Source organism: Adlercreutzia rubneri (assembly GCF_009755265.1).
GTDB lineage: Bacteria > Actinomycetota > Coriobacteriia > Coriobacteriales > Eggerthellaceae > Adlercreutzia > Adlercreutzia rubneri.
In genome coordinates this window covers 1-44,248 of the sequence record NZ_WPOO01000020.1, presented here as the reverse complement: position 1 = coordinate 44,248, position 44,248 = coordinate 1, and the positions used below count along the sequence as shown (strand labels likewise).

Genomic DNA, 44,248 nt, shown 5'->3' with positions numbered 1-44,248 from the left:
TCATCCACGGACATCTCGCCGGGCATCGAGAACCACAGATCCAGCGCATCCTGCTTGGCCCTCTTGTCGTACATTCGAACTCCCTTCCGGACACCTGGGTGTCCAACTTGGAGTCCGCACCCCCTCAAAAACTCACAACTCGACTTTTTGACCAAAAATGGAAAAAAGTTTGTCGTGCTTGGGGCTCCTGGCGGTGACAAGGCTTCCCAGTTGCCAGGTTGGAGCTCTGGCGCGCCCGTCCCCTGCGGTGCGCTTCCCGCGAAACCGCCATCGCATGGGCGATGTCTCAATGGTAGAATGGCCACACCTCGAAAACACTCCTGAAACGTACCCAAGAGAGGTTTTGCCCCTATGGCACGATCCCCCCTCATACTCGATCGCTATCGCGTCATCGACCAGGCCGGCTCCGGCGGTTACGGCACGGTGGTGCACGCTTTCGACACGCATCTCAAGCGCGATGTGGCTATCAAGTGCATCGAGCTTTCCGAAGACGAGCTGGCCGCTGCTCGCCTCGAGGCTCTCGAGGCGCGCATGGCGGCGGATTTGGAAGAGGTAGAAGCAGGGGCATCGGGCGCCGAGACGGGGGTCGCTGGTCGGAATGCGGGCCCGGGTGCAGTCTCGGCCGCCGGTGCAGGCATGGGTGCCACCGCGGGCGATCCTGCTGGCAGCTCGTCGGCGGCCGCCTTCCCCGCCGACCCCGATTTCCTGGCGGCCCGCGACGAGCGCCGTCGGCGCCGGTCCGCGACCGCGGTGTCCCGGTGCGCCGCCGAGGGGGTGCCGCCCTGGGAGGACTGGGACGACTTCGGTGATCCTGACGATGACTCTGTCGATGTCGCTGGTGCAGATGATTTTGATGCTGAGGCAGCCGAAGACGAATGGGGGGACTCCCTCATTCCCTGGAACGCCTCCACGACCGACTTCGCCGGTCGGCGGCGCGGGCCGGCGCGCCTCACGGGTCGGGTGAGCCGCAAGACGCGCCACGCCCCCGAGGTGCTCTATGAGCCGCAGACTGTGGTGGAAGAGGCGCCCGATGCTACCGGGGCCACCCCCGATGCCGAATCGGTGGACGTGCGCCATCTGCGCGGCGTGCGCGCCTCGCGGGTCATCGCCGAAGAGCCCGAACCCGACGCCGAAGACGAGCTGGATCTGTTCGAGCACATCCCCGGCTTGGAGGAGGCTCGCTCCGTCGCGAAGCTGTCCGATACGAATATCGTCACCGTGTACGACTGCGCCGTGGAAGGCAGCAGCGCCTACGTGATCATGGAATACGTCGAGGGCAAGACGCTCGCGCAAATCATCGATGAGGTGGACGACGATATCACGCTGGATGTGGTGGCCGCCGTGTTTTCGGCCGTCTCCCATGCCCTGGAGGTGGCCCACGGCGAGCACACCCTGCATCTGGATATCAAGCCGGAAAACGTCATCGTGAACGGCAAGGGCCAGGCCAAGGTGGCCGATTTCGGCCTGGCTGCCCTCATGGACGCTACGGGATCGGGCACCACGGGCGGCGGCACCATCGGCTACATGCCTTTGGAGCAGATGCGCCAGGAGCCGCTCGATGTACGCACCGACGAGTGGGCCCTGGCGAGCCTCACCTACGAGATGCTCACCGGCTCGAACCCGTTTTTCGCCGATGATCTGGACGCGGCGGAGGAGGCCATCGAAGAGGCGGAGCTCGTGCTGCCGTCGCTGTGCTGGGACGAGCTGGACGCCGAGGCTGACGAGGTCATGTTCGCCGCTCTCGACCCCGACATGGACGAGCGCTACGAGGATGTGGCCGCCTTCTCGGCCGCGCTTTCGCCCTATCTGGGCAACGCCAAGAAGGGCAAGCGGGTGCTCGCCGACATCGTGAATGGGAAGATGGAAGAGCCGGCTGCCGAGGAGCCGGAGCGCGTTTGGGAGCCGCTGCCCCCGCTCGTCGACCGCCTGGGGCTGCGCGGCGCCGCCATTGTGGGCCGTATCGTGGCCGCTGCGGCTGTGGCGTTGCTGGCGGCGGCGGGCATGGCGAACCTGCATCTTACTCCGGGTTCTGCCATGGGACTCGCCACCGATGCCCCCATTGCCTACGGGGTGGTGATCGCCGTATGTGCTTTAGTGGCTGTCATCAGGCCTTCCATCGGCGTCCTGTTCGGTTACGGGGCCTTTGTGGTGGGGCTTGCCGGCGCGGGCGCCTGGGTGCCGGCGGTGCTGCTCACCGCGGCTACGGGCGCGTGGTGGTACTTTGTCGGGCGCCGCGGCACCGCCCAGGCGGTCTCGGCGCTCATGCAGCCGCTGTTCGGCTCCGTGGGTTTCGCGGCGGCCTCGCCGGTGACGTGCGGCGTGCTGCTGCCGGTGCTGCAATCGGTCATCACGGCGGCCTTCGCCTTCGCGAGCGCCCTCATCATGGCCGGCTGCGGCTCGGTCGACATCATGAACTGGGACGCGGTCATGCACCTCGGCTTCTCGAGCAACCCGGCGGCAGGGTGCCTGGCGGTGGCGTCGCAGCCGGCCACCTGGGTCATAGGTGCAAGCTGGATCGCCGCTGCGGGCCTTTACAGCCTCTTGTGCGTGCGCGGCACCCGCGCCTTCGATATCGCCGGTTCGGTGGTGGCAGCCGCGGTGCTCATGCTCGGTGCGTGCGCGGCGGCCCATCTCGCTTCCTTCGGCGGCTCGTGGCTGCCCGCTCCGGCGGCGCTGCTCGGAGCGCTGGTGCCCGGCGTTCTCGGCATCTTGGCCGCGGTTATGAGCATTCCCGATCGCGCCCGCTGGGCCGAAGAAGAATGGTATGTGGAAGAAGAGAAGTAGGCCACTTCCCTGCAGGTCATAGTATACTGACAGCACTAATGACGAACCCACCTGCCGCGGCGCGAGCGGCGTAGGCGAAGAAGGCGAGATAGCGACCTATGAACATCGAAGAGCTGTACCATTTTCTGTTCGAGACCATGCCCGGCATCGGCATTCTGGTCGGTGGCGGTCTTGTGATCAGCATCATCGTGTGCTTCATTCTGGAGCGCAAGACGCGCAAGCAGTTCAAGAACCACGAGAAGACCGAGGACGACTGGTCGCTGTTCGATGACGACGAGGACGAAAGCGAATAGCTTCGCCCCGGCCGCGCGAAAACCCTCAGCCTGACTTCTGCCCGCCTGCGCCCGCCGCACCCGAAGACTTCCCGCCCGCGTCAGCGGGCGGTGCTATACTGGGCCGCATTGAAAACCGCCGGACTGCCGGCGCCTAAGGCAACCGATCATTGTGAAAGTGAGCCGCCCCATGTTGGACATCAAGTACGTACGCGAGCACCTCGACGAGGTTGCCGAGACGATGAAGAACCGCCACGCCTCCTTCGACCCGGAGCAGTTCACCGCCCTTGATGTGCAGCGCCGCGAGGTCATCGCCGAGGAGGAGGCCCTGCAGGCCGAGCGCAACAAGCTTTCGAAGGAGATCGGCGCGCTCATGGGCCAGGGCAAGACCGACGAGGCCAACGCCACCAAGGAGACCGTCCGCCAGATCAACGAGAAGCTCACCGCCCTGGGCGATGCCCGCGCCGAGGCCGAGGCCGCCATGGACGCGCTCATGCTCTCCATTCCGAATATGGTGGACGCCACCACGCCGGTGGGCGAGGACGAGAACGACAATCCCGAGGTGCGCCGCTGGGGCACGCCCCGCGATTTCGCCGCCGAGGGCTTCGAGCCGCAGGCCCATTGGGATTTGGGGCCGGCCCTGAACATCATCGATTTCGAGCGCGGCGTGAAGCTGGCCGAGAGCCGCTTCTACGTGCTCGGCGGCGCCGGCGCCCGTCTCGAGCGCGCGCTCATCGCCTTCATGTTGGATCAGCACACCTCCCGCGGCTACAAGGAGTGGTGGGTGCCGGCGCTCGCCAACGCCGCCACGCTCACGGGCACGGGCCAGTTGCCGAAGTTCGAGGAGGACCTCTTCCACACCACCGAGGGCCTCTACCTCATCCCCACGGCCGAGGTGCAGCTGACGAATCTGCACGCCGGGGAAGTGCTCGACGCCGATTCGTTGCCGCTGCACTACTGCGCCTTCACCCCGTGCTTCCGCGAGGAGGCGGGCAGCGCCGGTCGCGATACCCGCGGCATCATTCGCGTGCACCAGTTCTCCAAGGTGGAGATGGTGAAGTTCGCCACACCCGAGACCGGTTTCGACGAGCTGGAATCCATGGTGGAAGACGCCGAGAACATCCTGCAGCAGCTGAAGCTGCCCTATCGCGTCATCAGCCTGTGCACCGGCGACATCGGGTTCTCCTCCGCGAAGACCTACGACGTGGAAGTGTGGCTGCCCAGCTACGGCGCCTACAAGGAGATCTCCTCCTGCAGCTGCTGCACCGATTTCCAGGCCCGTCGCGCCAACATCAAGTACCGCGACCCGGCCAACTTCAAAGGCAGCCGCTTCGTGTACACCCTGAACGGGTCGGGCCTGGCCGTGGGCCGCACCATGGCCGCCGTCATCGAGAACTACCAGAATCCCGACGGTACCATCACGGTGCCCGAGGTGCTCGTTCCCTATATGGGCGGCAAGACGGTGATCGGGCCGGAAGAGGTCTAAAGAGCCATGGAAGAGCAGTCGCCGGCGGCGGCCGCGCCGACCGGTTCCGGCGGCCGGCCGCCTGCCGAGGGTCGTCTCCGCTCCGCTGCGACGACAGCCGCCACGGCGACGGCGCAGAAGCCGTCGTCTCGTCGCGCGGCGTCGTCCGGTGAAGGCGATGGCGGCCGCGAAGTGCGGAGGGGGAGGGGAGGCCGTTCGAACACTGCGCCTTCTCGCAAACGCCGCCATCCGGTGCGGGTGGCGGTGGTGTCCGTAGTTGTCGTTGTCGTTTTGCTCGTCGGTGCGGCGGCGGGCGGATTCGCGTGGCTCCACTGGTTCTCCGAGGACGATGTGGCCGATTTCGCGGGCACCTGGTATTTGGCCGGCACGGCTACGCCCATTATCATCACCGATGATCGCATCCAGCTGACCGATGATGTGTCCTACCGTTATGCGCTGAACGATCAGGACAAAACCTTCGAGCTATCCTTCGGCAACTTGAAGGGCGGCGGCCGCTACCGGTTCTCGCTCGATCGCAACCAGCTGGCCCTGGTGGACGGCGACTTCTCCGGCGCCGACACCTTGGGCGACGATATCGCCTGGACGCTGCGCGCGCTGGCCGAGGGCGCCCAGGGGCGCGTGCTGGCTCCGGAGGAGGTGGCCCGGGGCGTCACGCTGCTTTCCCGCACGCCCACGGGGACGCCGTCGCTTCCCGAGGCGACTGACACGCCCGAGGCCCCGGCTGGCGAAGATGCCAAGGCCGACACCGGTGATGGCTCGAAATCCGGCAACGACGACGGCGGTGCAGAGCCCGGCAAGGCCGATGCCACGTCGGCCCCCGACACCTCGGACAAAGCTGACGACCGTGCCTAGGCTCGCCGTCGAGCGCATTGCCTTCGAGCGCGATCGCATGGCCCTGCTCGTGCGCGTGCCCGAGGGCGCGGATGCCTCTTTGGGCACGTGCGGCGCCGATCGGCTGCTTGCCGCGCGCCCCTCCCTCGCCTTCCACACCTGCTTGAATGACGAGGACGCCCCCTTTGCCGAGGTGCTCGCCCGCACGTCGCTGCCTCACGCGCTGGAGCATCTGGTCATCGATTTGCAGGCTGCGAACCCCGCTTGCGCCTCCGATGCCACGTTTGTAGGTACGACGGAATGGCTCTCGAAGCGGGACGGTTTGGCCCGTGTTACAGTAAACTTTACCGATGACCTCATCGCATTGGGCGCCCTGAAGGACGCCTTGGCGCTTCTGGAAGGGACGGTTGAATAAGATGTCGTCAGCTCACATCACCTTCGACACCACCGGCGACAAGATCGCCCGACGCGTGCGCAAGATGCGCCCGTCGGCCGTGCGCAACCTGTTCGCCGCCGCTACGCGCGACGATGTAATCTCGCTGTCGGGCGGCATGCCCGCTGTGTCGCTTCTGCCCGAGGAGGACATTCGCCGCGCCACGCTGGCCGCCATTGAAAGCCCCGAGGCCCGCGCGGTATCGCTGCAGTACGGCCCCACCGACGGGCTCGCCGGGCTGCGCGCCGTGCTCGCCGACATGATGCGCGATCTGGGCATCCGCGTGAAGGCCGACCAGGTGCTCGTCACCACGGGCGCCCAGCAGGCCCTAACGCTCATCGCCGAGGCTTTCATCGACCCCGACGACATCATCATTACCGAGGGCCCCACCTATCTGGGGGCGCTGCAGGCCTTCTCCGCCTTCGAGCCCGATGTGCGCGCGATCCCCTTCGACGAGGACGGCATGCGCATGGATCTTCTGGAAGAGGAGCTCAAGCGCATCGGCAAGGACAACCCGCGCCTGAAGTTCTGCTACACCATCCCGAATTTCCAGAACCCCGGCGGCGTCACGATGACGGCCGAGCGCCGGCGCCGCCTGCTCGAGCTGGCCCGTGAGTACAACTTCATGGTGGTGGAAGACGACCCTTACGGCCGTCTCCGCTACGACGGCGGCCACCAGGTGCCCCTGAAAGCCATGGACGATTCGGTCATTTACCTGGGCACGATTTCGAAGATGCTGGGGCCGGGGCTGCGCACGGGCTGGATTGCCGCGCCCGAGGCCGTGCTTGCCCGCATCAACCTGGTGAAGCAGGGTGCCGATTTGTGCGGCAGCGCCTTCGACCAGCTGGTCGTGCAGCACTACTTTGCCGATGTCGCCTGGCAGCGCACGCTGCAGAAGTTCATCGCGCTGTACAAGGAGCGCCGCGACGCCATGCTGGCGGCCCTCGACGAGTCCTTTCCCCCGGAGGCCACCTGGACGCATCCGGCCGGCGGCATGTTTCTCTGGATTACGCTGCCGGATTATATGGATACCGATTCGATGCTTGCCGAAGCGCTGGAGTCGGGCGTAACCTATGTGCCGGGGAATTCATTCTTCCCCGATGGAAAAACCGGGCGCAACTCCATGCGCGTGAACTTCAGCTTCGAGACGCCCGAATCCATCACCGAGGCCATCCGACGCCTGGCGAAGGTGATCGAGGAGCGCCTCGAACTCTACCGCGTGTTCATTGAGGCCGGCGCGCTGCCCGGCTACGACAGAAAGGATGCAGCCATGGACGAGAATGCCACTTCTTGGAAGGACGTCATCGTCGATTCCGAGCAGAACGAGGAAGCGGTCATGCAGGCCCGCGAAGGCGATGCCGAGCAGATCGAGATCGCCGAGGAGAAGGTGACCGAGGCGCAGGAAGCCGCGGCAGAATAAAGGCCGCCCCCGAGGAGTTTCAACAACAAAGGAGACGTGTATGAAAGTTGCAGTGCTCATGGGAGGCAAGTCCTTCGAGCGCGAGGTGTCGCTGGCCTCCGGCAAGGTGGTGTGCGAGGCGCTGGAAGAGGCCGGCCACAAGGTGGTGCCCCTCGACACCAACGCCGATCTGGTTCCCACGCTGCGCAGCGAGCGGCCCGATGTGGTGTACAACGCCCTGCACGGCAAGCACGGCGAGGACGGCACCATCCAAAGTCTGCTGGAGTTCCTCGGCATCCCGTTCGTGGGCTCGCCGGCGAGCGTCTGCCATCGCGCTTGGAACAAGGACGCCCTGCACTCGTCGCTGGCGAAGTACCGCGACCTGACCGGCGAGGAGGGCTGCGCGTCCTGGCCCCAGGGCGTCTACCTGGCGCGCGATGCTTTCAAGGGCATGGGCGCGGCCACGGCGCTCGATATGGTGGCCGACCGCGTCATCGGCGGGTATCCGGTCTGCGTGAAGCCGGCCCATGGCGGCAGCGCCCTGGGCGTTCACAAGGTGGAAAGCCAGGAGGAGCTGGGCGAGGCGGTGCTCGATGCGCTGTCCTACGACGAGGCCGTGAACATCGAGCAGTGGGTCGATGGCGTGGAGCTTTCCGTGTCCATCCTCGGCACCGGCTGGGACGCCCACGCGCTGCCGCCGGTAGAGATTGTGGCTCGCGAGGGCTTTTACGACGCGGCGGCCCGCATGGCCGACGACGCTGTGGAGTTCTTCTGCCCCGTGCGCGACGAGTCGCTTTCCCCCAACGCGGTCGATGCCCAGGCCATCCGCGCGGAAATCGAGCGGGCGGCGCTGGAAGTCTACCGCGCCTACAGCGTGCGCGACCTCGGGCGCGTCGACCTCATCTGGGACGGCGGCGCGGCCCGCTGCTTCGAGGTGGACGTGTCCCCGGGCATGACCGAGCGCTCCCTGTTCCCCATGGCCTGCGCCGCGGCCGGCCTATCGCTGCCCGCGGTGCTCGACACGCTCGTGAACGAGGCCTACGCCCGCGGTGCCTGTTTCTAGGTTCGCACGGACTGAGGTTTTCTCTGAGAGATTTCCTCATCTATGACGAATTACAACTTGTTTACCGTAAGGTGAGCAATGAGCAGCGAGAGCCCCCGCGCGGGGCTCTCCGCCTATAATGGGCGAACCTGATACTCTGTCGATAAAGGAGGCAGTTATGGCCAACAAATTCGGAATGTTCCTCATCGGTGGCGTCGTTGGCGCCGTTGCAGCTCTGCTGGCCGCGCCCCGTTCTGGCGCCGAGACGCGCGCCATGGTGGCTGACAAAGCCGGCGAGTTCGCGGGCAACGCCCAGCAGTGGGGCGATTCTGCCGCCGCCGGGGCCCAGCACATCTACCAGGAAGCGGCCACCAAGGGTGCCGAGGTCGTGAACAACGTGACGGCCCGTGGCCAGGAGATCGCCTCCGAGGCCGCCGCTCGCGGGGCCGATGTGGCCGCCACCATCCAGGAGGCCGCCAGCAACATCTCCCCGACGATCAACGAGAAGGGCGACGAGCTGCGCGACAAGATTGAAGCCGCCCGTCAGCGCATTGCCGATCAGGTGGCCAAGAACGCCGATGCCGACGCCGACGCCGCCGAGACCGTCAAGGACGTCGCCGAGACGGCCAAGGAAGCCGCCAAGGATGCCGCCGCCACGGCCGAGGAAGGCGCCAAGGAGACGGCCGCCGAGGTGAAGGAAGCCGCCGGCGAGGTGGCGAAGGCTGCCGAGGGCAAGAAGGACGAGAAGTAAATCATGGCCAAGCGATACGGCACCACGGGCGAGATCGTTGGAAAGCGCGTGCTTCTCGACAAGAGCACGCCGAAGAAACCTGAGGCGGTAAAGCGGCTCGGGAAGGTGCGCCACTGCGTGTTCCACCCCACCCAGCGCCGCTTTGTCGGCTTCATCGTGAAACGCCCCGACTTGCTGTGGATGTTCCGCCGCAAGGACGTGTTTGTGGCCTACAACGGCTACGACGTGGTGGACGGCCGTATCGTGGTGTCTCAGGCCCCCGAGGCTACGGGCAAGGGCGCCTGCAAGGCCATGGGCGTGAACTACGATGACTGCGTGCTGTGGGCGGGGCTGCCCGTCATGGGCGAGGACGGCACCGTGTACGGCACGGTGGGCGACGTGTCTTTCGACCCGAAGACCGGCGAGGTGCGCTCGCTCACGGTGACCCAGGGGGCCACGGCCAACGCGCTGCTCGGTGTTCGCGAGATCCCCGGGCACCTCATCCGCGGCTTCAAGCGTGGAATCGGCACGGCGCTTTCCGTGAACGGGCAGGACGAGGGGGAGGAGCCGATTTTAGGCGCCATCCTCGTGTCCGACGAGGTGGCCGAGCTTGCCGTCGAGGGTGGCCTGGCCGCGAAGGCCGGCGAGGCCACGGCCGTGGTGGCCGACCGCGCCCGCGAGACCGTAGAGGCCGTGAAGCCGGCCGTGTCCACTGCCACCAAGGCTGCGGGCAAAGCTGTGAACAAGGGGGCCTACGCCACGGGCCGCCAGATCAAGCGCGCCAGCGGCATGTTCTCCGCCTTCAAGGAGGAGTACGACAAGGCTCGCAAGGAAGACGACTAGGCCGCGCGCTGTGGGCGGGCGCTGGGCGCCGACGTTTTGGGCGCCGAGGCGCCGACCTGCGCGCCGCGGGCCTGCGGCTTACGATTTCGTCACTAAGGTAAAGAGTTCCTGAAAGCCGCCCCCGTCGTGGGGCGGCTGCATTAGACTGGAAGCCATGGAAAAGCACCCGAACAACCACCACCATTCCGAACGGCTCGAGAAGCTCGAGGCGAAGGCCCACGAGGAGAAGTCGGTCGCCGGGCATCCGATGCCTGCGGCGGACATCTTCAAGTTCGTGGGGCTCATCGCGTTCTTCGTCATCATGATCGTGGTGGTCGTGCTCGTCTGGCCCATGATCCACGAGCTGTTCGAGCCCGGCGGTGTCGACCGCGTCACCTCCGACATCCGCAACGCCGGCCCCTGGGGCTTCCTCATTCTGCTGGCAATCCAGTTCCTTCAGATCGTCGTGGCCTTCATCCCTGGCGAGGTAGTCCAGGTGGCCGCCGGTATGATTTACGGGCCTTGGGTGGGCGCGCTCATCATCTGGCTCGGCTGCATTATCTCGAGCTCGTTCATCTTCGTGCTGGTGCACAAGTTGGGCGCCCCGTTCGTCCAGGCCATGGTGCCCGAGAAGTACATGGGCAAGTTCCGCGATTGGGAGACCTCCGACAAGTTCAACGTCATCGTGTTCATCCTGTTCCTCATTCCGGGGCTGCCCAAGGACGTGTTCACCTACATCACGCCGCTCACGCACATGTCCATGAAGAACTTCGTGCTCATCTCGAACTTCGCCCGCATTCCCGGCATCGTGCTTTCCACCTACGCGGCAGCGGGGCTTGTGTCGGGCAATATCGTGGAATCGGTCATCATCTTCGCCGTGACCGCCGCTGTGGCCATCGTGGCGCTTGTCGTATACGGACGCGTGACCAAAAAGTCGAACGGCTCCGAGAAGTAATCCGTGCCGCGCCGCCTCCGTGCCAGCGCTTGGGCGCAACGAGAGGTTCTGCGCCTACTTTCTTTGTGAAAGAAGGCGCGGTCAGGCTTTGTTTCTGTACAATAAGCGCGTTATTGCAACGACTCTAACGACTCTCTAGGAGGAAACCCATGCCGAAGATCACCCGGGAAGAGGTGCGCGTTCCCGCCGACGTCATGCCCGAGGCCCGTGACGAGTACATCACCAACTACCTGAAGGCCACGCGCGAGACCGGCCGTCTCATGCTGTTCGCCTGCGATCAGAAGATCGAGCACCTGAACAAGGACTTCTACGGCGAGGGCATCGACATCGCCGACCTCGATCCGGAGCATCTGTTCAAGATCGGCTCCGAGGGCGTGTGCGGCGTGCTCGCCGGCCAGCGCGGGCTGGTGGCCCAGTACGCGGCTGACTACCCGGAGATCAACTACCTCATCAAGATGAACTCCAAGACCAACCTCGTCGGCACCAAGCAGGAGGATCCCTACTCCCCGCAGCTGTACGATTTGGACGCCGTGCTGGCCATGAAGGAGGCCGGCGTGAACATCGTGGGCCTCGGCTACACGATCTACCTCGGCTCCGAGTACGAGGCCACCATGATGGCCGAGGCCGGCGAGCTCATCGCCCAGGCCCATGCCAACGGCCTCATCGTCGTGCTGTGGATCTACCCCCGCGGCAAGGCCGTGACTGCTGAGAAGGATCCCGATCTCATCGCCGGTGCCGCCGGCGTGGCTCTCTGCCTTGGCGCCGACTTCGTGAAGGTGAACCCGCCGAAGCCCGAGGACGGCCGCACTCCGGCCGAGGCCCTGAAGGTGGCCTCCACCGCCGCCGGCCGCACGGGCCTCGTGTGCGCGGGTGGCTCCACTGTGGATGCCGAGACCTTCCTCACCCAGCTGTATGACCAGATTCACGTGGGCGGTGCCGACGGTAACGCCACGGGTCGCAACATTCACCAGCGCTCCCTGGACGAGGCGGTGCGCCTGACCAAGGCCATCTCCGCCATCACCTTGGCCGACTGGGCCGTCGCCGACGCCCTGGCCGTGTTCAACGGCGAGAAGGACTTCACCCTGGCCGACATCTAGTCCGGTCTCGGAGCTTGTTGGCGGCATCGCGCCCAGAGCGTCCGCCAACCTCGCGTTCGATCCCGTAGGGGGCGACCTCGGTCGCCCCTTTTTTTGTCGCGCGGCATTGTGCCGCTTGCGGAGGGCTGACCAAGGTCAGCCCCTACGGAAATTGCTCCCTGCGAATATCGCTTCTTGAGAATACCATGGAAAGAAAGCCACTATGAGCACACTGGACCCATTAGCCTTGAAGGTTACCCGGCCTTACCAGGAGGACGATCTGCCGGCGATGGCGGAGATCTGGAACGAGATCGTAGAAGCGGGCAATGCCTTCCCGCAGACCGAGCCGCTGACGTTGGAAGAGGCGCGGATCTTCTTCGCCGAGCAGTCCCATACGGCCGTGGCTACGGTAGGTGGGCGCATTCGCGGGCTGTACATTCTGCATCCCAACAACATCGGGCGCTGCGGGCACGTTGCGAACGCGAGCTTCGCTGTGGCGGGGGCCAGCCGCGGCGAGGGCATTGGGCGCCTGCTCGTGGAGGACTGTCTGCGCCAAGCGGCCGCATGCGGCTTCCGCGGCCTGCAATTCAACGCCGTGGTTGCCAGCAACAAGCGGGCGCGAGCGCTCTACGAGAGCCTCGGGTTCGCGCGCATCGGCATGATTCCCGGCGGCTTCCGCAACAAAGACGACGTTTACGAGGATATGTACATCTACTATCACCCGACGGAGTAGGTCTTCGACTCAAGCATGCAGAACGGCCCCGTGGGGACGGGGCCGTTGGTTTTCGATGGTGCCCGAGGCGGGATTTGAACCCGCACACCTTTCGGCAACGGTTTTTGAGACCGTCGTGTCTGCCGTTCCACCACTCGGGCTCAGGGGCACCAGTGCAGTATAGCGGAAGGGCTCGCCAACGTCGAGGTGAAATCGGCGACGCTTAGGGAATTCCCCGAACTACGTCACGCCGCTATGCCAAGCTGCTACGCCAAACCCGCCCACATCATGATCTTGGGCACGTAGCCCATGATGAAGATGATGATAATGAGCGCGGGCAGCCCGAAGGTGAGCCAGCCGCGGGCCCAGCGCGGGAACTTCATGCCCGTGCCCGCATCGGCCTCGGCAAGGAAGTTGTCCCAGCCCCAGCCTTTGCGCGACACGCAGAACACCACGTACAGCAGACTGCCCAAGGGCAGCAGGTTGTTCGACACGATGAAGTCCTCGATGGATTGAATGTCGCCGATGCCCGGAATGGTGATGCCGGCAAGCACGTTGAAACCCAGGGCACAGGGCAGGCTCAGCACGGTGACGAGCACGGCGGTGCGGGCCAAGGCGCGCTTGCGGTCGAGATCCCACTTCTCCATGGTGAAGGTGATGAGGTTCTCGAAGACGGCGATGATGGTGGAGAGCGCCGCGAAGCTCATGAACACGAAGAACAGCGTGCCCCACAGCTGCCCCAAAGGCATCTGGTTGAACACGTTGGGCAGGGTGACGAACACGAGCGAGGGGCCCTGGTCGGGGGCGACGGCGAAAGCGAAGCAGGCGGGGAAGATGATGAGGCCCGCGAGGATGGCCACGGCGGTGTCCAGGCCGCAGATGCGCAGGGCCTCGCCCGTGAGCGAGTTCTGCTTGCCGATACGGCTGCCGAAGACCTCCATGGCCGAGATGCCGAGCGACAGCGTGAAGAACGCCTGGCCCATGGCGGCGTACACGGCGTCCCCGAAGCCGGACAGGCCGCCGGCGAACATCTTGCCGAAGTCGGGAACCAGATAGAATTCCAGACCCTCGGCGGCGCCGGGCAGCGTGACGGAGCGCACCACGAGCAGCGCCATGACGCCGAGCAGGGCGATCATCATCACTTTCGTGATACGCTCGACGCCCTTCTGCAGGCCCAAGCTGCAGACGAAGAAGCCGATGACGACGACGGCGAGCATCCAGCCCACCATCTCGGAGGGGTTGGCGAGCATGGTGCCGAAGACGCCGGCGACGCCGTCGGGGTCAAGGCCGTCGAAGGTGCCCGTGGCCATTTTCGCCATGTAGGCGAGCATCCAGCCGCAGACCGTGGTGTAGAACATCATGAGCAGCATGCAACCGATGTAGGCCCACCAGGAGAACCAGTGCCAGCGCCGCGAGGGCTGCAGGATATCGAAGGCTTGGGCGGCCGAACGCTGGGAGGCGCGGCCGACGGCGAACTCCATGACCATGACGGGCAGGCCCAAAATGACGAGGAAGATGAGATACATCAGGATGAAGGCCGCGCCGCCGTATTCGCCGGCGATGTAGGGGAAGCGCCACACGTTGCCCAGGCCGATGGCGCAGCCGGCCGAGATGAGGATGAAGCCGAGGCGGCTGGCGAAGTGCTCGCGGGGCGCGGCGACCGAAGTAGGGGCGTCGACGTTGTTGCCCGAGGCGCGGACTGGGGAAGCGGAGGGGGTGTCGGTGGTCATGGGAACCTTCCTGGTGCAGGATTCCAGATGCTTTTGCATTGGACTCCCGAGCGTTTTGAATGAAATTGCAGCGTCATTGTAGCGGAAGATAAGTGGAAAGGTCATGGTGGCGCGAGGCTGCTTTGGCAACGGCTCCGTGTCTGGTGGGGGAGGCGGCCGTGCGCGGCGCGGCGGTATCCCATAATGCAGTCATGAACGATGTGCTCACATATCTGCAAACCCAGCTGGCTACTTTCGATGAAGTGCCTTTCAATGCCGTGGATTCGGCGTTGCTCGCGCAGTTCTGCATGGCACGGGGCGAAGGCATCATGCCCCAGGTGTACCGTGCGCAGGTTTCGGGAGAGGCTGCGTTCCCGAAGGTGCGTGCGGGCCATGGGGCTTTAAGCGAGCTGCGCGGTCTGCTCGGCCGCCTGCGGGGGCGTGCGGGCGAACGTGCAGGTGAACGCGCAGGCCTGCGGGCCGCGAAGGAGGGCGCGGACGCTCGAGCCGACGATCCGCTGGTCGGCCCCCAGGGTCTTGGCGCTGCGGGGACGAAAGCGGCGAGTATGGAGAAGGTCGCGGAGCTTTCTCCGGCGGCGAGGCGGGACCGAGCCGAAATGACCCAGGATGCGACGGCGCCGCTGGATCCCGTGCGGTTCGCCGACCTTATGCGGGCCGAGCTGTTCCCTACGATGTTCTCCGGCATGCACGCGGCGCAGATGAAGCAGCAGCTGTTCTGGATGGCTGCCAGCCCGCGCTTCCGCGATCTGCTCATCTACGATCACGCAGCTGCGTTCGATGAGGCGCGCGACTTGCAGTTCGCCGCCACGACCTACGTGTGCCCCGGGCACTTCGCTTACGTGGGCTTTCGCGGCACCGATACGACGCTCACCGGGTGGCGCGAGGACTTCAACATGGCCTATCGGGCGCCGGTCGAGGCCCAGGTGCTGGCGGCCCGCTATCTGGCGGCAGTGGCCGCCGATTCGCGTCTTCCCGAGACGCTCCTGGTGGGCGGCCATTCCAAGGGCGGCAACCTGGCCGAGTACGCGGCGCTCACGGCGGCGCCGGAGGTGCAGCAGCGCATCGCGCGCCTGTACAACCACGATGGTCCCGGGTTCAAAGCCGGTTTGTTCACGGCGGCTGACTACGAGCCGCTTGCGGGCCGCATGACCAAGCAGGTGCCGGCCGATTCCATGGTGGGCATCCTCATGGGATCCTTCATGCCCGTGGAGGTGGTGCAGGCCACCGGGCGCGGCTTCGAGCAGCATTCGGTGTTCCGGTGGGTCGTAGAAGGCGCGGACGGCGAGGCGGGTCGAAGCAATGCGGAAGGTGCGCGCGATACGGGCGAGGTGCGGGATGCAGAGACTGCGCGAAACGTGAGCGGAGCGTTGAAGGCCTTCGCCACGCTCCCCGAGCTTCCCGAGCGCACGCAGCGTCGCGCTGAGGCGCTGGCTCGCTGGCTCGCCTCCCTGGACGGCAGCGAGTGCGAGGCTATGGTGAACGCGCTGTTCGCCGCTTTGAAGGCGGCCGGCATCACCGATGCCTCCCAACTCTTCGAGGGCGGCCGCGAGTGGGCGATTTTGCGCGACGGCGTGATGGGAGCGCCTGCGGAGGATCGCACGATCATGTTGAATGCCCTGCGCGGCCTCACCCGCGCCTTCAGCGACGTTACTGCCGAGCGCAACAGCGCCCGTCGCGATGCCCAGCGTAAGGCCAAGGCCGAGTGATGCTAAATCCAGTGCACGCGCGTCTCGTCGTAGCGCGTGGGGCCTTTGGGCTCCGGTTTGTGCTCGGGATGGCCCACGGCGATGAGCGCGAAGGGCGTAACGCCGCGCGGGCTTCCCAGAGCCACATCAACAGCGGCCATGCGATCCTTCTCCGGCGCGATGCCGAGCCACACGGCGCTTAGGCCCAGGTTGGCGGCCTCGATGAGGATGTTCTCCACGGAAGCGCTCATGTCGTAGGAGGCGTCTTGCGGCGCGCGCAGGCCCTCGGTGCGCTGGCGCGCCACAATGACGCAGGGGGCGAGTTTGGCCGGCGTGCCGTAGGGGCTTGAAGCGGCCAGAGCCAGACGCGTGGTCTCGTCCCGCGCGATGTAGAATTCCCAGGGCTGCTGGTTCACGGCGGAGGGGGCGGCCATAGCGGCACGCATCAGCTTCTCGATATCTCGGATGTCCACCGGCTCGTCGGTGTACTGACGGACGCTGCTGCGCAGGTAAATGGCATTCATAGGGCTTGGCCTCGATCCTGAACGTGCGGCGCAAGGCCTCGCGCCAACGGCGAGCCCCAGAGCCTCAAGGGACGAGCGGAAATGGGCATGAGGGTGGGTGCCGCTTCCCGCGATTGCCTTCACCTTAGCAAGCTGGTTTCGTTGCCAGGGTGTGAACCGTTCCTTATTACGGTTCCGCCAACCCGCCGCAATAAAACCGACAAGAAGCCGGTGCCCTACAGGTCGCGCTGGTAGAGGTCCTCGTAGGTCTCGCGGCGGGTGACCACGCGCGATGCGCCGTCGCGCACGAACACCACGGCCGGGCGGGGCTGTCCGTTGTAGTTGCTGGCCATGGTCATGTTGTAGGCACCGGTGCCGAACACGCACACGATGTCGCCGAGGTCGGCCTTCTGCAGGGGCATGTCGATGACCACGGCGTCGCCGCTCTCGCAGTGCTTGCCGCACAGCGTGACGATTTCCTCGCGGGGTTGCCCGGCTTTGTTGGCGATGGTGGGCTCGTAGTCGGCGTGGTAGAGCGCCGTGCGGATATTGTCGGACATGCCGCCGTCGATGGCCACGTACTTGCGGATGCCCGGCAGCGTCTTCAAGATGCCCACGGTGTACAGCGTGACGCCGGCCGGGGCCACCAGCGAGCGGCCCGGCTCCACCAGAAGGCGCGGCAACGGCAGGTTGTGCAGCGCGCACAAATCGCGCACCGCCGAGCAGGTGACCTCGGCGAAGTCGTCGATGGAAGAGGGCTGATGCTCGGCCAAATACGCGATGCCCAAGCCGCCGCCCAAGTCCAGCTCGGTGATCTCGTGGCCGTAGGTGTCGCGGATGCGGGCCATGAACTCCACCATGACCGCCGCCGCCTCGCGGAAGGAGTGCAGCGCGAAGATCTGCGAGCCGATGTGGCAGTGCAGGCCCGCAAGGCGCACGTTCTCGGCGGCCAGCACGTCGCCGACGCACTTGAAGGCGAAGTCCTCGCGCATGGTGAAGCCGAACTTCGAGTCCTCGCAGCCGGTGCGGATGTACTCGTGGGTGTCGGCCTCCACGCCGGGGGTGATGCGCATGTACACGTCCTGCACCACGCCGAGGCGCCCGGCGATCTCGTTCACGCGGGCCAGCTCGATGCGGGAATCAAGCACGATGCGCCCCACGCCGGCGGAGATGGCCTCTTCCAGTTCGCGGGGTGTCTTGTTGTTGCCGTGGACGAACACGCGCTCCATGGGGAAGTCTACCGAGCGAGCGCAGGCCAGCTCGCCGCCGCCAGACACATCCAGGCACAGCCCCTCGGCCTCGGCGATGCGCGCCACTTCCTTGTTCAGGAACGCCTTCGACGCGTAAATGATGTCGGAGTTCTCGTAGCGGCTGCGGAAGGCCTCGCGGTAGGCCTCCATGCGGTGGCGCAGGTCGGCCTCGTCGAACACGTAGAGCGCGGTGCCCTCCTTGCGAGCCAGCTCCACCATGTCGACGCCGCCGATGAACAGGTGGTCGTCGCGCACCTCGGCGGTCTCGGGCAGCACGGCGCCCAGCTCCATAGTGGTGCGCATATCGGGCTTCTTCGTCAGGTCTGAGGCGGGCAGGGACATTTCCGCGTCCTTTCTCGGCGTGTCACGGCGCCGCGTTGCAGCAGCGCAGGTCTCTCATGATCTGGCGCCTATGGTAACAAGGCTCTGTTTCAAGTGCTTAAAATCGGCGGCCTTCCGTGTGATATTTCGGAACGAATGGCGGCGTGCGGTCGAGGTGCCAGCTCCTGTGGTATATTCTCGGCAGCAAATAATGTCGAGCGAAATGCTCTACTTTGGAATGCCCCGAACGAAAGGACGCGAAATGGCGAAGACCGAACCTTCTATCGATCAGTGGCTGCGCGAGGCTAAGGCCGATCCGGCGGCGGCCCAGTGCGGCATGTTCCTCACCCACAACGGCGTGGTGCGTATCACCCCGAAGGCCCAGGTGCGCGAAGGGGTAGAAGGCTTGGGCAAGGTGGTGGCCGTCGAGTTCTCCTATGATGCGGAGGGCCTGGCCGCCGCCGAGGCCGAGGCGCTCACTTGGCCCGGCGTCTACTATGTGCGTACCTGGCTGAACGAGGGGCGCTGTAGCGTGGGCGATTCGCTCATGTACGTGCTCATCGGTGCCGACATCCGACCCAACTGCATCGACGCACTGCAAAAGCTCGTGGGCCACATTAAGAACGAGCTCGTGGTGGAGAAGGAGATTTTCGAATAGAAGCCTTTGGCAGAGCGGGGAGAGGGCGGTTTCCCAGCCCGCTGCGCGCTTTATCCCCCTGCGAACGCGGCAAAAGAAACAGCGAAAGGAACGCACATGAGTCGGTACCATCCCGACACCACTGCTGCTGAAGTGGAAGCTGTTTCTTAACGGCCGCGTTCTCCGGGGGCGCGCAGAGGTCTGGGAAACCGCCCTCTCCCCGCTCTGATGTACGACTTCCGTAGCTGTCCCTGTATAATCGTTCGATCACAGAGAACTTTCGCGCTCGGGAGAGGACGTAACATGGCAGTGAAAATCGGCTTGGTGGGCACCGGCACCGTCGGCGGCGGGTGCATCGACATCATCCAGAAGCACAAGGACGACTTCCTGCGTCACTTCGGTGTGGATATCGAGCTGGCGCGCGTGTGCTCGCTGTCGTCGGCCGAGGCCGAGGCCCACGGGGTCGGCCACCTGTTCACCGACAACTTCAACAACATCATCAACGATCCCGAGATCGATATCGTGGTGGAGCTCATCGGCGGCACCACCATCGCGCGCACGGTCGTATTGAACGCGCTCGCTGCCGGTAAGAATGTGGTCACAGCCAACAAGGCGCTCATGGCCACCCATGGCAAGGAGGTCATGGAAGCTGCCGAGGCCGCCGGCAAGGAACTGGCCTTCGAGGCGTCCGTGGGCGGCGGCATTCCCATCATCGATCCGCTGAAGCACTCGCTCATCGCCAACGAGATCACCTCGGTCATGGGCATTGTGAACGGCACCACCAACTACATGCTCACCCGCATGGCCGACAACGGCCTGTCCTACGAGGATGCCCTGCATGAGGCGCAGCAGAAGGGCTTCGCCGAGGCCGACCCCACGGCGGACGTGGGCGGGTTCGACGCGGCGGCGAAGATCGCCATCTTGGCTTCCATCGCCTTCAACTCGCGCGTGACCTTGGACGATGTCTTTACCGACGGCATCACGAATATCTCGCCGGTGGATATCGAGGCTGCTCGCGACATGGGCTACGTCATCAAGCTTCTGGCCATCGCCCATCGCCGCGAGGATGGGGTCGATGTACGCGTGCATCCCACCATGATCCCGACGAACCACCAGCTGGCCACCGTGAACGGCGTGTTCAACGCCATTTACGTGGTGGGCGACTTTGTGGGCGAGACCATGTTCTTCGGCGAGGGCGCCGGCGCGGGTGCCGCGGCTAGTGCCGTCATGGGCGACGTGCTGGAAGTGGCGCGCCACATTCAGCAGGGCGTGGCTCCCATTGTGGGCTGCACCTGCACCGACGACCTGCCCATCCTGCCCATGGACGAGCTGGTCATGCGCTATTACCTGCGTTTCTCGGTGACCGACCGTCCGGGCGTTCTGGAAACCATGGCCGGCGTGTTCGCGCGCCACAACATCTCGGTGAAGTCTATCGTGCAGCGCGGCCGTTCCGGTGCCGAGCGCGTCGACCAGGTAGTGGTCACCCACCGCTGCCGCGAGCGCGACATCCGCGAGGCTCTGGAAGAGGCCCTGGCCCTGGACAACGTGGTGCTGGACACGCCTTCCGTCATCCGCGTAGAAGAGTAATCTGTTCCGTGCGGCCTGACAGCCGCACGGACCACTCGACGCTGCGAGGCTCTGGCGCATTTCATATTCACCCTTGTTTTGGGCTCGGCGTTGGCGAAGCCAACTTGGCCCAAAGGCGGGCGAATCTGAAACGCGTCAGAGCCTCTCGCTGACTTTGCCTAGAATGTGAGGTTGTGAAATGAATGACATCGGAGTTATTTTCGATTGCGATGGGACGCTGGTGGATTCCATGGGAGCGTGGCATGAGGTGGATCGCACGCTGGCGGCCGAGGCCGGCATCACGCTGACCGAGGCCGACGCCGAAGCCATCACCACCATGTCGCTGCCCGAGGCCAGCGCCTATTTACATGAGCAATGCGGTCTCGGCGAGAGCAACGAGGCGGTGCTCGAGATGATCTTCGACCGCATGCGCGCCTTCTACGCCAACGAAGTGGAGGCTCGTCCGGGCGCGCTGGCCTTCGTGCAGGCCCTGCACGAGCGCGGCGTGCCTATGGCGGTAGCCTCCTCCACGCCGGCCGATATGCTGGCCACCTGCGTGGAACGCTGCGGGTTCGCCCCCTACATGAAGACCGTCGTGTCTGTAGACGACCTGCAGACGAGCAAACGCGAACCGGCTGTTTACGACCACGCCCGCAGCTTCCTCGGCACTGATCGCGCCCACACCTGGGCTTTCGAAGATGCCGCCTACGCCCTGGACACCCTGTGCGCGGCCGGCTACCGCACTGGCGCCATCTACGACAACGACATCTCCGGCACCCGCGACCAGCTCTTCGAGCGCGCCGACTTCCTCATCGCCTCATGGGAGGATCTCGACCCCGACATCTTTCTCGCCAAGGCCGGCGCTTAAACGACAAAACCGTAAGATACGCGCAACGGCAGCGTAAGTGGATGCTGCCATGATGGAACCATCGAAATTGGGGGATGCGGAACCGCCGAAAGGCTCAATTGGGAGCACATCGCCCAGCCCGCGTCCCGCCCGAGCGAAAGGAGCCTATCATGATCACCACGCTCTGCGCCATCGCCCTGCTCGCCGTTGCCGTGTTCGTCCTCGCCGGCTGCATTGCCACCGCGGCCCTATAAAACGGTTCACCTTTCGGCCCACGGCGAACCTCGCGCGTCGGAGGATGGTCCCTCTGACGCGCGAGTCCGTCTTACGTGGAGCGGAGACGTGAGCGTGAGAAAGCTCTTTCTAGAGGCCGAATTCCTCGAATCGCGCACGGCGAGCGGCGGCATCGGTTGCAACGAGTGCTACCTCTTCCGAGCGACCCGATTCGATCAGCGCCGTCACCAACGCGCCAAGACGCGCTTCTCCCTCTTCAAGACCTTCAGCCCGTCCCTCGCTTTCCGTTGTCTCGACGGCGATGTGCTCTAGTTTCTCGAGATCTTCCTGAAGCATGCGCCTTTGCTCCTCAAGCACGCGCTGTTGCTCCTCAAGCGTGCGCCTTTGCTCCTCGACCATGCGCCTTCGGGCCTCGAGGTCTTCCCGGTCTTCCTCGAGCATGCGTCTTAGAGTCTCGAGGTCTTCCCGGTCTTCCTCGAGCATGCGTCTCTGGATCTCCATGTCTTCCTCGAATGTCAGCAAGGCCATCTTCTCCTTTCTCCACGCTTCGTCGCCGTTCGCTGCCCTTACGGCGGCGGCTAGTTTCGTGGCGAACCGATCGTCGCCCGCTTCTCCGGTAGCAATATAGTGTAGCAGGTTTCGCAGGCGTCCCGGAGGGAGCCTGTCCCAGGCAGGGGCAGCCAAGACGATCCAGGTGAACCCATGGTCCGTTTTCACGCTCGTATTCTCCTGGCACTTTACGTTTAGCGTGTATACCGGCAGCCCCGCATTGAAGGGATCGTGCAGGCAGATGAAAACGATGTAGCAGGGAGGGAGGTTTCCGTAGTGCTCGCCACGGCGTAGTGCCAAGGTGTCCATGGCGCCCTGATAGAAGCGCAAGCGGCGACCGAGTTTAGCCCGCTTGACTGTTTGCATCTCGATGTTGCAAACCTCGTTCTCGGTTTTTACGTAGGCGTCGAGACGCACGCCGTGGTTGGTGAGCGTCGGACGGATATCGTTCTCGGCGATGATGTACTCAATGTTCGACACTGGTGCATTGAGGACTACTTCAAGCAGCTCGCGGCAAAGCTCCTCGTTCGTCATCAGAAGATCGAACATGGGCCAATCGCTGAACTCGAGTTCGTTTTCCTTCATGGGCTTCTCCTCAAATCGATGGAAGGGGGAGGGCCACTTTATTCGATCACGACCGCATAAATGACGCGGGAATGTCTCGTTTTGCTCCTCGCGCCGACCGCACTTGCGTCGCAAGGCCAGCTCAGCGCCCCTTTGTTAAGCATCGTTGCTTGCGCATGCGGAGCTTTCTTGTTACGGTGAAGCGGTGAGAACGTTTCCGAGAAGGGCTGACGCCATGCTGAAGGACACCATCAAGAAGCTGCGCACTGAGCAGGGATTGAGCCAGGATGAGTTGGCCGAGCGCGTCCACGTAGTGCGCCAGACCGTCTCGAAGTGGGAGCGTGGCACCTCGGTTCCCGACGCCGATTCGCTCGTGGCCCTGGCCCGTGCCCTCGGAGTGAGCGCCGCTGAACTGCTGGGGGAGAGTGCGATGGTGGAGAAAAAGCCGGACGACCTTGCGTGGGAGACCTCTCTTCTTGATGAGCGCATTGCCAGTGAGTCGCAACGGCTCGATCGCCTGGTGCGCGCCCTCAAATGGGCGCTCGTCGGCGCGGCGGTTATGGTGCTTGTCTTCGGTCTTTTTATCTGGCTGCCAAACCAGCAATTCTCCTACACGATATGGTGGGACAGCGTGACAGACGATCCGGATTACAATAAGATCATCTATCGCCTCGATGGCGAAGGGAAGTCGATACGGCTTTTCCTGGATCCAGAGGACTATGGGCGCGTTATTGGCTGTGCCGGGGAACCGGGCATGGCGGAGGCCATGAGCGCGGCGGAGCTCCTCAATGAGCCGGGAAGCTTGGATGCGCTCTCTGAGCGAGCGAATCAAGCTATAGAGGCGATGGGCGGTATCGTGCTTCGTCACGAGTTGTGGCTTCCCGCCGCCAGTCGCGAAGACGATGATCCTACCAATGACGATGTGCCTTACTCAGTTTGCTTCTACGCCGATTCCGACGACCAAGATATCCCATGGCCATGATCTGGGCTTTTGCAGTTTCCGAAGTTGAAGGTGCATTGCGCTACAGACAACGGCACCCCGCGAAATCGTGACAGGCGCTGACGCCGTCGAATGAGGAATTGTAGCTGCGGGCTGGTGGTACCAGGTGCTGTCGAGGACAATGGGAAGGCTGAGGCTAGGTGCTCTGCTAGATGAGTTTCCAGGGGCTGGCCGAACGAGTCCCCGAGATTCGCTGATATACCGTTAATAATCTAGCTAAGACTCCGAGATCGTCTCTACGGAGGTGACGGTGCCGCCGTGGTCTTCTATGTAGGTGCAGACGGCTTCTTCGAATTCGCTGGCGCTGCCTGGGATGTTGTAGAACTGCTGGACGTCGACAGCGTCGGCTATGGTGGGGGAGCCGGTGTAACTGATGACCGCTGTGGGGTCGTAGGCGTCTAGGTCGATGACGAACTGGCTTGTCTGGCCGTTGAGCTCGTATTCTATGATAGTACGGTTGATCGCCGCTTCTTGGATCGCTATGGAACCCGAGAACTCCGGTATGGCGTAGAGGGCGACGGCCAGCACAAGGCCCTCCTTGTCGCCGATGATCTCATTCTCCTTTCAACCATAGCGATTGCCGCCCGATCAGGCAAGCAACTGAAACTAACACGGGGGTTTCTGTGCGATACTGTGGCACAGAGTGCGATAAGGTTCGGCCGTGGTCGCAGTTGCAGGCTCGGAAAGGAGCGATGGTGCTGGCGGATTGGTGGGACAGGGTTACCGGGCGCGCGGGGAAGCGCGAGGTGTTTCCTTCTCGGTTCGGAGAGGCGGCGGTGTATGCGATGCCGGCGGAGGACGGGTCGCTTGTGCGCATGCTGAATGTGGGCGGGGTGCTGCAGTCGGCGACCTATCTGGACGAGCGTTGGGCGACGTGCCCCTTTGCGTACCTGCGATCCTTCGACCACCTCTTCGAGGCGGCGCTTCCCGAGGCGCTGGATCCGCTGGTTGTAAACCGTGTGCTCATGCTTGGTGGCGCTGGGTTCGCCTATCCCAAGCAGCTGCTGCTGGAGCATCCGGGCGTTGCGCTGGACGTGGTGGAGATTGATCCGGCCATGGTGCAAATCGCCCGGGAGCGTTTCTTCCTTGATCGTCTGGAGATGCAGCTGGCCGCCGAGGGCCGCGCCGACGATCTGCGCATCTTCGTGGAAGACGGCGAGGCGTTCCTGCGGCGGTCGGACGGCGCCCCCTACGATGCCATCATCAACGACGTCTTCGTCGGGCGCGAGGCGGTACCGTTCTTCGTCAGTGACGAGGGTATCGCCTGCGCCCGCGCGCGCTTGACGCCGGGCGGCCTGCTCATGGCTAACTGCGTCGTGGAATACACCGGCGCCGCCATGTACCGCCTCTTCTCCCAGGTGGAGCGCTTGCGCGGTCACTTCGCCAACGTGTACGTCATCGACGCCTCCGACGACGAGTTCGGCGGCGCCGACAACTACCTTCTCATAGCCACCGACGGCTCCTACCCTTTCACAGGCGTCATCCCCTACGGGGATTAGGGGCAGCTGCACGATGATAGCCCGTCGATCAGGCGCTTCTCGTTCTCGGCGCGGCCCTCGACGATATAACGACGCAGGACGTCGGTGGCCCAGCGACGGAACTCAACGCCGCGCTGAGACTTCACGCGGTAGCCCACCGAGATGATGACGTCGAGGTTGTAGTATTCGACCTGCCGCTCTACCTCGCGATTCCCCTCTTTTTGAACTGTCGCAAATTTTGCGACAGTTGGTTTCGGTGAGTTCTCCAATTCTTCCTTAAGCGCGTTGGCGATATACTTGCCAATGGTTTTGACATCGCGATCGAACAGGAGAGACATCTGAGAGCGGTTGAGCCAGATCTCGTCCTTTCCGACGTCAACCGCGACATCTAATCTCACCTCCCCATCGGAGGATTCGAAAAGGACGATGTTCGATGTGCTAGCTGCTTCAGACATGCTCAAGTCTCCTTCCTACGTAAAAATGGATAGAAGACGCTCAGCAAATAGGCGAGAACCGCGCGAAACATGCTGCAAGAAAGAGCGTTGCTATCAAGATAGCACAAACATCACAGCGCGGCTTCCACAAAGTCAGGAATTGAACAATACCAGCGCGTGCTGTCCCTAGTAAGAATCGCTTCTTAGCTCTCGAGGCGGCAGGCGAGGTCGGCGCGGCGGTTGATGCCGAGCTTTCGATAGAGGTTGCGCACGTGGGTTTTCACGGTGTTGGGAGAGACGACGAGCTCCTCGGCGATTTGCGGTGCCGTGCGCCCTTCAACGAGGAGGCGCAGCACATCCTCTTCGCGGCGGGTGAGGTCGTAGGTGCGGGCGGCCTTGGCGCAGAGGGCTTCGATATCAGGCTCTTGCGGCACCTCCGGGTCGGCCAGCTGCGAGTCAGCGTAGCCGCTTTTCGCCAGTTGCAAACGCTCTGCTTCGCGCTTCATGGCGGCTTCGCGCCAGTAACGACTTAGGAAAAAGGAGGCCAGTGCGGTTGCTGCCAGCAGCGCCGCTGAGGCGATCGCGGCCGTTTTGGATGCCTGAAATCCATCCAGTGCCGGCACGACAATGGAGAGCCCGATGCTCGCGACCGACCACAGTACCGCCAGCCGTGTGCTCACATCGTCGCTGCGTCGGCGAAAGCAAGCTTGCCCAACGGCCGCGCAGGCCGCGCCTACGCCGATTAGGGCGGAAAAGACGATAATGAAGCTGGCGAAGGGAATCACGGGTTCGGCTCCTTTTCCGATTGGATGCCTCTCACTTTATCTTATTGCAGGCGCTTGCCCTAGGGTGAAAAACCTCACCATTGCCCTTTGGCCTGATCCCGTGCTAGTTTGGACTCGGTAATCGAGCGAAAAGGAGCGAGCTATGGCCGAAGAGACGAGCTTGAAGGCGTCAGAGCCGAACCGGGCGATTTGCGTTGTTGTCGGCGTCGCGGTCATAGGGGTGCTTCTGGCGGCTCTCGGCTGGATGGTGCCGCATTTCATCGCCCAGCCCGCGCGCGCTACCTTAACCCAGGAGACGCCGACGGGGATGTCCTCGGGCTACGCTCCCCATTGGAAGGCCGAGGAGATTGTGGAAGTGCCTTTTGGCGAGACCGTCGTGCTGGATGACTTGGACTGGGGAATGAAATACGACCTTGAGGCAAGCCCCTACCTGCAGGAGGACTGGGATTCCATGACCGATGCCGAGAGAAAGGCCTCGATGGAAAGCGAGAGCTGGGATGAGGAGATCGCCCCGTTCTCGGCCCGCGTCGTCGATTGCGCCATGGTGTCTCCGGCGGCGTTTACGGAATGGTATCCGCTGTACGTCGAGACGAACCTCTCGGCAGGTTCGGGAATGCTGTTCGCCGACGAGGACGTTCGCATGGTGGTGGTCGATGTAGAGGTTGGCAATCTCGGCACCGAACCCGCGGCACCGCCGAACCCTGTGCTGCGGTGTGCCGCCTTCACGGGCGATAATGCGATGATGGATGCCGGGATGCTTCCAGACAATTATGCTCAAGCAGCGCTGTATCCTCTTGGTGGCGATGACTTCATAGTGGGTCTTGCCGGCGGGTATGACACGCTGATGCCGGGTGAGACGCGCGTAATCCGCTACGCCTTCGTCATTTACCGTAACAGCTTCGCCGAGCAGGACGGCATCGATAATGCCGATCTTTCGGCCATGGAAGTTGCGTATCTCGATTGCAGCCCGTGGCGCGTTATCGCCCTGAAGCTGGCGAACGCTCGCGATGCCGCCCAAGTGCACCCGCGCAACGCCTACACCGACGGGATCCTCGGGCGCTAGATTGGCGAGGCGCCTGCTCGACGTTCTTGTCCTGCGCGTTTCTTTGTAGCCCTTTTTCGCGGTTGAGGCGCTCTCTGGTTCGTGCTGCTTTTGTGGAAGGTGGGTGGGGCGTGCAACAAAACGGGCTTCTCAAACGTCTAGTAGATAGAGGGTCGGAGCAGAATGAGCGCGAGGAGGCTGACGTGCACAAGTTGAGCGACATTATGGCCGTTATGGGGCTGGCCGTCGTGTTCGTGGGCATTGCGATGTTCATCGCCTGCTGGGGGTAGGCCGCCGGCCGCTTGTTTCCCGTAACCGCTGCATAACGAGGGCTTATCGGGTTGGCAGACGTTGCGTCAGTTGGTCATGGTTTCACAGAGCGCCCCTTTACACTGGATGCCGAGACACGCGTTCAGGGAAAAGGAGGCCGGCCATGGGAGATGAAAAACGCCATGTAGATCACCTGGAAGAGGCCGCGCACAAGGCCGAGGCCGACCTGCGGGACGACCTTGAGAAGGCCGTGGAATTCGAGAAGGCCGACGTGGCTGAAACTCATCGCGAGTGGCACGACCAGCTACATAACGATCATGCCGAGCTGGTGGCCGACGTTGCTCGCGACAAAGAAGAGATCCGCGAGGCCTTAGACGACGCGCGCCACCCCGAGCGCATCGTGCATGCGGCCGAGGAAAAGCTCGCCCACGCCGCCGACGAGGCCCGCGATGTCGTGCGCGCCGTGGAGCACCCGAGCGTCATTGTCGATGACGCTAAGGAGGCTCTAGCCGAGAAAAAGCACGCCCTTGATGAGACCGCGGCCACTATCGCTGCCGAATTCACCAGCCCCGCCGACAAGAAGCGCCTGCCGGTGGTGCTGCGCGTGTTCGGCGTGCTGCTCATTATCGGCTCGGGCGTCGCGCTGCCGGTCATCGCGAAGACCATTTATCAGGCCGTGACCATGTTCGACTCTGGGGCTATGCGCGGGGAGGGCATCTCCACCATCGTGGTGACCTTCGTGAATCTGGCCGTGCTGGTGGCCCTCGCCGTCACGCTCATTGTGTTCGGCGTGCGCCTCATCCGCAACCAGCGGCGCTGGGCAGCGCTGCTCTCCTACGGGCTGTACGTGCTTCTTCTGACCGGGGCTCTGTGCTCCATCATGCTGGCCGGCATTGGCTACGAGCTTATTCCCTACGGCGTCGGTTTCGCGGTCACGGTGGCGCTGCAGAGCTACCTCGACCCCTCGCTGCTCGAAGAACGCCGCGCCCATCGCAAGGCCCGCGAGGCCGAGGAGCACGCGGAGGGGGAGGCCGGGACGCTCGGTCGCGACCCCTCGGGCAAGGGCTACATCACGCTGAACTTCTTCAACCTGTTCTGGATCTTCGTTGTGGCCAGCGTGCTGGGGCTGCTCATGGAGGAGATCGTCCACTTTCTGTTCGTGGTGCCGGGCCAGTGGCAGGACCGCGCGGGCCTGCTGTTCGGCCCGTTCTCGCCTATCTATGGCTGCGGCGCGGTACTTATGACCATCTTCCTCAACCGCTTTCACAAAAGCAATTGGCTCGTCATCTTTCTGGTGGCGGCGGTCATCGGCGGTGCCTTCGAGGCGTTCGTGAGCCTGTTCATGCAGTACGCGTTCGGAGCGGTGGCCTGGGATTACTCCAATATGCCCGGATCGCTGTTCGGCGGCCGCACGTGCCTGCCGTTCATGGCCTGCTGGGGGCTGCTCGGCGTGGTATGGATAAAGCTGCTGTTGCCGTTCATGCTGCGGCTCGTGAATTTCATTCCGTGGAACTGGCGCTATATGCTTACCACCGTGGCCGCCTGCTTCATGCTGGTGGACGCCGTCATGACCCTGCAGGCGCTCGACTGCTGGTACATGCGCCTGTCCCACGACCCCATCGACACGCCCATCCAGCAGTTCTACGACCACGAGTTCGGCGACACCTACATGGCCGACCGCTTCCAATCGATGACCATCGTGCCCTCGGACGCGGTGCGCGGGTAGAAGGACGACAACGAAACGGGCGGCGCGCTTGGCGGCCGCCCGTTCGCGTGCAGGGCGCGGGGAGGGAAGGCGCCCTATCGGAATAAGTGGGGATGAGGAGCTACTCCTTGCCGCCGAGCACCTGGCCGATAGTGTAGCCCATCAGGCAGTTGCGCGTGTGCGAGAGGCAGTTCAAGTTGTGCGGGTAAGTGTTGTAGAACATGCCGCCGGATGTGATGCCCGCCGCGAACAGGCCCGGGATGGGCTGGCGATCCTTGGTGAGCACGCGGCACTCGGTGTCGACGATGAGGCCGCCGGTGGTGCACAGGCCGTCGGCGTACTCCTTGGTGGCGTAGAAGGGCGGCTGGTCGATGGTCATCATCATGGTGCCGGGCATGTCGAAGTCGGTATCGGCGCCGGCGGCGCACATCTCGTTCCAGTGGTTGATGGTCTCCACGAAGGCGTCGACGGGCACTCCCATGAGCTCGGCCAGCTCTTCCAGGGTATCGGCCTTGAAGGCGTTTTCGCTCTGGGCGGCGGCGATCCAGTTCTCTTTGGGGCCGTAGCACGAGGAGCTTGGCGTCCAAATCTTGTCGATCTTGGTATCCAGGGCGCTGTCGACGATGTAGAAGTCGTAGGTGCCGGGCTGGTACTGGATGGCCATGGCCAGCTGGCCGTAGGGGTCGTACTCGGGAGTGAACCTCTTACCGAGTTTGTTCACTCGCACGAAGGGCATGAGCTGCTCGGGATCGAGCATGATGGACTGCGGGAACTCATCCTCGGCAGCGCCGACGGCCACGCCCATCTGAAGGCCGTCGCCGGTGTTGCCGAAGGCGCCAGTGAGCCAGCGGCCCGGCACGCCACGGGGGCGGCAGCGCTCTTTCAGCATCTGCTGGTTGAACTCGTAGCCGCCGGTGGCGAGCACGACGCCCTTGGCGCAGTTGTACTGCTCATAGCCGTCGGCGCTCTTCACGATGACGCCGGTCACGGAGCCCGCCTCGTCGGTCACCAACTGGCAGGCCGGGGTCTCGTAGCGGATCTCGACGCCGGCCTCGGTGAGGATGCCAGCGAGAATGTCGGCCAGCTCGCCGGGAGGATAGGGGAGGTTCAGCGACGTGTTCCACGAGCGGCTGAGCGCCGTGGGGTCGTACTGCTCGCGGAAGTCGGGGAAGTCGCCGGCGGCGAAGGTGAGGGGGTAGTCGTTGAAGTCTTGGTTGTCGAAGTGGCTGATGTACCAGTTCACGGCTTCGCCGTTCTTCTCGAGGTAGTGCTGGTACAGCGTCATGTCCGCCTGGAACGAGCAGCCGATCATGGCGTCTGACATCCACTCGGTGGTGTCGTACTCCATGCCCCAGAACTTGTGCAGCTCGGAATTGGTACCGCCGATGGTGGCCGAGTTGTAGTTGCCGCGGTTCTGCTTCTCCACGGCCACGGTTTTCAGGCCCTGCTCAGCGCAGGCCAGGGCGGCAGCGTCGCCGGCCGGTCCCAGGCCGCAGACGACGACGTCCACGTCGTGGGTAGCGACGATCTTATCGGCGGGGATGGGCTCCGCCACGAAAGCGACCACTCCCTCGCCGGCCGAGCCCACTTCCACTTCCTCCACCACGGGCCAGACGGCCTTGGCGGGATCGGTGGTCTGCATGGCGCCGCCGGTCGCCGCATCGTCTGCGGCTATGGTCTCGCCCGCGACTTCGGCCTGGGTCTTGGGCGCGCAACCCGCAAGGCCTGCGAGGGCGGCGGCCCCGGCGGCGACGGCCGCGCCGGAGAGGAAGCCGCGCCGGCTCACGGAAGGCGCCGCGGCGGGGTTCGAGCTACCCGTGGGGCACGGGGCGGACGGGGTGCTGGGTTGGGTGCATTCGGTCATGATGTTCCCTCCATCGTGTCTCTCGGCGTCGGGTGCCGGCCCTTTGCCGGAGCCTCAACGCGGTGGCCCTATCTTTGCTCGCCAGGTGCGCTAACCCCATCTACCGAAACGGTAGATATTTGAGAAAACGCAGGTCAAAGTCATGTCGTCTCCCGTGGTTGTTCGTGATGGCCGCGCTGATCTGTGCGATACTTACTCCAGTTCAAGAGAGGAGCGTGTGGTGGCTGGGGCTGTGCTAAATGAACGAGAAGGTGCCGAGGCGGTGCGGGGCGCCCGCCGCGTGGTCTGGGGCCGGGCGGTGTTCGGCTCGGCCTGCCTGTGGGCTTGGGGGTTTCTGGCGTATCTGAGCCCCGTGCTCATTCCCGCCGAGCGACCGGTCGGCGGCGTCGGCATCGAAGTCGGTTTCTTCGTCTCCCAAGGTGCGGTGGTGGTTGCCGCTGTGGCCATCGTCCTCGCTTTGCGGAAGCGCTCCGTTGCGGTGGGGCGCGGCGTGCTGCTGGTGTGCGCCTCGCTGCTCGCGCTGGCGAGCGCGCTGCTTCCGCTGACGGTGGCGATCGACGCGCCATGGCCCCTCGTCGGCTGCGGGGCGATATGCGGGGTTGCGGGAACGCTGCTCGGCTGCGCCTGGGGCGCCCGCTACTCCTTGGAGTCGAGGGATGTGTCGGCAGTCGTCATGGTCTCGTTCCTCGTGGCCTATGGGATCTATTTCGCAATTCTCTTGCTTTACGTCGCAACGCCCTTTGTCGTGGCGGCCCAGGTCGTTGTTGTCTTTCTGCCCCTAGCTTCCTGGGGCCTCTGGTTCTGGGATGCCTCGGCACGTTCGGGGCTTGCTCCCGAGGTGTTCCCCTCCTCTGCTCTCTCTACCGACATAGCGGGTTCGCCGGGTTCCTCGGGGAAGGCTCCCGGTGAGGTGACGGCCGGCTCGCGCGAGCTACATGCGCTTCCGTGGCGCTCGCTGGGGGTGATTGCCGTGGCGGCCCTTGTGGGCAACGTGATGGCCTCGGTCATCATGGGCACTTCCTACGAGGGGGCCGACAGCCTTTACCCGGGTGGCATCGCTCTTTGCGCCTGCATCGCCACCATGGCGCTCGTGCCCCTGACGGCTGAGCGGACGGCCTTCTCCGTAGCGCAGCTGTATCGCATCACCGTCACCTTCAGCGTCGTGGGTCTTGTGGCCATTCTGGTGCTCGGTGCGGCGGCGGTGCCGGTCGGAGGGGCGCTCGTTCAGGGCTGCACGCTGTTCTTCCAGCCGCTCGTCTATGTGGTGGTGACGCGCAGCACCCGCCTTCAGGGCTTGTCCCCCTTGGTGGCCTTCGGTGTGGGCCAAGCGCTGATCAGCGCCGTGGTGCTCGCGGGGAACCTGGCGGGAAAGCTGCTGTTTCAGGTGGCGGGGGAGACGCCTTTGCTGCTGTCTGCCGTATGCGGTGCCGGTGTGCTCGCGCTGTTCTTCATGGTGGTGGCCCGAGCCGCGCAGGTGGGGGAAGAGGGGAACGAGGAGAAAGACGGCGGTACGGAAGAAATGGAAGCCGAAACGAGAGGCGCCGATCGGGTTAAGGCTGCTGCTGCCGGACGCGGCTCTTCTGGTGTTGCGGCAGGAGAACGGCTCTTTGAGGACGGCGGCACCACCGAGGCTGCAACGCTGCCGAATGGTGATTGTGCCGCTGGCGTCGGAGCGCAGGGAGAAGATTCCGCCGCTGTTTTTGCGCGGGCAGTAGGACTAACGGCCCGCGAGACGGAGATCCTCTCACTGCTGGTGCGCGGTCGCACCCTTCCTTACATCGCCAACGAGCTGTTCGTGACCACGGGCACCGTGAAGACCCACGTGCGCCACATCTACGAGAAGGCCCTGGTCAACAACCGACAGGAACTCCTCGACAAGGTGGAGGCCCGCTAGACACATCTCCCGAAATCAGGCGGTCGCGACCTTCTTTGGGCGGCCAGCGGTTCGGGGGCTATTGAAATAGTCTATGACATCGTCGGCTGACACAAGGCGGGCGCTGCCAACTTTCTCGGTTCTCAGAATGCCGTCGCGAATCATGGCGTGTATGCGCGAGGTGCTGACATCGAGGGTATCCGCCGCTTCTTGGACGGTCATGGTGGTGAGGGAAGGCGTGTCGGCATCGCATTCCACGGCAACGGCGATGGCCTTGCCGTTTGCGGGGGTGGGATGGTCCATCCGCGGCTCCGGCAAGGGCCGTCCTTCGCGAAGCGCTTGGGAGATCCAGAGGGTCAGCAGATCTTGCGCCATGAAAGCCGCATCGAACAGAGTGTCCCCCTGGGTGCAGATACCCAGGTCGGGAAACTCTGCCTCCCACCCGCCGCTCCACGGGGTGAGGATGGCTTCGTAGAGAAACTTCATAGGTCGCTTCCTCTCTATTAGGTGAAGTATTAGAGAAGCCCTAGCTTTTCTTTGATGGCTCGCTCGACCCCCGGCGAAAGATCTCCGGGATGCCGGGGGATAGGGAACTCTTCGCCAGCAGCATTCGCGAAAATGTCATGTTTCGCTCCGTGTCTGACGAAGCGGCCGCCCATTTTCTTGGTGAGCCGTATCGCTTCTCTAGCTGTCATGGGCATGTCTCTCGACCTCCTACATGGCGCAATTTATTGTAACAATTAGTAACAATAAATGCAAGTACTGCCGTCTTCTCAAAGCGAATTATAGCAAACAAATGTTCTTAGAACAATAGTTCATTTCAGGATAATCGAGGGGGTCTCGGCAGAAAGCTCTCGGATTTTCCGATGACATTCGCTGGGGACTTCCTATAACCGGGGTGGCCCGGGTGCCCCTATAATGGGCGAGCGAAAAAATGCGAGACCCAAAGGAGCCCTGAATGAGCGAGCGGATTGGAACGACCTGCGTGCAAGGCGGATGGCGGCCCGGCGACGGCGAGCCGCGCCAGGTGCCCATCTACCAGAACACCACCTGGAAGTACGACACGAGCGAGCATATGGGGCGCCTGTTCGATCTGGAGGAGTCCGGCTACTTCTACACGCGCTTGGCGAACCCCACCAACGATGCGGTGGCGGCGAAGATCGCGGAGTTGGAAGGCGGCGCGGCGGCGATGCTCACCTCCTCGGGCCAGGCGGCGAACTTCTTCGCGGTGTTCAACATCGCCGGCGCGGGCGATCACGTGGTGGCCTCCTCGGCCATCTACGGGGGCACCTACAACCTGCTCGCCCACACCATGGGCCGCATGGGCCTGGAGTGCACCTTCGTCGATCCGCACTGCACCGACGAGGAGCTTAAAGCCGCTTTCCGGCCCAACACGAAGTGCGTCTTCGGCGAGACCATCGCAAACCCGGCGCTGGCCGTGCTCGACATCGAGCGCTTCGCGGCGGCGGCCCACGGCCACGGGGTGCCGCTCATCGTGGACAACACCTTCCCCACGCCGGTGCTGTGCCGGCCCATCGAGTGGGGCGCCGACATTGTGACCCACTCCACTACCAAGTACATGGACGGCCACGGCGCTTCCGTCGGAGGCGTCATTGTGGATTCGGGCCGCTTTAATTGGAACGCCCACGCCGACAAGTTCCCGGGGCTCACGACGCCCGATGAGAGCTACCACGGCGTGGTGTATACCGAGCGCTTCGGCTTGGAAGGTGCCTACATCACCAAGGCGACGGCGCAGCTCATGCGCGATTTGGGCTCTATCCAGTCGCCGCAGAACGCCTTCCTCATCAATCTGGGGCTGGAGAGCCTGCACCTGCGCATGGCCCGGCACGCCGCCAACGGACGCGCGGTGGCCGAGCACCTGGCGAGCCACCCGAAGGTGGCTTGGGTGCGCCATCCGTCGCTGGAAGGCGACTCGGAGGCGGCGCTCGCGGCGAAGTATCTGCCGGAGGGTTCCTGCGGTGTGGTGAGCTTCGGCGTGGCCGGCGGGCGCGCGGCGGCCGAGACGTTCATGAAGAACCTGAAGCTGGCCCAGATTGCCACCCATGTGGCCGACGCCCGCACCTGCGTGCTGCACCCGGCCAACGCCACTCATCGCCAGATGAACGACGCGGAGCTTGAGGCGGCCGGCATCAGCGCCGACCTCATCCGCCTGTCCTGCGGCATCGAGGACGCCGCCGACCTCATTGCCGACATCGACCAGGCCCTGGCTGCCGTGGAATAGGAGGACGCATGCCCATTCGCATTCCCGATGCGCTGCCGGCCACGGCGGCGCTGGAGAACGAGAACATCTTCGTCATGACCGAGCATCGCGCCATGCACCAGGACATTCGTCCGCTGCGGCTGCTGCTGCTGAACCTCATGCCCACCAAGATCACCACGGAGACCCAGATTCTGCGGAAGCTGTCGAACACGCCGCTGCAGGTTGAAGTGGAGCTGCTGCAAACGGCGAGCCACGACTCGAAGAACACGGCCGCCGAGCATCTGGAGGCCTTCTACACCACCTTCGACGCGGTGCGCGACGAGCACTTCGACGGCCTTATCATCACCGGGGCGCCGGTGGAGCGGCTGGAATTCGAAGAAGTGGACTACTGGCCGGAACTCTGCGAGATCATGGAGTGGTCGAAGACCCACGTGCACTCCACGCTGCACATCTGCTGGGGCGCCCAAGCCGGCATCTACTATCACTACGGCGTGCCCAAGCACGAGCTGCCCGAGAAGATGTTCGGCGTGTTCCCCCACGAGGTGGTCAAGCGCACCTCGCCTTTGGTGCGCGGGTTCGACGATAGGTTCTTCGCGCCCCATTCGCGCTTCACCGAGGTGCGGGCGGCCGACATCGAGGCGCATCCCGCGCTCGAGCTGATCGCGGTGTCCGACGAGGCTGGGGTGTACGTGGCGAAGTCCACCGACTCGCAGAACTTCTTCGTGTTCGGTCACCCCGAGTACGACCGCGAGACGCTGAAAGCGGAATACGACCGCGACATCGCCAAGGGGATGAGCATCGCCGTGCCGGCCCACTACTTCCCCGACGACGACCCGACGCGCGAGCCGGTTTCCACGTGGTTCTCCTGCGCCCAGTTGCTCTACACCAACTGGCTGAACTACTATGTGTACCAAACGACCCCCTACGACATCACCCGCGCTGGCGATAGGGAATAGGGGAGATGGGCGTTCGGGCAGCTTCCGTCTGCGCGAAATGAGCAAACGAGGGTACTTCTCGTAGTTTTCTGCAGGGCGATTTCTGTTGCTGGCGCTATTTCACCTGGTGGGGAATTAGCTGTAGAGTGATTTCGCTATCGGCGACTACGAGAAGTAGGCCATTTTGCCCATTTCGAAGGACTCGGGCTTTTCGGTTGTCCGAAAAGGTAGGCAGCGAGACGCGTTTTTGAAAGGTGGAAATCTGTGGCAATCGATCCAAAGAACGACCCCCATGCTCGTATCGTGGTGAAGCCGCTGCCGAGCCAGCGAAAGGGGGAGGGCCGCCCTTCTGCGGTGCTAGGCGAGGGCCAACGGGGGCGCGATAGCCGTGCGGCCACTTTCGCCGACCCCTTCGTTCGCGCGGAGAACGAGGACGACGACGGCTACGACCCCTATTCCGATCGCCCTGCCGAACGAGAGCCCTTGTTCTCGGAAGACCCCTGGAATTAGCGAAGGCGCCCTGGTTTTCGAACCGAGGCGCCCTCTGCATTTGTGCGCTGTCGCATGGTCGCGCTGTGAAACGGTCCGAGCGTCGAACGACCGCTAGCTCGCGTACATGGCCGCGTAAGGGCGGCTGGAGGCGGGGCGCAAAGCGACGAACTCGCTCACGCTCGCGTGCTCGTGGGGCTCGGTGCCGAAGCAGGCGTCGTAGCGGGCGAGCAGCGCGCCGAGGGTCGCCGTGTCCTCGTCGGTCAGCTCCCTTAGATCCAGCCCGTCGGGCACCACGGCCGGCGTGTTGTTGCGGCGCAGATAGATGACCCCGCCGTGCATGCCGGAGGCCAAATGATCGCCGGCGCGGCCCATAAGCACGATGATGCCGCCGGCCATGTACTCGCCGAGGAAGTTGCCCGCGTCCCCGCCAATGACGATGACCGGGCACTTCCCACCGTACTGCTTCATGTTAATGCCGCCGCGCCAGCCGCAGCCGTCGCGCACGATGAGCTCGCCGCCGCGCATGGCGTAGCCGGCCGCATCGCCCACGCGCCCGTGCACCACCACGGTGCCGGCGTTCATGGTGTTGGCGGTCTGGTCCTGGGCGCTTCCGAACACTTCCACCTCGCCGCCGTCCATATAGCAGGCCAGATCGTTGCCCGGGGTTCCGTGAATTTCCAAACGCTTGCCCGCGGGCAGGGTGCAACCAAGGTAGCGCTGGGCGTAGGCCTCCACGATGCAGACGGTGTCGGCTTCGGCAAGGGCCGCGCGCACGGCGGCATTGGCCTCCTGGAAGTGCTTCGTTCCCAATTCCACGATAATGGTTTCAGCCATGCGATCACTCTCCCGCGTACTTCACGCCGAGGATTTCCAGTTCCTTCTCGTTGAGCCCCACGCCGCGCAGCATCAGCCGGTTGCCGCGCAGAGAGTCGATGGCGTTGATGCCCATGCCGCCCATCATCTCCTGAATTTCGCGGTTCCAGCCGGACACGAGGTTCACCACGCGCTCGGCGGCGGCCTCGGGGGCGAGGCGGCTCACCAGATCGGCCCGCTGGGTGGCGATGCCCCAGTTGCAGCGGCCGCTCGCGCAGTCGCTGCACTGGTGGCAGCCCATGGCAATGAGCGCCGCCGACCCGATGGAGACGGCGTCGGCGCCGAGTGCCACGGCCCGCACCACGTCGGCGGCGTTGCGCAGGGTTCCTGAGGCCACAAGACTCACCGTCGATCGGATGCCCTCCTGGCGCAGCCGCTCGTCCACAGCGGCCAGGGCCAGCTCGATGGGAATGCCCACGTTGTCGCGGATGCGCTTGGGGGCTGCGCCCGTGCCGCCGCGGAAGCCGTCCAGCACGATGATGTCGGCGCCGGCCCGAGCCATGCCGGAGGCGATGGCGGCCACGTTGTGCACGGCGGCCACCTTCACGGCCACGGGTTTGGCGTAGCCGGTGGCTTCCTTCAGCGAGAAGATGAGCTGGCGCAAGTCCTCGATGGAGTAGATGTCGTGGTGCGGCGCCGGCGAGATGGCGTCGGTGCCCTCGGGGATCATGCGGGTGCGCGACACTTCCTCGTTGATCTTCTCGCCGGGCAGGTGCCCTCCAATGCCGGGCTTGGCGCCCTGGCCGATCTTGATCTCGATGGCCGCGCCGGCGTTCAGGTAGTGCGGGTCCACGCCGAAGCGCCCGCTGGCCACCTGCACGATGGCGCGGTCGGCGTAGGGCTCCAAGTCGCGGTGCAGGCCGCCCTCGCCGCAGTTGAAGTAGGTGCCCAGCTCGCGCGCGGCCATCGCCAGTGCCTTCTGGGTGTTGAGCGACACCGAACCGAAGCTCATGGCCGAGAACATGATGGGCACGTCCAGCGACAGCTGCGGCGGCAGCGGCGAGACAACGGTGCGGGTGCGCTCGTTCACGCGCAGCTTGCTCGGGCGGCTGCCCAGCACCACGCGGGTTTCCATGGGCTCGCGCAGAGGATCGATGGAGGGGTTCGTCACCTGGCTCGCGTTCAGCAGCAGATGCTCCCAGTAGATGTGGTAGCTCTTCGGGTTGCCCATGGAAGCGAGCAAAACGCCGCCGGTCTGGGCCTGGGCGGTGATGTCGTCCATGGCGCTCTCGGTCCACACGGCGCTTCCGGCGTCCACCTGGGGCCACCGGGTGATGGCGAGAGCCCGGGTGGGGCACAGAAGCGTGCAGCGCTGGCAGTTCACGCACTTCATGGAATCGGCGCGAAGGGCGCCAGTTTTCTTGTCGCGGTAGTGCACCTCGTTGGCGCATTGGCGCACGCACAGGTCGCATTTGATGCACTCCTCGCGGTCGCGCAGCACTTTGTAGCGGGGGTTGCGGAAGTCGCGCATGATTTAAGCCTCCTTCCGGCGGGGCAGCACGCCGACCTCGTGGGCCAACGGCGCGTTGTGCGGATCGTTCTCGGCGTCGGCATCGGCGGCAGCCTTGGCGGCGACCACGGAATCAAGCTGCACCACGAAGGGCTCGCCGCCCCCGATGGCGCGCATGTTCTCCGCGTCGGGGCACACCAGCTCGATGGCCGCCTGCTCGCTGGCCATGTACACCATGGAGCCCTTCTCGGCGGCCATGAGGGCTCGCAGCTTCAGCCGGTCGTTGATGGCGAGCAGCCCCTCGCTCGAGCCCAGAATCACCGAGAAGGGCCCGTTCACGAGAGCGCTCGCGTAGGTGGTGCGCAGGGCAGTTTCGAAGGCGGCGTCGGCCGCATCCATGGCGTCAATCTCATCCCACGCCGGCGCGGTCATGATGTGAGCGGCCAGCTCCGGCGACAGCCCGTGGCGGCGGCTCAGCAAATCGAACAAGTAGGTGATGACCTCGGTGTCGGTCTGCAGCTCGCAGTCGTAGCCGAACTGCTCCACGTAGCGGCGGTTCGCGTCGTAGCTGGAAATCTCACCGTTGTGCACCACCGACCAGTTCAGCAGCGTGAACGGATGCGCGCCGCCCCACCAGCCGGGGGTGTTGGTGGGGAAGCGTCCGTGGGCCGTCCAGGCCCAGGCGTCGTAGTCGCAGATGCGGTAGAACGCGCCGATGTCCTTGGGGTAGCCCACGCCCTTGAAGGCGCCCATGTTCTTGCCCGACGAGGCGACGAAGGCCCCGTCGATCTTCCCGTTGATGTGGAAGACGTGGGCCATGGTGTACTCGGCCTCGTCCAGGCCGCTGGCCGCCAGGCGCATGGGGTGGGGCGCGGCGAAGTAGCGCCAGATGTCCGGCGGGTTCTTGATGGAGGCCACCGGCTCGGTGGGGATGCGCTCCTGCTTCTCGCTCATAAAGTAGGTGTCCAGGTAGGCCTCGGTCTCACGCCGGGCCTCGTCGGACTCGTACATGATGTGGAAGGCGTACAGCTCCTCGTACTCCGGGTAGATGCCGTAGGCCGCAAACCCGCCGCCCAGGCCGTTCCCGCGGTCGTGCATGAGCGCGATGGAGCGCAGGATGTCGCTTCCGTCGTGGCGCGCGCCGCTTCGGTCCATGATAGCCGCGATGGCGCACCCAGCGGGAATGCGCACATCGCCCTCGCGGGGCGCGCGCGGGTGCCGGTCGCAGGGCGCAAGGCGCGCGGAGCCGGCGACGACCCCAGTGCCGGCGGCGTCGGGACGCGCGGTGCGCGGTCGGTCGAAATCGTACATGGCGTTCTCCTTGTGCATTGTGCGGAATGCTGTATCGTCAGCATAGGAGAGCAATGTTTCGCGAAACCGACTCCGGTGTTTCGCCTTTGTTAAGCCTTGGGGTGAAGGTTAGGAGGCGCGCGTTCTTGCGCGATGTCTTTTGGAGGAAGATCTTGAGCATACCCAGTGTGGAGGTGCTATGACGATCCAGTTACGGGAGAGCTGCTGGCAACAGCTATGGTGTTCGGAATAAACTGATTTGGAAAGAATGTCGAGCAATGAGGGTTGGTTGACCATGGGCGATAAGACGCCGGAGCGCAAGGGGCTTCTGTGGTGGATCGAGCACGAAAACACTAACGAGGCTTGGACAATGAAGAACCCCTGGGCCGTCGGTGCGATTGTCCTGACGATCCTCATTGTGCTGTGCATGTTGGCGACGTTTTTCTGGGGGCTGCCCCGTCCGGTGGCCAATGTGATCGTGAATGTCGCCTTCTACGGTTATTGGGGCGTTCTTCTTGCCTTTGAGATTAAAGCCAAGCACCGCGTCGCTGCCGCGGGCACCGCGTTCACGATGGTATTCTTCGCCTTCTTATGGTGGCTATGAGCTATCTCTTCTCGCGCGCTCTCGTAGGTTTATGGCGTTCGGTTGACGAAGGGGGCGTTTTCTGCACGAGATCTCGAGTTATAAGCCCCTGAGGAATCAGCGGCGGGACGCGTTGCGGAGAAGCATTTTCAAAACCCCAGGTCAGGTCATTGTCTGAATGGATGCTCCCTTTATGGTCGGCAGCCAGGCGTCCCCGGGACGCTTATAGCTCAAGATCTCGTGCATTTTTCGACCAGTTCGTTGACGGGACGCTTCTTGGCGGACGCCCGCATCGCTGTTCTCAGGTGCGAATGGCGCCTAGAAACGCGTCGGATCATTTTGCCTGTCGATTGGGATGACGAAGAGGACGACGGGGTCTGCGATGCCCTCGCATGACCCGAAGCCCGGGGAGATTTGGCTTGCCTACGTTGAATTTCTCGATCATCCGGGCATCGGCAAGGTTCGCCCCGCCTTCTAGAAGAAGATCATGAACATGCCCAGGGCCAGGCCTACCATGACGGCGAAGGCGGGGAGCTTGCTGCGGTAGATGAGGTAGCTCTCGGGCATGATTTCGCCGAACACCACATAGAGCATGGCGCCGGAGGCGAACCCAAGCGACATGGTGAGGCCCAGAGGGCCGATGTCGCCGAGCCAGAAGCCGAGCCACGCGCCGAGCACCGTGGGCAGACCGCACGCGGCCGTGAGAAGCGTGGCGCGCACGCGTCCGGTGCCGCCGGAGATAAGCGGCACGGCCACGGCCATGCCCTCGGGAATGTTGTGCAGGCCGATGAGCACGGCCATGATCATGCCGGTGCCCCACATAAGATCGCTGGATACGGCGAAACTCGCGCCGATGGTCATGCCCTCGGGGATGTTGTGCAGCGCGATGGCGCAGGCCATGACCACGCCGGCGACGAACAGCGACAGCTTGGAGTCGTGGTGGCGCTTGTGCATGTTCAGGTGGTCGGCGTGCACGAGCTCGTCGATGTCGTCATGGGTTTCGGGGTGGTCGGCATCGGCGGTGTGCGACACCTCCTTGCGTGTCTTGCGGTCGATGAGGTGGTTCAGCAGATACACCACGGCAACGCCCAGCGCCACGGCGAGGATTACCAGCAAGACCCCGTGCTCGGTGACTTGGCTGGCGGCTTCCTCGGCCTCGGCCAGAAGATCGAAGCACACCATGGCGGTCATGACGCCGCCGGCGAAGGCCAAAAGCAGGCTGATAGTGCGGTTCGACTCGCTCTTGAACAGCGCGCCAATGAGGCCGCCGAGCCCCGTTCCCCCGGCGCCGGAGATGAGCGTGACCAACGTGACGAATGCGAACGGCGACAGAGTTTCCATAACGGACAGGCTTCCTTAGACCCCGGGATTTCACAAAGCATTCCGTATTGTGCTCCATCGCCCGCGCCCCTGCGAGCGCAACCGCCCGCGTGTAAGCCAACGGAAACAATTCCCCTCGCAACGGCGCAGGCGGGGATGGACTACGCGAGCTTTTCCAGCGCTTTTTGATAAGCGGCTTTTTCTTCAGCGCGAGACGCCTTCGGTTTCTTTCCCGCAAGCGCACCTGCGGCCTTCAGTTCGCTTGATGTCGGTTCGGGGATAGGTGCGATCTTGGAGCACGACCGATTTCCTGCAGTGACAACGAATTCGGCTCCTGTTTCATCTACATGTTGTAAGGCGGAGGGAAGATTCGCCTCCGCTAGGGCAATGCTTGTTGCCACGAAAGCTCCCTTCTAAGGCACCCTGAAGATTTTGGCTATGTTACTTTAATCATGATCATCTGGCTAGTCTGTCGTTCGTATTGATGCGTTGCCAATGACTTTTCAGCAACTATCTCATCTGCGATCGCGCGAAGAGTCGAGGGTATGAAATAAAACCTCCTTCTGAAACGTGTTATTGGTTGAAGGTGAAGAACGCACGCGAAGAAAGGTGGCACGACGGTGACGGAGGAGGATCGCATCGAGCGGCTTGTGTGCGAGTATGGTCGCATGCTGGTGCGGCTAGCTGCCTCGCGGCTTGATTCCGTCGCTGACGCTGAGGATGCGGTGCAGGACGTATTCTGCACGCTCGTGTCCAAAAAGCTCGTGTTCGTGGATCCCGAGTATGAGAAGGCGTGGCTTATCCGCGCGACGATTAATCGGGCGAGCGACTTGCGCCGGCGCAAGTCGCGACTCAATGTGCCGCTCGATGAGGCTCGCGCGGTGCCGGACGATGCAGCCGAGACCGAGCGCCGCGGCCGCGAAATGCTCGCTTGTGTGCGAGCCCTTCCCGAGAAATACGCGGTCGTTCTTCATCTCCATTACTATGAAGGCTGCGGCTTGCGTGAGATCGGAGTCATGCTTCGCGTGCCCGCGGCTACCGTGGGCACGCGGCTGGCGCGCGGTCGTGCGCGGCTGAAAGCGCTCCTAGAGGAGGAATCGCTATGAGTTGGAACGATTATCGGGCTGCTATGGACGAGCTGCCGATTTCCGAGAATTTCGAAGACCGCATCTGCGCGGCGGTGCGAGAAGCGCGCCGCGAAGACGCACGAGCGGTGGTCGTGCGGCCTTCGCCTGCCAGAGCCAAACGTCAGAGCCGTGTCCTCTTCCCGCGTGCTACGACGCTGGGGAAAGTGGCCGTTGCGGCTGCTATTTGCTTAGCTATCGGAGGAACAGCTTACGCCACCGCGTCTTTTGAGGATTTGGCGCGTATTGCCGCCGATGCCGACCAAGCGCAGGTAGCTGAAGTATTCGAACAGGGGGCGGGCGAGCGCATCGATGAGACGCAGCGCGTTGGCGATTTCGACATCACGTTGCTCGGTCTTACCTCGGGTCAAGCGTTGGTGCCCCTGACTGAAGGGGTGAATGCGAACCGCACCTATGCCGTGCTCTCGTTAGCACGTGCCGATGGGTCGCCGATCGATCAGGCCTACCTTGACCAATCGGCAGAACGCTGGCTCGCGAACGGCGTAGATCAAGGGGACGGTAGTATGGAGGTTGATGCCTCTCGCCTTCCCAAAGACGAGCACGGCTTCTCGGCTGACGCTCTTGTTCTTGAGAACCTCGACTTCACGCCGGTCGCTGTTGGCTCCGATGGTGCGATAGCTGCCCGAGGAGAGCAGGGGGTGGCAAGCTATATTGAAGACGGTGCGATCTACTTTGTTGTTGATATGCCCGCGGAAGAGAATGGCCTTCCTGTCAACTATCTGGCAATCTGGCTTGGTGCATTTGCCGACAGCGACAGCCCTGGCAATCGGCTGTCGGATCGCCTTGAGGTGAGCGAACGGGGAACGCTGTCCTTCGTCGGCGGCATCGCTGGTGCCCTTTTTGAGCTACCGCAACGATGATTCTGCTAATTTCCTCAGCGGTCGGTTGCTGAAGGGATCGCTTTTTGCACGAGATTGACGGTTATGAGCGTCTGGGGGGTGCGGACAGTTACTTGGACAGCGGCCTACGCCGCCAGCCCCAACCGCCTCCTGCGGTTGTCTATCGTATCGTAGACGGTCCTGCCGCCCTCCCGGAAGGCCTTTAGACGGACGGTCGAGTA

Annotated in this window: 44 protein-coding genes and 1 tRNA gene; 29 read left to right on the top strand and 16 right to left on the bottom strand. The window is 63.8% G+C overall.

The genetic code is table 11. The features are described from left to right. Positions 1-351 precede the first annotated feature (351 nt). The 12 genes from GO707_RS10090 to GO707_RS10035 all read left to right on the top strand — a co-directional run bounded on the left by GO707_RS10090 (position 352) and on the right by GO707_RS10035 (position 12,563). Positions 352-2,784, top strand: coding sequence for a bifunctional serine/threonine protein kinase/MFS transporter (locus GO707_RS10090; RefSeq protein ID WP_114540405.1), 2,433 nt, complete (start codon positions 352-354; stop codon positions 2,782-2,784). A gap of 98 nt (positions 2,785-2,882) precedes the next feature. Next, positions 2,883-3,077, top strand: a complete 195-nt coding sequence (locus GO707_RS10085) for a DUF6724 family protein (RefSeq protein WP_022741115.1) — start codon at positions 2,883-2,885, stop codon at positions 3,075-3,077. Between the two features lie 169 nt (positions 3,078-3,246). Continuing rightward, positions 3,247-4,542 (top strand): serine--tRNA ligase, encoded by a 1,296-nt coding sequence (serS, locus tag GO707_RS10080; protein ID WP_041714699.1) that lies wholly within the window; start codon positions 3,247-3,249, stop codon positions 4,540-4,542. Between the two features lie 6 nt (positions 4,543-4,548). Further along, positions 4,549-5,394, top strand: a complete 846-nt coding sequence (locus tag GO707_RS10075) for a hypothetical protein (RefSeq protein WP_147272718.1) — start codon at positions 4,549-4,551, stop codon at positions 5,392-5,394. Beyond that, positions 5,387-5,788: a cyanophycin synthetase family protein gene (locus GO707_RS10070; RefSeq protein ID WP_114540407.1), complete on the top strand. Its 402-nt coding sequence runs from the start codon at positions 5,387-5,389 to the stop codon at positions 5,786-5,788. The genes GO707_RS10075 and GO707_RS10070 overlap by 8 nt, the downstream gene beginning before the upstream one ends. 1 nt (position 5,789) lies before the next feature. Then, entirely contained in the window at positions 5,790-7,226 is a 1,437-nt protein-coding gene (locus GO707_RS10065; RefSeq protein WP_157012949.1) for an aminotransferase-like domain-containing protein, read from the top strand. Between the two features lie 40 nt (positions 7,227-7,266). Next, positions 7,267-8,268, top strand: a complete 1,002-nt coding sequence (locus tag GO707_RS10060; protein ID WP_114540409.1) for a D-alanine--D-alanine ligase family protein — start codon at positions 7,267-7,269, stop codon at positions 8,266-8,268. A 157-nt stretch (positions 8,269-8,425) separates the two neighbouring features. After that, entirely contained in the window at positions 8,426-8,998 is a 573-nt protein-coding gene (locus GO707_RS10055; protein ID WP_022741095.1) for a YtxH domain-containing protein, read from the top strand. Between the two features lie 3 nt (positions 8,999-9,001). Beyond that, entirely contained in the window at positions 9,002-9,820 is an 819-nt protein-coding gene (locus GO707_RS10050) for a PRC-barrel domain-containing protein (RefSeq protein ID WP_022741091.1), read from the top strand. A gap of 154 nt (positions 9,821-9,974) precedes the next feature. After that, positions 9,975-10,754 carry a TVP38/TMEM64 family protein gene (locus GO707_RS10045; RefSeq protein WP_114540410.1) on the top strand — a complete coding sequence of 260 codons (780 nt, stop codon included), beginning with the start codon at positions 9,975-9,977 and terminating at the stop codon, positions 10,752-10,754. 149 nt (positions 10,755-10,903) lie between these two features. Continuing rightward, positions 10,904-11,851 (top strand): beta/alpha barrel domain-containing protein, encoded by a 948-nt coding sequence (locus tag GO707_RS10040; protein ID WP_114540411.1) that lies wholly within the window; start codon positions 10,904-10,906, stop codon positions 11,849-11,851. Between the two features lie 202 nt (positions 11,852-12,053). Beyond that, the gene (locus GO707_RS10035) at positions 12,054-12,563 is read left to right on the top strand and encodes a GNAT family N-acetyltransferase (RefSeq protein WP_114540412.1); all 510 of its coding nucleotides are present in this window, start codon (positions 12,054-12,056) and stop codon (positions 12,561-12,563) included. A gap of 56 nt (positions 12,564-12,619) precedes the next feature. Here GO707_RS10035 and GO707_RS10030 read toward each other — a convergent pair. Continuing rightward, positions 12,620-12,703: transfer RNA gene (locus tag GO707_RS10030), tRNA-Leu, on the bottom strand. Between the two features lie 105 nt (positions 12,704-12,808). Beyond that, complete coding sequence (locus GO707_RS10025; RefSeq protein ID WP_114540413.1) at positions 12,809-14,272, bottom strand: sodium-dependent transporter; 1,464 nt, start codon at positions 14,270-14,272, stop codon at positions 12,809-12,811. Between the two features lie 92 nt (positions 14,273-14,364). On the opposite strand from GO707_RS10025, the gene GO707_RS10020 reads away from it, so the two are divergent. Continuing rightward, the gene (locus GO707_RS10020) at positions 14,365-15,978 is read left to right on the top strand and encodes an Mbeg1-like protein (RefSeq protein WP_147270661.1); all 1,614 of its coding nucleotides are present in this window, start codon (positions 14,365-14,367) and stop codon (positions 15,976-15,978) included. A 2-nt stretch (positions 15,979-15,980) separates the two neighbouring features. On the opposite strand, the gene GO707_RS10015 is transcribed toward GO707_RS10020, so the two are convergent. Further along, positions 15,981-16,481 carry a nitroreductase family protein gene (locus tag GO707_RS10015; RefSeq protein ID WP_114540415.1) on the bottom strand — a complete coding sequence of 167 codons (501 nt, stop codon included), beginning with the start codon at positions 16,479-16,481 and terminating at the stop codon, positions 15,981-15,983. Between the two features lie 215 nt (positions 16,482-16,696). Then, complete coding sequence (gene lysA, locus GO707_RS10010; protein WP_114540416.1) at positions 16,697-18,052, bottom strand: diaminopimelate decarboxylase; 1,356 nt, start codon at positions 18,050-18,052, stop codon at positions 16,697-16,699. 241 nt (positions 18,053-18,293) lie between these two features. On the opposite strand from lysA, the gene GO707_RS10005 reads away from it, so the two are divergent. The 4 genes from GO707_RS10005 to GO707_RS12635 all read left to right on the top strand — a co-directional run bounded on the left by GO707_RS10005 (position 18,294) and on the right by GO707_RS12635 (position 21,335). Further along, positions 18,294-18,689, top strand: a complete 396-nt coding sequence (locus tag GO707_RS10005) for a molybdenum cofactor biosynthesis protein MoaE (RefSeq protein ID WP_114540417.1) — start codon at positions 18,294-18,296, stop codon at positions 18,687-18,689. Positions 18,690-18,971: 282 nt separating this feature from the next. Beyond that, positions 18,972-20,255 carry a homoserine dehydrogenase gene (locus tag GO707_RS10000; protein WP_114540418.1) on the top strand — a complete coding sequence of 428 codons (1,284 nt, stop codon included), beginning with the start codon at positions 18,972-18,974 and terminating at the stop codon, positions 20,253-20,255. Positions 20,256-20,433: 178 nt separating this feature from the next. Next, positions 20,434-21,102, top strand: coding sequence for an HAD family hydrolase (locus tag GO707_RS09995; protein WP_114540419.1), 669 nt, complete (start codon positions 20,434-20,436; stop codon positions 21,100-21,102). 98 nt (positions 21,103-21,200) lie between these two features. Continuing rightward, entirely contained in the window at positions 21,201-21,335 is a 135-nt protein-coding gene (locus GO707_RS12635) for a hypothetical protein (protein WP_264468681.1), read from the top strand. Between the two features lie 109 nt (positions 21,336-21,444). Here GO707_RS12635 and GO707_RS09990 read toward each other — a convergent pair whose 3' ends face one another. After that, positions 21,445-22,449: an Rpn family recombination-promoting nuclease/putative transposase gene (locus tag GO707_RS09990; protein ID WP_114540420.1), complete on the bottom strand. Its 1,005-nt coding sequence runs from the start codon at positions 22,447-22,449 to the stop codon at positions 21,445-21,447. 214 nt (positions 22,450-22,663) lie between these two features. Between GO707_RS09990 and GO707_RS09985 the strand changes: the two genes are divergently transcribed. Next, complete coding sequence (locus tag GO707_RS09985) at positions 22,664-23,410, top strand: helix-turn-helix transcriptional regulator (RefSeq protein ID WP_114540421.1); 747 nt, start codon at positions 22,664-22,666, stop codon at positions 23,408-23,410. 234 nt (positions 23,411-23,644) lie between these two features. On the opposite strand, the gene GO707_RS09980 is transcribed toward GO707_RS09985, so the two are convergent. Next, positions 23,645-23,956 carry a hypothetical protein gene (locus GO707_RS09980; protein ID WP_114540422.1) on the bottom strand — a complete coding sequence of 104 codons (312 nt, stop codon included), beginning with the start codon at positions 23,954-23,956 and terminating at the stop codon, positions 23,645-23,647. A 167-nt stretch (positions 23,957-24,123) separates the two neighbouring features. Between GO707_RS09980 and GO707_RS09975 the strand changes: the two genes are divergently transcribed. After that, positions 24,124-24,927, top strand: coding sequence for a spermidine synthase (locus tag GO707_RS09975; RefSeq protein WP_157012948.1), 804 nt, complete (start codon positions 24,124-24,126; stop codon positions 24,925-24,927). On the opposite strand, the gene GO707_RS09970 is transcribed toward GO707_RS09975, so the two are convergent. Both GO707_RS09970 and GO707_RS12790 read right to left on the bottom strand, forming a co-directional pair. Continuing rightward, on the bottom strand, positions 24,924-25,361 hold the full coding sequence (locus GO707_RS09970; protein WP_114540424.1) for a virulence RhuM family protein: 438 nt from the start codon (positions 25,359-25,361) through the stop codon (positions 24,924-24,926). The two genes, GO707_RS09975 and GO707_RS09970, sit on opposite strands and share 4 nt — an antisense overlap. A 182-nt stretch (positions 25,362-25,543) precedes the next feature. Further along, complete coding sequence (locus GO707_RS12790; RefSeq protein WP_227069470.1) at positions 25,544-26,125, bottom strand: response regulator transcription factor; 582 nt, start codon at positions 26,123-26,125, stop codon at positions 25,544-25,546. Between the two features lie 142 nt (positions 26,126-26,267). Between GO707_RS12790 and GO707_RS09960 the strand changes: the two genes are divergently transcribed. From GO707_RS09960 to GO707_RS09950, 3 genes are all read left to right on the top strand, one after another. After that, complete coding sequence (locus tag GO707_RS09960; protein WP_157012947.1) at positions 26,268-27,188, top strand: hypothetical protein; 921 nt, start codon at positions 26,268-26,270, stop codon at positions 27,186-27,188. 110 nt (positions 27,189-27,298) lie between these two features. Further along, the gene (locus GO707_RS09955) at positions 27,299-27,457 is read left to right on the top strand and encodes a hypothetical protein (RefSeq protein ID WP_157012946.1); all 159 of its coding nucleotides are present in this window, start codon (positions 27,299-27,301) and stop codon (positions 27,455-27,457) included. 143 nt (positions 27,458-27,600) lie between these two features. Further along, positions 27,601-29,163, top strand: coding sequence for a putative ABC transporter permease (locus tag GO707_RS09950; RefSeq protein WP_198161079.1), 1,563 nt, complete (start codon positions 27,601-27,603; stop codon positions 29,161-29,163). A gap of 100 nt (positions 29,164-29,263) precedes the next feature. Here the strand turns inward: GO707_RS09950 and GO707_RS09945 are convergent, their stop codons facing one another. Then, a complete protein-coding gene (locus GO707_RS09945) occupies positions 29,264-31,006 on the bottom strand; it encodes an FAD-dependent oxidoreductase (protein ID WP_114540426.1) in 1,743 nt (580 codons plus the stop codon). A gap of 220 nt (positions 31,007-31,226) precedes the next feature. Here GO707_RS09945 and GO707_RS12785 point away from each other — a divergent pair, with 220 nt between their 5' ends. Continuing rightward, positions 31,227-32,900: a response regulator transcription factor gene (locus tag GO707_RS12785; protein WP_198161078.1), complete on the top strand. Its 1,674-nt coding sequence runs from the start codon at positions 31,227-31,229 to the stop codon at positions 32,898-32,900. A gap of 15 nt (positions 32,901-32,915) precedes the next feature. Here GO707_RS12785 and GO707_RS09935 read toward each other — a convergent pair whose 3' ends face one another. Both GO707_RS09935 and GO707_RS12900 read right to left on the bottom strand, forming a co-directional pair. Then, complete coding sequence (locus GO707_RS09935) at positions 32,916-33,365, bottom strand: type II toxin-antitoxin system HicB family antitoxin (protein WP_114540428.1); 450 nt, start codon at positions 33,363-33,365, stop codon at positions 32,916-32,918. Between the two features lie 29 nt (positions 33,366-33,394). Beyond that, positions 33,395-33,574, bottom strand: coding sequence for a type II toxin-antitoxin system HicA family toxin (locus GO707_RS12900; RefSeq protein WP_227069497.1), 180 nt, complete (start codon positions 33,572-33,574; stop codon positions 33,395-33,397). A 263-nt stretch (positions 33,575-33,837) separates the two neighbouring features. Here GO707_RS12900 and GO707_RS09925 point away from each other — a divergent pair, with 263 nt between their 5' ends. From GO707_RS09925 to GO707_RS09915, 3 genes are all read left to right on the top strand, one after another. After that, positions 33,838-35,121 (top strand): O-acetylhomoserine aminocarboxypropyltransferase/cysteine synthase family protein, encoded by a 1,284-nt coding sequence (locus GO707_RS09925; RefSeq protein ID WP_114540430.1) that lies wholly within the window; start codon positions 33,838-33,840, stop codon positions 35,119-35,121. Between the two features lie 8 nt (positions 35,122-35,129). After that, complete coding sequence (gene metA / locus GO707_RS09920) at positions 35,130-36,056, top strand: homoserine O-acetyltransferase MetA (protein WP_114540431.1); 927 nt, start codon at positions 35,130-35,132, stop codon at positions 36,054-36,056. Between the two features lie 243 nt (positions 36,057-36,299). Next, positions 36,300-36,545, top strand: a complete 246-nt coding sequence (locus GO707_RS09915; protein WP_227069472.1) for a hypothetical protein — start codon at positions 36,300-36,302, stop codon at positions 36,543-36,545. A 93-nt stretch (positions 36,546-36,638) separates the two neighbouring features. On the opposite strand, the gene GO707_RS09910 is transcribed toward GO707_RS09915, so the two are convergent. Genes GO707_RS09910 through GO707_RS09900 form a run of 3 tightly spaced genes read right to left on the bottom strand, consistent with a single transcriptional unit; the run spans position 36,639 to position 40,161 of the window. After that, entirely contained in the window at positions 36,639-37,361 is a 723-nt protein-coding gene (locus tag GO707_RS09910) for a GltB/FmdC/FwdC-like GXGXG domain-containing protein (RefSeq protein WP_114540432.1), read from the bottom strand. Between the two features lie 4 nt (positions 37,362-37,365). Continuing rightward, complete coding sequence (locus GO707_RS09905; RefSeq protein ID WP_157012944.1) at positions 37,366-38,871, bottom strand: glutamate synthase-related protein; 1,506 nt, start codon at positions 38,869-38,871, stop codon at positions 37,366-37,368. A 3-nt stretch (positions 38,872-38,874) separates the two neighbouring features. Then, complete coding sequence (locus tag GO707_RS09900) at positions 38,875-40,161, bottom strand: class II glutamine amidotransferase (protein ID WP_114540434.1); 1,287 nt, start codon at positions 40,159-40,161, stop codon at positions 38,875-38,877. 274 nt (positions 40,162-40,435) lie between these two features. Here GO707_RS09900 and GO707_RS09895 point away from each other — a divergent pair, with 274 nt between their 5' ends. Then, positions 40,436-40,744, top strand: coding sequence for a hypothetical protein (locus tag GO707_RS09895; protein ID WP_114540435.1), 309 nt, complete (start codon positions 40,436-40,438; stop codon positions 40,742-40,744). A gap of 453 nt (positions 40,745-41,197) precedes the next feature. Here the strand turns inward: GO707_RS09895 and GO707_RS09890 are convergent, their stop codons facing one another. After that, positions 41,198-42,064 (bottom strand): ZIP family metal transporter, encoded by an 867-nt coding sequence (locus GO707_RS09890; RefSeq protein ID WP_162845760.1) that lies wholly within the window; start codon positions 42,062-42,064, stop codon positions 41,198-41,200. A 140-nt stretch (positions 42,065-42,204) separates the two neighbouring features. Continuing rightward, the gene (locus GO707_RS09885; RefSeq protein ID WP_147272720.1) at positions 42,205-42,444 is read right to left on the bottom strand and encodes a hypothetical protein; all 240 of its coding nucleotides are present in this window, start codon (positions 42,442-42,444) and stop codon (positions 42,205-42,207) included. A 219-nt stretch (positions 42,445-42,663) separates the two neighbouring features. Between GO707_RS09885 and GO707_RS09880 the strand changes: the two genes are divergently transcribed. Further along, positions 42,664-43,149, top strand: a complete 486-nt coding sequence (locus GO707_RS09880; protein ID WP_198161077.1) for an RNA polymerase sigma factor — start codon at positions 42,664-42,666, stop codon at positions 43,147-43,149. Further along, entirely contained in the window at positions 43,146-44,048 is a 903-nt protein-coding gene (locus GO707_RS09875) for a hypothetical protein (protein WP_114540436.1), read from the top strand. Before GO707_RS09880 ends, GO707_RS09875 begins: the two co-directional genes overlap by 4 nt. Positions 44,049-44,248: the final 200 nt, after the last annotated feature.

Excerpts from the sequence above, each read along its gene's own strand:
- GO707_RS10090 (WP_114540405.1), top strand. The coding sequence starts at position 352 with ATGGCACGATCCCCCCTCATACTCGATCGCTATCGCGTCATCGACCAG.
- GO707_RS10085 (WP_022741115.1), top strand. The coding sequence starts at position 2,883 with ATGAACATCGAAGAGCTGTACCATTTTCTGTTCGAGACCATGCCCGGC.
- serS (WP_041714699.1), top strand. The coding sequence starts at position 3,247 with ATGTTGGACATCAAGTACGTACGCGAGCACCTCGACGAGGTTGCCGAG.
- GO707_RS10075 (WP_147272718.1), top strand. The coding sequence starts at position 4,549 with ATGGAAGAGCAGTCGCCGGCGGCGGCCGCGCCGACCGGTTCCGGCGGC.
- GO707_RS10065 (WP_157012949.1), top strand. The coding sequence starts at position 5,790 with ATGTCGTCAGCTCACATCACCTTCGACACCACCGGCGACAAGATCGCC.
- GO707_RS10060 (WP_114540409.1), top strand. The coding sequence starts at position 7,267 with ATGAAAGTTGCAGTGCTCATGGGAGGCAAGTCCTTCGAGCGCGAGGTG.
- GO707_RS10055 (WP_022741095.1), top strand. The coding sequence starts at position 8,426 with ATGGCCAACAAATTCGGAATGTTCCTCATCGGTGGCGTCGTTGGCGCC.
- GO707_RS10050 (WP_022741091.1), top strand. The coding sequence starts at position 9,002 with ATGGCCAAGCGATACGGCACCACGGGCGAGATCGTTGGAAAGCGCGTG.
- GO707_RS10045 (WP_114540410.1), top strand. The coding sequence starts at position 9,975 with ATGGAAAAGCACCCGAACAACCACCACCATTCCGAACGGCTCGAGAAG.
- GO707_RS10040 (WP_114540411.1), top strand. The coding sequence starts at position 10,904 with ATGCCGAAGATCACCCGGGAAGAGGTGCGCGTTCCCGCCGACGTCATG.
- GO707_RS10035 (WP_114540412.1), top strand. The coding sequence starts at position 12,054 with ATGAGCACACTGGACCCATTAGCCTTGAAGGTTACCCGGCCTTACCAG.
- GO707_RS10025 (WP_114540413.1), bottom strand. The coding sequence starts at position 14,272 with ATGACCACCGACACCCCCTCCGCTTCCCCAGTCCGCGCCTCGGGCAAC.
- GO707_RS10015 (WP_114540415.1), bottom strand. The coding sequence starts at position 16,481 with ATGAATGCCATTTACCTGCGCAGCAGCGTCCGTCAGTACACCGACGAG.
- lysA (WP_114540416.1), bottom strand. The coding sequence starts at position 18,052 with ATGTCCCTGCCCGCCTCAGACCTGACGAAGAAGCCCGATATGCGCACC.
- GO707_RS10005 (WP_114540417.1), top strand. The coding sequence starts at position 18,294 with ATGGCGAAGACCGAACCTTCTATCGATCAGTGGCTGCGCGAGGCTAAG.
- GO707_RS10000 (WP_114540418.1), top strand. The coding sequence starts at position 18,972 with ATGGCAGTGAAAATCGGCTTGGTGGGCACCGGCACCGTCGGCGGCGGG.
- GO707_RS09995 (WP_114540419.1), top strand. The coding sequence starts at position 20,434 with ATGAATGACATCGGAGTTATTTTCGATTGCGATGGGACGCTGGTGGAT.
- GO707_RS09990 (WP_114540420.1), bottom strand. The coding sequence starts at position 22,449 with ATGAAGGAAAACGAACTCGAGTTCAGCGATTGGCCCATGTTCGATCTT.
- GO707_RS09985 (WP_114540421.1), top strand. The coding sequence starts at position 22,664 with ATGCTGAAGGACACCATCAAGAAGCTGCGCACTGAGCAGGGATTGAGC.
- GO707_RS09970 (WP_114540424.1), bottom strand. The coding sequence starts at position 25,361 with ATGTCTGAAGCAGCTAGCACATCGAACATCGTCCTTTTCGAATCCTCC.
- GO707_RS09960 (WP_157012947.1), top strand. The coding sequence starts at position 26,268 with ATGGCCGAAGAGACGAGCTTGAAGGCGTCAGAGCCGAACCGGGCGATT.
- GO707_RS09950 (WP_198161079.1), top strand. The coding sequence starts at position 27,601 with ATGGGAGATGAAAAACGCCATGTAGATCACCTGGAAGAGGCCGCGCAC.
- GO707_RS09945 (WP_114540426.1), bottom strand. The coding sequence starts at position 31,006 with ATGACCGAATGCACCCAACCCAGCACCCCGTCCGCCCCGTGCCCCACG.
- GO707_RS09935 (WP_114540428.1), bottom strand. The coding sequence starts at position 33,365 with ATGAAGTTTCTCTACGAAGCCATCCTCACCCCGTGGAGCGGCGGGTGG.
- GO707_RS12900 (WP_227069497.1), bottom strand. The coding sequence starts at position 33,574 with ATGACAGCTAGAGAAGCGATACGGCTCACCAAGAAAATGGGCGGCCGC.
- GO707_RS09925 (WP_114540430.1), top strand. The coding sequence starts at position 33,838 with ATGAGCGAGCGGATTGGAACGACCTGCGTGCAAGGCGGATGGCGGCCC.
- metA (WP_114540431.1), top strand. The coding sequence starts at position 35,130 with ATGCCCATTCGCATTCCCGATGCGCTGCCGGCCACGGCGGCGCTGGAG.
- GO707_RS09910 (WP_114540432.1), bottom strand. The coding sequence starts at position 37,361 with ATGGCTGAAACCATTATCGTGGAATTGGGAACGAAGCACTTCCAGGAG.
- GO707_RS09905 (WP_157012944.1), bottom strand. The coding sequence starts at position 38,871 with ATGCGCGACTTCCGCAACCCCCGCTACAAAGTGCTGCGCGACCGCGAG.
- GO707_RS09900 (WP_114540434.1), bottom strand. The coding sequence starts at position 40,161 with ATGTACGATTTCGACCGACCGCGCACCGCGCGTCCCGACGCCGCCGGC.
- GO707_RS09895 (WP_114540435.1), top strand. The coding sequence starts at position 40,436 with ATGGGCGATAAGACGCCGGAGCGCAAGGGGCTTCTGTGGTGGATCGAG.
- GO707_RS09890 (WP_162845760.1), bottom strand. The coding sequence starts at position 42,064 with ATGGAAACTCTGTCGCCGTTCGCATTCGTCACGTTGGTCACGCTCATC.
- GO707_RS09875 (WP_114540436.1), top strand. The coding sequence starts at position 43,146 with ATGAGTTGGAACGATTATCGGGCTGCTATGGACGAGCTGCCGATTTCC.